Source organism: Enterobacter pseudoroggenkampii, assembly GCF_026420145.1.
In the GTDB taxonomy this organism is placed as follows: domain Bacteria; phylum Pseudomonadota; class Gammaproteobacteria; order Enterobacterales; family Enterobacteriaceae; genus Enterobacter; species Enterobacter pseudoroggenkampii.
The window spans coordinates 110218-167291 of the sequence record NZ_JAPMLV010000004.1 but is presented as its reverse complement, the minus strand read 5'-3'; the positions used below and the strand labels follow the sequence as shown (position 1 = coordinate 167291).

The 57074-nt window shown below is 58.2% G+C and carries 51 protein-coding genes and 5 tRNA genes (2 of these 56 only partly in view); 32 read left to right on the top strand and 24 right to left on the bottom strand.

Annotated elements, in window-relative coordinates; genetic code table 11:
• From OTG14_RS17805 to OTG14_RS17720, 18 genes are all read left to right on the top strand, one after another.
• Positions 1-97, top strand: the 3' end of a protein-coding gene (locus tag OTG14_RS17805) for a metal ABC transporter ATP-binding protein (protein WP_048991903.1). The gene continues 557 nt to the left of window position 1, outside the view; 97 of the gene's 654 nt are visible here — the last part of the coding sequence; the start codon falls outside the window, past its left edge; it ends in the stop codon at positions 95-97.
• Positions 94-954, top strand: coding sequence for a metal ABC transporter permease (locus OTG14_RS17800; protein ID WP_024907701.1), 861 nt, complete (start codon positions 94-96; stop codon positions 952-954). Before OTG14_RS17805 ends, OTG14_RS17800 begins: the two co-directional genes overlap by 4 nt.
• 14 nt (positions 955-968) lie before the next feature.
• Positions 969-1847 (top strand): metal ABC transporter substrate-binding protein, encoded by an 879-nt coding sequence (locus OTG14_RS17795; RefSeq protein WP_148768878.1) that lies wholly within the window; start codon positions 969-971, stop codon positions 1845-1847.
• 129 nt (positions 1848-1976) lie between these two features.
• A complete protein-coding gene (gene pncC / locus OTG14_RS17790) occupies positions 1977-2474 on the top strand; it encodes a nicotinamide-nucleotide amidase (RefSeq protein ID WP_267215534.1) in 498 nt (165 codons plus the stop codon).
• An 89-nt stretch (positions 2475-2563) separates the two neighbouring features.
• Positions 2564-3622, top strand: coding sequence for a recombinase RecA (gene recA, locus OTG14_RS17785; protein WP_024907698.1), 1059 nt, complete (start codon positions 2564-2566; stop codon positions 3620-3622).
• A 68-nt stretch (positions 3623-3690) separates the two neighbouring features.
• Positions 3691-4191 carry a recombination regulator RecX gene (recX, locus tag OTG14_RS17780; protein ID WP_032640869.1) on the top strand — a complete coding sequence of 167 codons (501 nt, stop codon included), beginning with the start codon at positions 3691-3693 and terminating at the stop codon, positions 4189-4191.
• Positions 4192-4322: 131 nt separating this feature from the next.
• Positions 4323-6950, top strand: a complete 2628-nt coding sequence (gene alaS / locus OTG14_RS17775) for an alanine--tRNA ligase (protein WP_267215533.1) — start codon at positions 4323-4325, stop codon at positions 6948-6950.
• A 241-nt stretch (positions 6951-7191) separates the two neighbouring features.
• Positions 7192-7377 (top strand): carbon storage regulator CsrA, encoded by a 186-nt coding sequence (csrA, locus tag OTG14_RS17770; protein ID WP_000906486.1) that lies wholly within the window; start codon positions 7192-7194, stop codon positions 7375-7377.
• Positions 7378-7719: 342 nt separating this feature from the next.
• A tRNA-Ser gene (locus tag OTG14_RS17765) sits at positions 7720-7812 on the top strand.
• A gap of 4 nt (positions 7813-7816) precedes the next feature.
• Positions 7817-7893, top strand: a tRNA-Arg gene (locus OTG14_RS17760).
• 64 nt (positions 7894-7957) lie between these two features.
• Positions 7958-8034: transfer RNA gene (locus OTG14_RS17755), tRNA-Arg, on the top strand.
• Positions 8035-8063: 29 nt separating this feature from the next.
• Positions 8064-8140, top strand: a tRNA-Arg gene (locus OTG14_RS17750).
• Between the two features lie 160 nt (positions 8141-8300).
• Positions 8301-8377 (top strand) — tRNA-Arg (locus OTG14_RS17745).
• 250 nt (positions 8378-8627) lie between these two features.
• A complete protein-coding gene (gene yqaB / locus OTG14_RS17740; protein WP_032648006.1) occupies positions 8628-9194 on the top strand; it encodes a fructose-1-phosphate/6-phosphogluconate phosphatase in 567 nt (188 codons plus the stop codon).
• On the top strand, positions 9191-9619 hold the full coding sequence (locus OTG14_RS17735) for a YqaA family protein (protein WP_267215532.1): 429 nt from the start codon (positions 9191-9193) through the stop codon (positions 9617-9619). The genes yqaB and OTG14_RS17735 overlap by 4 nt, the downstream gene beginning before the upstream one ends.
• An 83-nt stretch (positions 9620-9702) precedes the next feature.
• Entirely contained in the window at positions 9703-11247 is a 1545-nt protein-coding gene (gene gshA, locus OTG14_RS17730; RefSeq protein WP_267215531.1) for a glutamate--cysteine ligase, read from the top strand.
• Between the two features lie 153 nt (positions 11248-11400).
• Positions 11401-11916, top strand: coding sequence for an S-ribosylhomocysteine lyase (gene luxS, locus OTG14_RS17725; protein ID WP_024907693.1), 516 nt, complete (start codon positions 11401-11403; stop codon positions 11914-11916).
• Positions 11917-11965: 49 nt separating this feature from the next.
• On the top strand, positions 11966-12730 hold the full coding sequence (locus tag OTG14_RS17720; protein WP_148768590.1) for an AraC family transcriptional regulator: 765 nt from the start codon (positions 11966-11968) through the stop codon (positions 12728-12730).
• On the opposite strand, the gene leuA is transcribed toward OTG14_RS17720, so the two are convergent.
• The 13 genes from leuA to OTG14_RS17655 all read right to left on the bottom strand — a co-directional run bounded on the left by leuA (position 12717) and on the right by OTG14_RS17655 (position 27560).
• Entirely contained in the window at positions 12717-14372 is a 1656-nt protein-coding gene (gene leuA / locus OTG14_RS17715) for a 2-isopropylmalate synthase (protein ID WP_267215530.1), read from the bottom strand. The genes OTG14_RS17720 and leuA overlap by 14 nt on opposite strands.
• 199 nt (positions 14373-14571) lie before the next feature.
• Positions 14572-16119: a multidrug efflux MFS transporter permease subunit EmrB gene (gene emrB / locus OTG14_RS17710; RefSeq protein WP_024907690.1), complete on the bottom strand. Its 1548-nt coding sequence runs from the start codon at positions 16117-16119 to the stop codon at positions 14572-14574.
• Positions 16120-16135: 16 nt separating this feature from the next.
• Positions 16136-17308, bottom strand: coding sequence for a multidrug efflux MFS transporter periplasmic adaptor subunit EmrA (gene emrA, locus OTG14_RS17705; RefSeq protein ID WP_029742047.1), 1173 nt, complete (start codon positions 17306-17308; stop codon positions 16136-16138).
• Positions 17309-17434: 126 nt separating this feature from the next.
• The gene (mprA, locus tag OTG14_RS17700; protein ID WP_023333174.1) at positions 17435-17965 is read right to left on the bottom strand and encodes a transcriptional repressor MprA; all 531 of its coding nucleotides are present in this window, start codon (positions 17963-17965) and stop codon (positions 17435-17437) included.
• 313 nt (positions 17966-18278) lie between these two features.
• Positions 18279-19463 (bottom strand): MFS transporter, encoded by a 1185-nt coding sequence (locus OTG14_RS17695; protein WP_032647999.1) that lies wholly within the window; start codon positions 19461-19463, stop codon positions 18279-18281.
• A 186-nt stretch (positions 19464-19649) separates the two neighbouring features.
• On the bottom strand, positions 19650-20645 hold the full coding sequence (proX, locus tag OTG14_RS17690) for a glycine betaine/L-proline ABC transporter substrate-binding protein ProX (RefSeq protein WP_024907687.1): 996 nt from the start codon (positions 20643-20645) through the stop codon (positions 19650-19652).
• 9 nt (positions 20646-20654) lie between these two features.
• Positions 20655-21722, bottom strand: a complete 1068-nt coding sequence (gene proW / locus OTG14_RS17685; protein ID WP_148768864.1) for a glycine betaine/L-proline ABC transporter permease ProW — start codon at positions 21720-21722, stop codon at positions 20655-20657.
• A complete protein-coding gene (gene proV, locus OTG14_RS17680; protein WP_024907685.1) occupies positions 21715-22917 on the bottom strand; it encodes a glycine betaine/L-proline ABC transporter ATP-binding protein ProV in 1203 nt (400 codons plus the stop codon). The genes proW and proV overlap by 8 nt, the downstream gene beginning before the upstream one ends.
• Positions 22918-23248: 331 nt before the next feature.
• Entirely contained in the window at positions 23249-24208 is a 960-nt protein-coding gene (nrdF, locus tag OTG14_RS17675) for a class 1b ribonucleoside-diphosphate reductase subunit beta (protein WP_061714575.1), read from the bottom strand.
• Between the two features lie 9 nt (positions 24209-24217).
• The gene (gene nrdE / locus OTG14_RS17670; protein WP_267215529.1) at positions 24218-26362 is read right to left on the bottom strand and encodes a class 1b ribonucleoside-diphosphate reductase subunit alpha; all 2145 of its coding nucleotides are present in this window, start codon (positions 26360-26362) and stop codon (positions 24218-24220) included.
• Entirely contained in the window at positions 26335-26745 is a 411-nt protein-coding gene (gene nrdI, locus OTG14_RS17665) for a class Ib ribonucleoside-diphosphate reductase assembly flavoprotein NrdI (RefSeq protein ID WP_032647987.1), read from the bottom strand. The genes nrdE and nrdI overlap by 28 nt, the downstream gene beginning before the upstream one ends.
• Positions 26742-26981, bottom strand: coding sequence for a glutaredoxin-like protein NrdH (gene nrdH, locus OTG14_RS17660; protein WP_008502570.1), 240 nt, complete (start codon positions 26979-26981; stop codon positions 26742-26744). The genes nrdI and nrdH overlap by 4 nt, the downstream gene beginning before the upstream one ends.
• 252 nt (positions 26982-27233) lie before the next feature.
• Complete coding sequence (locus OTG14_RS17655) at positions 27234-27560, bottom strand: ElaB/YgaM/YqjD family protein (protein WP_008502569.1); 327 nt, start codon at positions 27558-27560, stop codon at positions 27234-27236.
• Positions 27561-27720: 160 nt separating this feature from the next.
• Between OTG14_RS17655 and OTG14_RS17650 the strand changes: the two genes are divergently transcribed.
• Positions 27721-28065, top strand: coding sequence for a DUF2002 family protein (locus OTG14_RS17650; protein WP_024907681.1), 345 nt, complete (start codon positions 27721-27723; stop codon positions 28063-28065).
• A gap of 32 nt (positions 28066-28097) precedes the next feature.
• Here the strand turns inward: OTG14_RS17650 and alaE are convergent, their stop codons facing one another.
• Entirely contained in the window at positions 28098-28547 is a 450-nt protein-coding gene (alaE, locus tag OTG14_RS17645) for an L-alanine exporter AlaE (protein ID WP_008502567.1), read from the bottom strand.
• A gap of 494 nt (positions 28548-29041) precedes the next feature.
• On the opposite strand from alaE, the gene stpA reads away from it, so the two are divergent.
• Entirely contained in the window at positions 29042-29446 is a 405-nt protein-coding gene (stpA, locus tag OTG14_RS17640; protein WP_024907680.1) for a DNA-binding protein StpA, read from the top strand.
• Between the two features lie 38 nt (positions 29447-29484).
• Here stpA and OTG14_RS17635 read toward each other — a convergent pair whose 3' ends face one another.
• The 3 genes from OTG14_RS17635 to OTG14_RS17625 form a co-directional block, all read right to left on the bottom strand.
• Positions 29485-29664, bottom strand: coding sequence for a YodC family protein (locus OTG14_RS17635; protein ID WP_023308920.1), 180 nt, complete (start codon positions 29662-29664; stop codon positions 29485-29487).
• 79 nt (positions 29665-29743) lie between these two features.
• Positions 29744-30265, bottom strand: coding sequence for a rhodanese family protein (locus OTG14_RS17630; protein ID WP_267215528.1), 522 nt, complete (start codon positions 30263-30265; stop codon positions 29744-29746).
• Between the two features lie 9 nt (positions 30266-30274).
• Positions 30275-30574 (bottom strand): ArsR/SmtB family transcription factor, encoded by a 300-nt coding sequence (locus OTG14_RS17625; RefSeq protein ID WP_048990873.1) that lies wholly within the window; start codon positions 30572-30574, stop codon positions 30275-30277.
• Positions 30575-30755: 181 nt separating this feature from the next.
• Between OTG14_RS17625 and OTG14_RS17620 the strand changes: the two genes are divergently transcribed.
• Positions 30756-30914, top strand: a complete 159-nt coding sequence (locus OTG14_RS17620) for a YqaE/Pmp3 family membrane protein (RefSeq protein WP_032645235.1) — start codon at positions 30756-30758, stop codon at positions 30912-30914.
• On the opposite strand, the gene OTG14_RS17615 is transcribed toward OTG14_RS17620, so the two are convergent.
• Positions 30911-31840 carry a LysR substrate-binding domain-containing protein gene (locus OTG14_RS17615; protein ID WP_267215527.1) on the bottom strand — a complete coding sequence of 310 codons (930 nt, stop codon included), beginning with the start codon at positions 31838-31840 and terminating at the stop codon, positions 30911-30913. The two genes, OTG14_RS17620 and OTG14_RS17615, sit on opposite strands and share 4 nt — an antisense overlap.
• A gap of 320 nt (positions 31841-32160) precedes the next feature.
• On the opposite strand from OTG14_RS17615, the gene OTG14_RS17610 reads away from it, so the two are divergent.
• The 7 genes from OTG14_RS17610 to OTG14_RS17580 all read left to right on the top strand — a co-directional run bounded on the left by OTG14_RS17610 (position 32161) and on the right by OTG14_RS17580 (position 40565).
• Positions 32161-32766, top strand: coding sequence for an ankyrin repeat domain-containing protein (locus tag OTG14_RS17610; protein ID WP_267215526.1), 606 nt, complete (start codon positions 32161-32163; stop codon positions 32764-32766).
• Positions 32767-32872: 106 nt separating this feature from the next.
• Positions 32873-34414 carry an acyl-CoA synthetase FdrA gene (gene fdrA / locus OTG14_RS17605; RefSeq protein WP_024907674.1) on the top strand — a complete coding sequence of 514 codons (1542 nt, stop codon included), beginning with the start codon at positions 32873-32875 and terminating at the stop codon, positions 34412-34414.
• A complete protein-coding gene (locus OTG14_RS17600) occupies positions 34414-35829 on the top strand; it encodes a YlbE family protein (RefSeq protein ID WP_267215525.1) in 1416 nt (471 codons plus the stop codon). Before fdrA ends, OTG14_RS17600 begins: the two co-directional genes overlap by 1 nt.
• Before the next feature lie 11 nt (positions 35830-35840).
• Positions 35841-37394 (top strand): hypothetical protein, encoded by a 1554-nt coding sequence (locus OTG14_RS17595; protein ID WP_048226635.1) that lies wholly within the window; start codon positions 35841-35843, stop codon positions 37392-37394.
• Entirely contained in the window at positions 37391-38347 is a 957-nt protein-coding gene (locus tag OTG14_RS17590; RefSeq protein ID WP_267215524.1) for a carbamate kinase family protein, read from the top strand. The genes OTG14_RS17595 and OTG14_RS17590 overlap by 4 nt, the downstream gene beginning before the upstream one ends.
• Before the next feature lies 1 nt (position 38348).
• On the top strand, positions 38349-39728 hold the full coding sequence (locus OTG14_RS17585) for an amidohydrolase family protein (RefSeq protein ID WP_267215523.1): 1380 nt from the start codon (positions 38349-38351) through the stop codon (positions 39726-39728).
• A gap of 102 nt (positions 39729-39830) precedes the next feature.
• On the top strand, positions 39831-40565 hold the full coding sequence (locus tag OTG14_RS17580; protein WP_267215522.1) for a class I SAM-dependent methyltransferase: 735 nt from the start codon (positions 39831-39833) through the stop codon (positions 40563-40565).
• Here the strand turns inward: OTG14_RS17580 and OTG14_RS17575 are convergent.
• Entirely contained in the window at positions 40559-41161 is a 603-nt protein-coding gene (locus tag OTG14_RS17575) for a short chain dehydrogenase (protein ID WP_267215521.1), read from the bottom strand. The genes OTG14_RS17580 and OTG14_RS17575 overlap by 7 nt on opposite strands.
• 97 nt (positions 41162-41258) lie before the next feature.
• Here OTG14_RS17575 and OTG14_RS17570 point away from each other — a divergent pair, with 97 nt between their 5' ends.
• From OTG14_RS17570 to OTG14_RS17560, 3 genes are all read left to right on the top strand, one after another.
• The gene (locus OTG14_RS17570) at positions 41259-42146 is read left to right on the top strand and encodes a LysR family transcriptional regulator (protein WP_157189629.1); all 888 of its coding nucleotides are present in this window, start codon (positions 41259-41261) and stop codon (positions 42144-42146) included.
• Positions 42147-42166: 20 nt separating this feature from the next.
• Complete coding sequence (locus tag OTG14_RS17565) at positions 42167-43348, top strand: aminotransferase-like domain-containing protein (RefSeq protein WP_267215520.1); 1182 nt, start codon at positions 42167-42169, stop codon at positions 43346-43348.
• 85 nt (positions 43349-43433) lie between these two features.
• Positions 43434-43952, top strand: coding sequence for a DUF6622 family protein (locus OTG14_RS17560; RefSeq protein ID WP_024907665.1), 519 nt, complete (start codon positions 43434-43436; stop codon positions 43950-43952).
• Between the two features lie 2 nt (positions 43953-43954).
• Here OTG14_RS17560 and OTG14_RS17555 read toward each other — a convergent pair whose 3' ends face one another.
• Positions 43955-44374 (bottom strand): nuclear transport factor 2 family protein, encoded by a 420-nt coding sequence (locus tag OTG14_RS17555; protein ID WP_267215519.1) that lies wholly within the window; start codon positions 44372-44374, stop codon positions 43955-43957.
• A gap of 97 nt (positions 44375-44471) precedes the next feature.
• Between OTG14_RS17555 and OTG14_RS17550 the strand changes: the two genes are divergently transcribed.
• The gene (locus OTG14_RS17550; RefSeq protein WP_267215518.1) at positions 44472-45209 is read left to right on the top strand and encodes an AraC family transcriptional regulator; all 738 of its coding nucleotides are present in this window, start codon (positions 44472-44474) and stop codon (positions 45207-45209) included.
• A gap of 48 nt (positions 45210-45257) precedes the next feature.
• On the opposite strand, the gene OTG14_RS17545 is transcribed toward OTG14_RS17550, so the two are convergent.
• From OTG14_RS17545 to OTG14_RS17530, 4 genes are all read right to left on the bottom strand, one after another.
• Complete coding sequence (locus OTG14_RS17545; RefSeq protein WP_267215562.1) at positions 45258-46427, bottom strand: beta-barrel domain-containing protein; 1170 nt, start codon at positions 46425-46427, stop codon at positions 45258-45260.
• A gap of 10 nt (positions 46428-46437) precedes the next feature.
• Positions 46438-48633, bottom strand: coding sequence for a type I secretion system permease/ATPase (locus OTG14_RS17540; protein ID WP_267215517.1), 2196 nt, complete (start codon positions 48631-48633; stop codon positions 46438-46440).
• On the bottom strand, positions 48630-50033 hold the full coding sequence (locus OTG14_RS17535) for a TolC family outer membrane protein (protein ID WP_024908317.1): 1404 nt from the start codon (positions 50031-50033) through the stop codon (positions 48630-48632). Before OTG14_RS17535 ends, OTG14_RS17540 begins: the two co-directional genes overlap by 4 nt.
• A gap of 80 nt (positions 50034-50113) precedes the next feature.
• Positions 50114-57074, bottom strand: partial view of a BapA/Bap/LapF family large adhesin gene (locus OTG14_RS17530; protein ID WP_267215516.1) — the 3' portion only. Its footprint extends 3140 nt past the window's final position; only the last 6961 of its 10101 coding nucleotides appear in the window; the start codon falls outside the window, past its right edge — the gene reads right to left on this strand; its stop codon occupies positions 50114-50116.

Below are 57074 nucleotides of genomic sequence, written 5' to 3'. Positions count from 1 at the left end.
GCACGACAGCGAACGCGTGTCGCGCCATTTCCCGCAGACGTTACGGCTGGATGCTGACGTACCTCAGTGGAAAACCGAGCGGGTGAGGGTGGCATGATCTGGCATCTCTTTTTTCAGCCGTTTATTGAGTACGGCTTTATGCGTCGCGCGCTGGTGGTTTGCCTGGCGCTCTCCGTCAGCACTACCGCGCTTGGCGTGTTTCTTCAGCTGCGCCGGATGAGCCTGATGGGCGATGCCCTTTCTCACGCCATTTTACCGGGTGTTGCCGTGGGCTATTTGCTCAGCGGTATGTCGCTGCTGGCGATGAGTATCGGCGGTTTTATCGCGGGCATTACCGTGGCGCTGCTGGCCGGTCTGGTCAGTCGCCGCACGCCGCTGAAAGAAGATGCCAGCTTTGCCGGGTTTTATCTCGGCTCACTGGCGCTGGGGGTTACGCTGGTGTCGCTTCGCGGGTCGAATGTCGATCTGCTGCATCTGCTGTTTGGCTCCATCCTCGCCGTGGACAACGACGCCGCGCTGTTTGTCACGGGCGTGTGTATGTTCACCCTTATCGTGCTGGCGATGTTCTATCGCGGACTGGTTACCGAAGCGTTTGACACCGCCTGGCTACAGGTGAACGCCCGCTGGCTGCCCGGCTTGCTGCACGGACTGTTTCTGGCGCTGCTGGTCCTTAACCTGGTGGCCGGTTTTCAGGTGCTCGGCACCCTGATGGCCGTCGGGCTGATGATGCTTCCGGCCGTGGCGGCACGCTGCTGGGTGCGCACGTTACCTGCCTTACTCCTGATGGCGGGTATCAGCGGTATTTTCTGCGCATGGCTGGGGCTGAGCCTCTCCTGGGCGATGAGTCTACCGGCCGGGCCATCCATTGTGCTCACCGCCAGCGCGCTGTTCTTTATTTCCATTTTATTGGGTACGCGAAGCAGGCTCGCTGGCAGTCTGCGGGCGTATTTTTAACGCAAGGGGAAACGATGAAACGTACAGGATTAGTAGTGGCGCTTGCGCTGGGGATGATGTCGCACGGCGTGATGGCGAAAACGCTGAATGTGGTCACCAGCTTTTCGATACTGGGGGACATCACCCAGGAGGTGGGCGGTGACCATGTGAAGGTGACGACGCTGGTCGGGCCGGACGGCGATCCGCATACCTTCGAACCATCGCCGAAAGACAGCGCGGCGCTGAGCAAGGCCGATGTGGTGGTGGTGAACGGTCTGGGGCTGGAGGGCTGGCTTGACCGTCTGGTGAAAGCCTCCGGGTTCAAAGGACAGCTGGTCGTCGCCTCAACCGGGGTGAAAACCCACACGCTTGAGGAAGATGGAAAGACCGTGACCGATCCGCACGCGTGGAACAGTGCGGCGAACGGGGCGCTGTATGCGCAAAATATTCTGAACGGGCTGGTGAAAGCCGATCCGGATGACAAAGCCGCGCTGGAAGCCTCCGGTAAACCGTATATCGCGCAGCTTAGCCAGTTGGATAACTGGGCCAAAACGCGCTTTAGCCAGATCCCGCCGGCGAAGCGTAAAGTGCTGACCAGCCATGACGCGTTCGGCTATTTCAGCCGCGCCTACGGCGTGACGTTTATGGCGCCGCAGGGGCTGTCGTCTGAGAGCGAAGCCAGCGCGGCGCAGGTGGCTGAGATTATCAATCAGATCAAAGCCGACGGCGTAAAAACCTGGTTTATGGAAAATCAGCTCGATCCGCGTCTGGTTAAACAGATTGCGTCGGCGACGGGCGCGCAGCCTGGGGGCGAACTTTATCCGGAAGCGTTGTCGGCAAAAGGTGGGGTGGCAGACACCTACGTTAAGGCGTTTCGCCACAATGTGAACACTCTCGCTGACAGCATGAAATAACCTTTCCACCGCCGGTGCGTCCGTACCGGCTTTTTTCTGAAGCCCCCTCGTAAAACCTGAAGTGCATCCCCACATCTGACGAGAAAGTGCTATCTTGTGCAGCACGTTTTTCTGATGCCTGGAGCGAGAATGACTAACCATGAATTGATGCAGCTTAGCGAGATAGTGGGCCTTGCGCTGAAGCAGCGTGGCGCGACAATCACCACTGCGGAGTCCTGCACCGGCGGCTGGGTGGCGAAAGCTATTACCGATATTGCCGGCAGTTCCGCCTGGTTTGAACGCGGTTTTGTGACCTACAGTAACGAAGCTAAAGCACAGATGATTGGCGTGCGCGAATCCACGCTGGAACAGCATGGCGCGGTCAGCGAACCGGTGGTGATCGAGATGGCCATTGGTGCGCTCAAAGCGGCGCGGGCCGATTACGCGATTTCCATTAGCGGCATTGCGGGCCCGGACGGCGGCAGCGACGTGAAGCCTGTTGGCACCGTCTGGTTTGGGTTCGCCACGTCCAAAGGGGAAGGGATCACCCGCCGGGAGTGCTTCAGCGGCGATCGCGAAAGCGTGCGTCGTCAGGCAACCGTTTATGCGTTAAAAACGCTCTGGCAACAATTTCTACAAAACACTTGATACTGTATGACCATACAGTATAATTGCACCAACAGAACAGAAATCCACGGTGAAGCACAGTCGCTTCTCCCGGCATGACAGGAGTAATAATGGCTATCGACGAAAACAAACAGAAAGCGTTGGCGGCAGCACTGGGCCAGATCGAAAAGCAATTCGGTAAAGGCTCCATCATGCGCCTGGGTGAAGACCGTTCCATGGATGTGGAAACCATCTCCACCGGTTCGCTTTCTCTGGATATCGCGCTGGGCGCTGGCGGTCTGCCTATGGGCCGTATCGTAGAAATCTACGGGCCAGAGTCCTCCGGTAAAACCACCCTGACGCTGCAGGTGATTGCCGCGGCACAGCGCGAAGGTAAAACCTGTGCGTTTATCGATGCCGAGCACGCGCTGGACCCTGTTTATGCCCGTAAGCTGGGTGTAGATATCGACAACCTGCTGTGTTCTCAGCCGGACACCGGTGAGCAGGCGCTGGAAATTTGTGACGCGCTGGCGCGTTCTGGTGCCGTTGACGTTATCGTGGTCGACTCCGTTGCCGCACTGACGCCAAAAGCCGAAATCGAAGGTGAAATCGGCGACTCTCACATGGGCCTCGCGGCACGTATGATGAGCCAGGCGATGCGTAAGCTGGCCGGTAACCTGAAGCAGTCCAACACGCTGCTGATCTTCATCAACCAGATCCGTATGAAAATTGGTGTGATGTTCGGTAACCCGGAAACGACTACCGGGGGTAACGCACTGAAATTCTACGCCTCTGTCCGTCTGGATATCCGCCGTATCGGCGCGGTGAAAGAGGGCGAGAACGTGGTGGGTAGCGAAACCCGCGTGAAGGTTGTGAAGAACAAAATCGCTGCGCCGTTCAAGCAGGCTGAGTTCCAGATCCTCTACGGCGAAGGGATCAACTTCTTCGGTGAGCTGGTTGACCTGGGCGTGAAAGAGAAGCTGATTGAAAAAGCGGGCGCCTGGTACAGCTACAACGGTGACAAGATTGGTCAGGGTAAAGCGAATGCCATCTCCTGGCTGAAAGAGAACCCGGCTGCGGCGAAAGAGATCGAGAAGAAGGTACGTGAGCTTCTGCTGAACAACCAGGACTCCACGCCAGATTTCGCGGTTGATAGCGCGGATGCTGAAGAAACTAACGAAGACTTTTAATTCTTTCGTTTAACAATGAAGGGCTGCTGATGCGGCCCTTTTTGCATTTCTGAATCAGCAGGTTTTTTATGAGTGAACCGACAACACGTCGACCCGCGTATGCACGCCTACTGGATCGCGCGGTGCGCATCCTGGCCGTTCGTGACCACAGTGAACAGGAGCTGCGGCGAAAACTGTCGGCACCGGTGATGAGTAAAAACGGCCCGGAAGAGATTGATGCCACTGCGGAAGATTATGACCGCGTCATCGCATGGTGCTATGAGCATCGCTATCTTGATGACGAGCGTTTTGCCTCGCGGTTTCTCGCCAGCCGTGGCCGCAAGGGATACGGGCCCGCGCGCATCCGGCAGGAGCTAAACCAGAAAGGGGTGGCCCGGGAGTCCATCGAAAAAGCGATGCGCGAATGCGACATTGACTGGTGCGAGCTGGCAAAAGAGCAGGCCATTCGTAAGTACGGCGAACCGCTGCCGCGTGAATTTTCAGAAAAAGTCAAAATCCAGCGCTTTTTGCTCTACCGCGGCTTTCTGATGGAAGATATTCAGGATATCTGGCGTAATTTTGCCGATTGAACGCATGCGGGATTTTACTTCCCACTAAAGAAAACTTATCTTATTCCCACTTTTTCCAGTAGCTGGTCTGTCCAACGGTTTACCGATACAGGCTGGCTACGACATTTCGTTAGCTTGATTTCAGGATAATTATGAGCAAGAGCACCGCTGAGATCCGTCAGGCGTTTCTCGATTTTTTCCATAGTAAGGGACACCAGGTTGTTGCCAGCAGCTCCCTGGTACCGAACAACGATCCGACTCTGCTGTTTACCAACGCCGGGATGAACCAGTTCAAGGATGTGTTCCTTGGTCTCGACAAGCGTAATTATTCCCGCGCCACAACCTCACAGCGTTGCGTGCGTGCGGGCGGTAAACACAACGACCTGGAAAACGTCGGTTACACCGCGCGTCACCACACCTTCTTCGAAATGCTGGGTAACTTCAGCTTCGGCGACTACTTCAAACACGATGCCATTCAATATGCGTGGGAACTGCTGACCGGTGAAAACTGGTTCAACCTGCCGAAAGAGCGTCTGTGGGTTACCGTCTATGAAACCGATGACGAAGCCTACGAAATCTGGGAAAAAGAAGTCGGGATCCCGCGCGAGCGCATTATTCGCATCGGTGATAACAAAGGCGCACCATACGCGTCTGACAACTTCTGGCAGATGGGTGATACCGGTCCTTGCGGCCCGTGCACCGAGATCTTCTACGATCACGGCGACCACATCTGGGGCGGCCCTCCAGGCAGCCCGGAAGAAGACGGCGATCGCTACATTGAGATCTGGAACATCGTCTTCATGCAGTTCAACCGTCAGGCCGACGGTACGATGGAGCCGCTGCCGAAACCTTCCGTTGATACCGGTATGGGTCTGGAGCGAATTGCCGCGGTACTGCAGCACGTTAACTCCAACTATGAGATTGACCTGTTCAGCACTCTGATCAAAGCCGTTGCCGAAGTGACCGGTGCGACCGATCTGAACAACAAATCGCTGCGCGTTATCGCAGACCACATTCGTTCCTGCGCGTTCCTGATTGCCGACGGCGTTATCCCGTCGAATGAAAACCGTGGCTACGTGCTGCGTCGTATCATTCGTCGTGCCATCCGTCACGGCAACATGCTGGGCGCGAAGGACACCTTCTTCTATAAACTCGTTGGGCCACTGATTGGCGTGATGGGTGCGGCCGGTGATGAGCTGAAACGCCAGCAGGCGCAGGTAGAGCAGGTTCTGAAAACCGAAGAAGAGCAGTTTGCGCGTACGCTGGAGCGCGGTCTGGCGCTGTTGGACGAAGAGCTGGCGAAACTTAAGGGCGACACGCTGGATGGCGAAACCGCTTTCCGCCTGTACGACACCTACGGCTTCCCGGTTGACCTGACGGCGGACGTTTGCCGCGAGCGCAACATCAAAGTTGACGAAGCGGGCTTCGAAGCCGCGATGGAAGAGCAGCGTCGTCGCGCGCGTGAATCCAGCGGTTTCGGTGCGGACTACAACGCGATGATCCGCGTTGATAGCGCGTCAGAATTCAAAGGTTATGAGGCGCTGGAACTGACCGGCAAAGTGACCGCTCTGTTTGTTGACGGTAAAGCCGTAGAGAGCATCAGCGCGGGTCAGGATGCGGTGGTCATTCTGGACAAAACGCCGTTCTATGCGGAATCCGGCGGTCAGGTTGGCGATAAAGGCGAACTGAAAGGCAATGGTTTCAGCTTCAGCGTCAGCGACACCCAGAAATACGGTCAGGCGATTGGTCACCAGGGCAAACTGGTTTCCGGTTCTCTGAAAGTGGGCGAGGGCGTACAGGCTAACGTGGATGAAGCTCGCCGCGCGCGCATTCGTCTGAACCACTCAGCAACCCACCTGATGCACGCTGCCCTGCGCGACGTACTCGGTACTCACGTTGCACAGAAAGGTTCTCTGGTTAACGACAAAGTGCTGCGTTTCGACTTCTCGCATTTTGAAGCGATGAAACCGTCTGAAATCCGCGCGGTGGAAGATCTGGTGAACGCGCAGATCCGTCGCAACCTGCCAATCGAGACCCATGTCATGGATCTCGAGGACGCGAAGAAAAAAGGTGCGATGGCGCTGTTTGGCGAGAAATATGACGAGCGCGTTCGCGTGCTGAGCATGGGCGACTTCTCTACCGAGCTGTGCGGCGGTACGCACGCCTCGCGCACCGGTGACATTGGCCTGTTCCGCATTGTTTCCGAGTCGGGTACGGCGGCAGGCGTGCGTCGTATTGAAGCGGTAACCGGTGAAGGTGCGATTGCCAGTCTGCATGCCCAGAGCGATCAGCTGCACGACATCGCGCAGCTGCTGAAGGGCGATAGCCAGAACCTGGGCGAGAAAGTGCGCGTTGCGCTGGATCGCACGCGTCAGCTGGAAAAAGAGTTGCAGCAGCTGAAAGAGCAGGCTGCGGCGCAGGAGAGTGCAAACCTCTCCAGCAAGGCTGTAGACATTAAGGGCGTCAAACTGCTGGTCAGCGATCTGGCGGGCGTTGAGCCTAAGATGCTGCGTACTATGGTCGACGATCTCAAGAACCAGCTTGGTTCTACCGTTATCGTGCTGGCGACAGTGGCAGAAGGTAAGGTTTCTCTGATTGCGGGCGTCTCTAAGGATGTGACTGACCGCGTAAAAGCAGGGGAACTGATTGGTATGGTCGCTCAGCAGGTGGGCGGCAAGGGTGGCGGTCGTCCGGACATGGCGCAAGCCGGTGGTACGGATGCGGCGGCACTCCCGCAAGCTTTGGCCAGCGTTGAAAGCTGGGTAAGCGCGAAACTGTAATAACTACAAAGCACAAACAGACGCCATAGCGGTAACGTTATGGCGTCTTGTTCACTGTGCTATCGATAACGATAAAGTCAGGTTGAGTTTGTGTATATCGGCTAAACTTACGTTTAACAGAATGTGATGCCGTGACTGCTTACACTTTACGTGTTTGTCATCGCTTACTTTTTGGCGTTATATGATGGATAATGCCGGGATACAAGAGACCCGACTCTTTTAATCTTTCAAGGAGCAAAGAATGCTGATTCTGACTCGTCGAGTTGGTGAGACCCTCATGATTGGGGATGAGGTCACCGTGACAGTTTTAGGGGTAAAGGGTAACCAGGTACGTATTGGTGTTAACGCTCCTAAAGAAGTATCTGTCCACCGTGAAGAGATCTACCAGCGTATCCAGGCTGAAAAATCCCAGCAGTCCAGTTACTGATATTGTCGCGTCTCGCTGTCGGGCGAGACGCAACCCTCCTGTCATTTTTCCTGCTCAACGTTACCGTTTAATTTCAAACGCTCTCTTTTTAACCACTCCGTTACCCTAAACTCGCCCTTACGCCGCCATTTCTGCATAGGTTTTCTGTGAAGATGCCTGCAAAATCCGCTTATAAAACACCCTCTTTGCGGCTTTTACATGCGAATTGCGTGTGATTTGTGCAAACGATAAAAGCTTTTGGAAAATTGTTTGACTTATAAGTCCCAGAAAGTAATATATGCGCCACGCAGCGACGAGAAGCTCTTAACGAGTAACTCGAAGCACTCGAAAGAAGCGTTGTGTGGTGAGGTGGCCGAGAGGCTGAAGGCGCTCCCCTGCTAAGGGAGTATGCGGTCAAAAGCTGCATCCGGGGTTCGAATCCCCGCCTCACCGCCATTTTGCATCCGTAGCTCAGCTGGATAGAGTACTCGGCTACGAACCGAGCGGTCGGAGGTTCGAATCCTCCCGGATGCACCATCTATTACTTCATATTGCTTTAGAAGTGATATGAATATCGAGCAGTACAGTAGTAAATCCCGATGCATCCGTAGCTCAGCTGGATAGAGTACTCGGCTACGAACCGAGCGGTCGGAGGTTCGAATCCTCCCGGATGCACCATTTACTATTTCTGAAAGCAGTACCCTGATGCATCCGTAGCTCAGCTGGATAGAGTACTCGGCTACGAACCGAGCGGTCGGAGGTTCGAATCCTCCCGGATGCACCATATTCTCCGAGATAATAGCCACGCTGTTGTTTCAAGGTCTGCGGGTTAATCGCAAGCACCAGGGAGGATAACGTTGCTTTAGCAACGGCCCGAAGGGCGAGGCGCAGCCGAGTAATCCTCCCGGATGCACCATTTACTGTTTCTAAAAGCATTTCCCGATGCATCCGTAGCTCAGCTGGATAGAGTACTCGGCTACGAACCGAGCGGTCGGAGGTTCGAATCCTCCCGGATGCACCATATTCTCCTGGATAACAGCGATGCTGTTGTTTTAAGGTCTGCGAGTTAATCGCAAGCACTAGGGAGGATAACGTTGCTTTAGCAACGGCCCGCAGGGCGAGGCGTAAGCCGAGTAATCCTCCCGGATGCACCATCTTCTCCTTCTTTGTTTATTCCTTCGACGTTCCGTCAGCAATCACAATCTCTGTCAGCGACAAAAACCACCATTTACGATAAAGTAATGCTTTGTTAATCGGTTAGTGAGAGCACGATGTACGCACAGTATGACGGTTTGATCTTCGATATGGATGGTACTCTTCTGGATACCGAACCCACGCATCGTCAAGCCTGGACCGACGTCCTGGGCCGCTACGGTATGCGTTTCGACCTTCAGGCGATGATCGCCCTCAACGGCTCCCCAACCTGGCGTATTGCACAGGCCGTGATTGAACTGAATCAGGCCGATCTCGACCCGCACCTGCTCGCACGCGAAAAAACCGATGCGGTAAAAGCCATGCTCTTAGATACCGTACGTCCTTTGCCGCTGATTGATGTGGTAAAAGAGTGGCACGGGCGTCGCCCGATGTCGGTAGGAACGGGCAGCGAAAGCGCGATTGCAGAGGCATTACTCAACCATCTTGGCCTGCGCCACTATTTTTCTGCCGTGGTCGCCGCCGATCATGTTAAACATCACAAGCCCGCACCGGACACCTTCCTGCTCTGCGCAGAATTAATGGGCGTCCCTGCGGCAAAATGTGTTGTGTTTGAAGATGCCGATTTTGGTATCCAGGCCGCGCGTGATGCCGGAATGGATGCGGTGGATGTGCGCTTACTGTGAGTGACGCACTGTCACTCGCCTCATTATTCGCCAGCAGTTTTTTAAGCGCCACGCTGTTACCGGGCAATTCGGAAGTGGTGCTGGTGGCGATGCTGTCGTCCGGCGTGAGTCAGCCCTGGCTGCTTGTATTAATAGCAACAATGGGTAATAGCCTTGGAGGGCTGACTAACGTTATTCTTGGGCGTTTCTTTCCGCTGCGCGAAAAATCGCGCTGGCAGGAAAAGGCAGTCGGCTGGCTAAAACGCTATGGCGCTGCCACGCTGTTATTAAGCTGGATGCCTGTAATAGGCGATTTACTGTGTCTGCTGGCGGGATGGATGCGCATCTCCTGGGGACCGGTGCTCTTTTTTTTGTGCCTTGGCAAGGCGTTGCGCTATGTTCTCGTGGCGTGGGCAACACTACAGGGTATGACGTGGTGGCACTAATTGGTGGAATGAATACGCGACCTTCAATCGTCAACCATTACAATTATGCTGAGTAACATTACTTTGACAGGCGGGAGGTCAATTTGATCCCGGACGTATCTCAGGCGCTGGCCTGGCTGGAAAACCACCCTCAGGTATTGAAGGGTATTCAGCGTGGTCTTGAGCGTGAAACGCTGCGCGTTAACGCGGACGGCAGTTTAGCGACGACGGGTCACCCGAAGGCGTTAGGCTCGGCGCTGACACATAAATGGATCACAACCGATTTCGCTGAAGCGCTGCTGGAGTTCATCACCCCAGTAGAGGGTGATATTGATCATATGCTGACGATCATGCGCGATATCCATCGCTACACCGCGCGCAACATGGGCGACGAACGTATGTGGCCCCTCAGCATGCCGTGCTATATCGAGCGGGGGCAGGAGATTGAGCTTGCGCAGTACGGCACGTCAAATATTGGTCGGCTGAAAACGCTCTACCGTGAAGGGCTGAAAAACCGCTACGGCGCGTTGATGCAGACCATCTCTGGCGTGCACTACAACTTCTCGTTGCCGATGGCTTTCTGGCAGGCGAAATGTGGTGAAACGGATAAAGACGCGATCTCTGAAGGCTACTTCCGCCTGATCCGCAACTACTACCGTTTCGGCTGGGTGATCCCGTATCTGTTTGGTGCCTCCCCGGCGATCTGTTCTTCGTTCCTGCAGGGGAAACCGACCACGCTGCCGTTCGAGAAGACCGACTGCGGAATGTACTATCTCCCGTACGCCACCTCTCTGCGCCTGAGCGATCTCGGTTATACCAATAAATCGCAAAGCAATCTCGGTATTACGTTTAACGAATTGCACGAATATGTGGCAGGATTGAAGCGGGCGATCAAAACCCCGTCGGAAGAGTACGAGAAAATCGGCCTCGAAAAAGACGGCAAGCGCCTGCAAATCAACAGCAATGTGCTGCAGATTGAAAACGAGCTGTATGCGCCTATTCGTCCTAAGCGCGTAACCCGCAGCGGTGAAACACCGTCGGATGCGCTGCTGCGCGGCGGGATTGAATACATTGAAGTGCGCTCGCTGGATATCAACCCGTTCTCACCGATTGGCGTTGATGAACAGCAGATTCGCTTCCTGGATCTGTTTATGGTCTGGTGCGTGCTGGCGGATGCGCCGGAAATGAGTTCAGACGAACTGCTCTGTACCCGTACAAACTGGAACCGCGTGATTCTGGAAGGGCGTAAACCGGGTCTGACGCTGGGTATCGGCTGCGAAACGGCACAGTTCCCGCTGACCACAGTCGGCAAAGATCTGTTCCGTGATCTGAAGCGTGTTGCCCGGACAATGGACAGCATCGACGGCGGAGAGGCGTATCAACTGATCTGCGACCAGCTGGTGGAATGCTTTGATAACCCGGAACTGACGTTCTCAGCACGCATTCTGCGTTCTATGATTGATCAGGGCATTGGTGGTACGGGGCGTTCACTCTCGGCGGAGTACCGTGAGATGCTGATCCAGGAGCCGTTAGAAATCCTGAGCGAAGCGGATTTTGTAGCGGAACGCGATGCGTCCGTTGTGCGTCAGAAAGAGGTTGAAGCGGCGGATACCGAGTCGTTTGAGGCGTTTCTGGCGAAGCAGGCTTAAGCAGAAAAGAAAAAGGCCACATCGCTGTGGCCAAAATATACATCTCTGAATTCAGGGATGATGATAACAAATGCGCGTCTTTCATATACTCAGACGCGCATTCTGTAGAAGAGTTCAGTTTATTTTAAAAAAAATCACTATCGGAGGTGACGTATGCCGTTATTAGATAGCTTTACTGTCGACCATACCCGTATGGAAGCACCTGCAGTCCGCGTGGCGAAGACCATGCACACCCCGCACGGCGACACGATCACCGTCTTCGATCTGCGTTTCTGCGTGCCAAACAAAGAAGTGATGCCGGAGAAAGGCATTCATACGCTGGAACATCTGTTCGCCGGCTTCATGCGTGACCACCTGAACGGCAACGGCGTTGAGATCATCGATATCTCTCCGATGGGCTGCCGTACCGGTTTCTACATGAGCCTGATTGGCGTGCCTGATGAGAAGCGCGTCGCGGATGCCTGGAAAGCGGCGATGCAGGACGTGCTGAAGGTGAAAGAGCAGAACCAGATCCCTGAGCTGAACGTTTACCAGTGCGGTACTTACCAGATGCACTCTCTGGAAGAAGCGCAGGAGATCGCGCGTCACATCATCGAGCGTGATGTTCGCGTGAACAGCAACGAAGAGCTGGCCCTGCCAAAAGAAAAACTGCAGGAACTGCACATCTAGTGCACCTTTTCCCTCTCCCTCAGGGAGAGGGGGAGGGTTGTTTAATTCCATGACCACAACCGCAACCTTCTCCTTTACCCATCGTCCCCTCGTTCCGTTCGCCCATGATTACGCTCATGGTGACAGCGAGCCGTGGCATGAGCACGACTGCGCGCAGCTGCTGCATACACTGAGCGGCGTGGTTCGGGTGGATACCGCATCGGGCTGTTGGGTTGTGCCCCCAGGCCGCGGCGTCTGGCTGCCGGCGGGGACCCGCCACTCGCTTCGCATCACTGGCAACGTGGCGGCGCGAACGCTGTTTATCGATCCGCTGGCGCGGGCCGATCTCCCGGCCACTTGCCAGATCGTGCAGATCGCGCCGCTGCTGCGCGAACTGATCCTCGTCTCCCTTGCTTTACCTGAATCGTACTCACCCGGAAGCCGGGATGAGCGCGTCTATGAGCTCATTCTCGATGAAATCCGCACTATGCCGGTGCTGCCGTTTCACCTGCCGGAGCCGGAAAGTGAGGCGTTACGTCGCCTGTGCCTGCAAATCCGGCAAAGCCCGGGTGAAAGCTGGAGCAGCGCGCAGGCTGCGAGCATGATGAACATGAGCGAGCGCACCCTGAACCGCCATTTCCAGCAGCAGACGGGATTAAGCTACGGAGAGTGGCTGAGAAGGGCGCGCCTGCTGGAAGCCTTAGTGCGGCTGGCGCAGGGCCAGCCGGTATTGCGCGTGGCGCTGGATCTGGGCTACGGCAGCCACAGCGCCTTTACGGCGATGTTCCGCCGCGTGATGGGCGTCTCCCCCAGCGATTACTTTAAGAACGACTGACGGCATTAAACAGCGCCTGAAGCGACGCGCGCGCTACGTCGCTGTCAATGCCCACGCCCCAGCGGCTGCTGCCGTCCTGGAACAGGCAGCGGATGTAGGCCACCGAGCGGCTGTCGCTGCGTTCGCCTAACGTATGCTCGTGATAATCCTTAATCACGAACGGGACGTTGACCCAGCGGCTTAAGCCCTGAGCAGCGGCGGAGAGCAGACCGTTACCCTGACCTTCCAGCTGGCGCGTTCCCCCCTGCGTGACGACGCTGGCCGTCAAACGCAGCTGGCCGTCCTGCTGGCTGTCGCTGCGGTAGGATTGCAGCGCATAGTGCGGCGTGGCCACCAGGCCGTAGCGGGTGCGGAACAGCTGCCACAGCGCATTCTGCGTCATCTCTTTTCCATGGCGATCGGTTTCCTGCTGCACGTGCTGGCTAAAATCCTGCTGCAGGGCGCGGGGCAACTTCAGACCATGGTTCTGTTCGATCAGCCACGCGCTGCCGCTTTTTCCTGACTGGCTGTTCACGCGGATCACTGCTTCGTAGGTGCAGCCAATATCCTGCGGATCGACGGGCAGGTAGGGCATCTCCCAGCGATCGCCAGGCCTGCGGGCATCAAAGCCTTTTTTGATCGCGTCCTGATGCGAGCCGGAGAAGGCGGTATAGGCCAGCCGCCCGGCCCAAGGGTGGCGCGGATGTACCGGCAGCTGATTGCAGGTTTCCACCACTTCCACCACCCGGTTCATATCGCTAAAGTCCAGATTCGGGCTAACCCCCTGGCTGTAGAGGTTCATTGCCAGCGTCACCAGGCAGACGTTGCCCGTACGTTCCCCGTTACCAAACAGACAGCCCTCCACGCGGTCAGCCCCCGCCATTACGGCCAGCTCCGCGCAGGCGACGCCGGTACCGCGGTCATTATGCGGATGCACGCTGATGCAGACATCGCGGCGGCGGCTAAAGTGGCGACAGAAATACTCGATCTGGTCGGCATAGACGTTCGGCGTGCTCACTTCGACGGTGGCGGGTAAGTTGATCACCATGGGCCGTTCGTCGCACGGCTGCCAGATCTCCGCGACGGCTTCACAAATCTCCAGCGCAAACTCTGGCTCGGTAAAGCAGAAGGTTTCCGGGGAGTATTCATACTGCCAGCGGGTGTCCGGGTTCTCTTCACACAGCTGACGAATAAGCCGCGTGGCGCGCGTCGCCAGCTCGACGACTTGCGCTTTCTCCATGCCGAACACCAGGCGGCGGAACAGCGGGGCGGTGGCGTTGTAGAGATGGACGGTGGCCTGCTTCGCGCCGCGCAGGGATTCAAAAGTGCGATGGATGAGATCTTCCCGTGCCTGAGTGAGCACCTGAATCGTCACGTCATCCGGGATGCGGTTTTCTTCAATCAGCTGACGAACAAAGTTGAAATCCGTCTGCGAGGCGGAAGGAAAAGCGACCTCGATCTCTTTGAATCCGCAGCCCAGCAGCAGGTCCCAGAACTGCAGCTTGCGCGTGCTGTCCATAGGCTCGGCAAGCGCCTGGTTGCCGTCGCGCAGGTCGGTTGAGAGCCAGCGCGGCGCACGAGTGATGCGTTGCTCCGGCCAGCGGCGGTCGGGCAGGGAAAGGGTCGGATAGGGTTGGTACTTGTCGGCGGGTGTGTTCAGCATGATGCGCTCCTGTTGTCTTTTCACTATCGTGAATCGATTTCAGGCGCGCTGCTTTATCGGAACTGACAATGGCTGTCGCGTTCTGGACACGGTGGCGATTGTTGCCCGGTGGCGCTGCGCTTACCGGGCCTACGAATGGTGGCCCGGTAAGCGTAGGCCGGGTAAGGCGCAGCCGCCACCCGGCAACTCGTGCACAGAACTAGTGCGCGCCACCGCCGCCGCTACCGGCGCCAAACGGTGGTTTAGCAAACCACACCAGCCCCAGCAGGACGATAAAGATCCCTGCCGATATCCAGAAAATCTCGTTGGCCGAGATAATCAGCCCCTGGTTGGTGATCTGCTGGGCAATCCACCCTGACGCCTGCTGCTCCGTCATCCCCATTCCCTGAAGCTGGTTGTACATTTCGCGGGAGTTCGGGTTGAACGGGTTCACCGCTTCGGTCAGCTGGGCATGGTGCATCGATTCACGGTTAGTCCACAGGGTGGTGGTGATCGAGGTACCAATCGAGCCCGCCAGCGTTCGCGTAAAGTTCGACAGGCTCGATGCCGCCGCCATGCGCTCAGGCGGTAAACCGGAAAGCGTGATGGTGGTCAGTGGCATAAAGAAACACGCCACGGCAAAGCCCTGAATAAACTGCGGCCACGCGGACGCGCCAAAGTCCATTCCCGGTTCGAACGTATACGCGCGCCAGTAGAAGCACACGGCGTACATGATAAAGCTGAACGTCACCAGCCTGCGCATGTCGAGCTTGTGGGCGAAGCGACCAATAATCGGCGACAGCAGAACCGGAATCAATCCAACTGGCGCCGAGGCTAAACCTGCCCAGGTTGCGGTGTAGCCGTATACCTCCTGCAACAGCTGCGGCAGCAGTACAATCGCGCCGAAGTAGAGCATGTAGGCGAGGCTGATACACAGACAGCCAATGGTGAAGTTTCGCGACTTAAACAGCGACAGGTCGACTATCGGGTTATCGTCCGTCAGCTCCCAGACAATCAGGAAGCTCAGCGACACCACCGCGACAATCGTCAGGATGATGATCTCCCGGGAGTTGAACCAGTCCAGCTCTTTGCCCTGGTCGAGCATGACCTGCAGGCTACCGATGCCGATAACCAGCAATGCCAGACCAATGGCGTCGATACGCCGCTGTTCCGTCCTGGTTTCTCTGCCGCGCAGCGTCTGGAGCGTCAGCATTACCACGATGGCGCCAATCGGTACGTTGATGAAGAAGATCCAGCCCCAGTGATAGTTGTCGCTGATATAGCCGCCTAAGATAGGCCCGCAAATCGGGGCGACAATCACGGTCATTGACCACAGCGCCAGCGCAATTGAGCGTTTGGCGGGCGGGTAGTTGTTCAGCAGTAAACTCTGCGACAGCGGAATCAACGGCCCGGCGACAATCCCCTGAATAACGCGGAAGAATATCAGCATTGTCAGGCTGCTGGACATGCCGCACGCCCAGGAGGCAAGAACGAACAATACCGTCGACCAGAGGAACAGCTTCACTTCACCGACGCGCTTTGCCAGCCAGCCGGTAATCGGAATGGAGATGGCGTTTGCCACCCCAAACGAGGTAATGACCCAGGTCCCCTGGCTCAGCGACGAGCCAAGGTTACCGGCGATGGTCGGGATCGCCACGTTCGCGATGGTGGAGTCCAGCACCTGCATGAATGTCGCAAGAGAGAGCGCAATGGTCATGATGACCAGCTGCGCCCCTTCCAGCGGTTTTTGCGGCTTTTGCTGTTGCATAACGCTCACCTTCGGATTAACCGGCGTTTGCCTTCACGATGTCATCGATCAGCTTGTTGACCGGATCGAGGCTAATTTCACGGGCGTTACTTTCATAAGCCGGGCTGCTGCGAACCTGGCTTGCCAGGATCTGACCGTCGCGGTTGGCGGTGTCGACCGTCACCAGCGTAGAGAGGCCGATACGCAGCGGGTGATCCGCCAGCTGTTTGGCATCCAGCTCAATACGCACAGGCAGACGCTGAACCACTTTGATCCAGTTACCGGTGGCGTTTTGCGCAGGCAGCAGGGAGAAGGCGCTGCCGGTCCCCATATCCAGACCAACCACTTTCCCGGTGTACTTCACGTCATCGCCGTAGATGTCGCTGACAACCGTCGCGGTCTGGCCGATACGCATATGGGCAAGCTGCGTCTCTTTAAAGTTGGCATCTACCCACAGATTGTCTGCCGGAACGACCGCCATCAGCGGCGTGGTTGGGCTAATCTGGGCCCCTGGCTGGACGGAACGACGGGAGACATAGCCGGTCATCGGGCTGACGATTTTAGTACGCTGCAGGGCAAGCCACGCGTTACGCACTTCGGTCGCCGCCTGCTGAACGGCGGGCTGGTTTTCCAGGCTGGTGCCCAGCACCATCGCCTGGTTGGCGTTGTACTGTTGAATGGCCACATCCAGCTGTGCCTGAGCGCTGGCCACGGCATCGCGGGCGTGCTGCAGCTCTTCACGGCCAATCAGGTTAGCCGTGCCGAGCGGCACGCGGCGGTTCAGGTCGCTCTGCGCCTGCGCCAGTGCCGTTTTCTGCACGTCGATGTTGGCCTGCAGCTGTTTGCTGTTGATCATCAGCTGGCGGGTCTGACGGACGCTGGAGGCCAGCGCGGTCTGTGCTTTTTCAAACGCCTGCTGGGCGTCGGTTGGATCGAGGGTAACCAACACATCGCCTTTTTGCACAAAGTCGGTATTGTCAGCCCAGACTTTCGTCACGCTGCCCGACACCTGCGCCATAATTTGTACCTGGTTCCCTGCTACGTACGCGTCGTCAGTCTCTTCAGCATGACGCAGTACTAAAAACCAATAGATCCCATATGCCACGGCAATAATGATAAAGAGCAAGGTCAACAGAAGAAGGGCGCTCTTACGTTTGCCTTTCTTGTTGCCCGGCTGCTGCGGGGTAGTGCTCTCCGCATTTGCGCTCATTGTAGTTCTCCACGATCTTCTTATTTTCACATCGGCTGAGCCGACCTGTTGTCAGAAAGGCCAGCAGTGTGACGTGCTGGCCTGTCGGTTTTCTTATGAATCTGGAATGGTGAGCGTGTCGTCGCGTTAGCGCAGCGCCTCAAGAACGGCGCCGTCTTCATCCATCTGGTCAAGACGGGTGAGCAGCTTGCGAGTGATGTGCTCAAGCTGGTCGCGCTCGGCGGTGCTGAGGACAGACCAGAGTTTGTGCAGGCAATTGTGCTGAGGTGGCAGCACCTCGCGCAGGAACTGGTGACCTTTATCGGTCAGTTGCAGATGCAGGCAGCGGCGATCGTTGTCGCTTTCACGGCGCTCAATCCAGCCACGCTTTTCGAGTTCATCGGCAATACGGGTCGCATTGGTACGGGAAGAGCCCAGCGCGCAGCTCAGTTCGGAAGGCTGAATGCTGTGATTTTCCTGAGACTCCAGCGTAATCAACGCCATAAACAACGTCTCGTTAATCCCTTGAGCTTTCAGCATTTTATTACGGTTTTCCAGTAGCTTACCCTGCATGTGCATGCACAGGCGAGTCAGCAGGATTTCCTGGTACGGGAAGTCCTCATGGCGACTGGCGCGGAATTTAAGCATTTGTTCAATGGGCGTAAACGAACTATCCATTTGGGCATAACCTCATTAATTACAGCCGATATAGTAACGATAGTGACAAATAATGTAAATGAATTATTTGTGCGGTTATATCCGCCAAATTAATGTCACCATCAGAAAGCGCCGGGTAAGTCCGTGACCCGGTGAGCACAGAAAGCGTAGGGTGTGAACCCACTGAAGAGAGGATGTGAGGACGGGGGTCTGAACTATTCATGCCGATTGTAAATATGTCACCCACATTAAAATTTCTGGGATAAATGATTACGTTTACATTAACAGAGTGAAAGGCCTCTTAACACCCTAAGAGGCCAACGCAATGTAAAACTTAGTGAATTGCATCCTGGCGATGGTAACCACGCCACCATACTAGCAGGTTAAGGGTGGCGACGATGGCCCCGATCGCACATACCCCCGACCAGCCTGCATGCTGCCACGCCGACGCTGAAATGAGCGAACCCGCCGCGCCGCCAATGAAGTAGCTGGTCATGTAACCGGCCGTCAGGCGGTTACGCGCCTCTGGCTTCACGCGATAGATGACGGTCTGATTGGTGATGTGAACGCCCTGAACGGTGAGATCGAGCACCAGGATGCCGACGATCAGCGCCAGCACCGAGACGTGCCCGTACCAGATTGCCGCCCAGGAGAGCAGAAGTAAAATCAGCCCTGCGGAGGTGGTCAGGTGGGATTTACCCTTGTCGGCCAGCCCGCCTGCGGGACGTGCGCCCAGTGCGCCTGCGGCACCGGCCAGACCGAACAGGCCAATCACCCCTTCGGAATAATTGAACGGCGGAGCTGCAAGCAGAAACGCCATCGACGTCCACAGAATGCTGAAGTTGGCGAAGGTGAAACAGCCCAGCAGGGCGCGGGTACGCAGAAGCTTATCCTGGGTGAACAGACTGAAAACGGAGGCCAGCAGTTGAGGATAGTTCAGGTGGTTTTCCTGCTTCACTTTTGGCAGCCCGCGCCACAGCGCCAGCGCCATGATGACCATCAGTACGCTCGCTACCCAGTATACGGTGCGCCAGCCGCCGAGGCTTGCCAGCAGCCCGGCAACGGTACGCGCCAGCAAAATCCCCAGCAGCAGGCCGCTCATGATGGTGCCCACCACCTTGCCGCGTTTTTCCGGGGAGGCGAGGGTCGCGGCGAGCGGGACCAGGATTTGCGCCACCACGGAGAACAGCCCCGTTAGCGCGGTACCGACGATCATCATCGTCAGCGACTGGCTGCTGGCGGTGATCAGCATCCCACCGGCGGCCAGCAGGGTCATGGAGACGATCAGCATTCGGCGTTCAAACATATCGCCGAGCGGCACCAGGAACAGCAGTCCGGCGGCATAGCCGAGCTGTGCAGCGGTAACGATAAAGCCTGCGGAGCTGGCGGAGAGATTGAACGCGCGGGCGATGGTGTCGAGAAGAGGCTGCGCGTAATAGTTGCTGGCGACCGCCAGACCCGTTGCCACGGACATTAAAAGGATGAGTGCGGGGCTAAGCCCTTGAGTGGTTTTTGTCATTAGTTTCAGGAATCGTTAGTTGAGTGATTATTTTTCCGGAAACCATAATAGCTAATGATTGTGAATGTTGGGGGATTGTTGGGTGATGGATTGTGCGGTTTAGGGGGATGGTGCGGTCTGGTGCCCCCTCACCCCAGCCCTCTCCCCAAAGGGGAGAGGGTTAGGGTGAGGGGCAGGGGGTTGTTTTTACTTCTGCGCCGCAAGCGCCTCTTTCACCCAGCCGTCAAACTGCTGCTGGTGGGCTTTGATCCAGCCGTCCACGTGGCCTTTCACATCCGCTTCGGAGGATTTACCCGCGTGCATCATCGCGTTCTGGGCGTTGATGTCCGCCAGCGGCAGCTTCATCACCGAGAACAGCTTCGCCGCTGCCGGGTTTTTCTCGGCCCAGGCTTTGTTCGCCACGATATGCATGGTGTTCACCGGGAAGCCGTAGTTCATGCCGTTCGGCAGCCTGGTGTCGATGTCTTTCTGCTCGCCCGGCAGGGAGGAGAACGGCACCTGCAGCCACACTACGTCTTTACCCGGCTTCAGCACGTCGCTCACCCAGTACGGCGTCCAGGTGTAGTAGATCACCGGTTTACCCTCTTTGAAGCGGGCAATGGTGTCGGCCATCATCGCAGAATAGTTGCCGTGGCTCACGTCGACCGTTTTCGCCAGATCGAAGGCTTTGTTCTGGTGATTAATCACCGCTTCACAGCCCCAGCCCGGCGAGCAGCCCATCATGTCGGCCTTGCCGTCACCGTTGGTGTCGAACAGTTTGGCGATCTTCGGATCTTTCAGCTGTTCAATGTTGGTGATATGGTACTTATCGGCGGTTTTCTTGTCGATCAGATAACCCTGCGCCGCGCCGGTCACGAAGGTGCCTTCGCGGTAGAATTTCTTGTCGCCACCGGCGGCGGCATACATATCGTCGTGCAGCGGCTGCCAGTTCACCGCGGTGAAGGTGGCGTCACCGGAAGCAATCGAAGTGTAGCCCACGTTGTAATCCACTTCGCTCGGCGTGTTGACCGTGTAGCCCAGCTTCTCCAGCGCGCGGCTGACGATCAGCGTCTGGAAGCTCTCTTCCGAAATGGTGCTCTGCACCGGCTGCACGGTAATGCCTTTGCCCGGCAGGTCAGCCGCGAAGGTGCTGGTGGAGACAAGGGTGGCAAACGCTGTGGCAAAAAGTACGTTATGTCGCATCGTTGTTCCTTATTTTGACTTCGTGAAAGGGCGGGTGAGTAACCCGACAGGGCCGGTGGTATACCAGCGACGGTTGCCGCGACTGCGTGAATCACGACCGACGGCCTGAGTCAGGCGGTCAAGAATAATGGCGAGGATCACGATGCCGACGCCGCCGACGGTGGCCAGCCCCATGTCGAGGCGGCCAATGCCGCGCAGCACCATCTGACCGAGACCACCAACGGCGATCATCGAGGCAATCACCACCATTGAGAGTGCCAGCATCAGCGTCTGGTTAACGCCCGCCATGATGGTTGGCATGGCCAGCGGGAGCTGAACCTTAAACAGCATCTGGCGCGGGCTGGCACCGAACGAGCGTGACGCTTCGATCAGGTCCGCAGGCACCTGGTTGATCCCGAGAATGGTCAGACGAATAATCGGCGGCAGGGCAAAGATAATAGTGACCACCACGCCCGGCACGTTGCCGATGCCGAACAGCATCACGATAGGCACCAGATAGACGAACGCCGGGGTGGTCTGCATTGCATCCAGCAGCGGACGGATAATCTTCGCTGCCCGCGGGCTGCGCGCCAGCCAGATCCCCATCGGCAGGCCGATGACAATGCAGAAGAGCAGGGCGGTCAGCACCAGTGCCAGGGTGATCATCGCCTGCGACCACGCGCCAATCGCGCCAATGGCAATCAGCGAAATCAGCGTGGCGACCCCCATCCCGGCGCTGCCAAACTGCCAGGCGATCAGAGAGAACAGGATAATGGCGACCGGCGCCGGCATGCCCAGCATCAACTGCTGGAAGCCGTTCAGGATGTAATCCACCGGGATGCGGATCCCCTGGAAAACCGGACGGAAGTGCGTGACCACCCAGTCGATCCCCTCCGTCACCCAGCTGTCCAGCGGGATCAGCGTTTTATGGAACGGATCCATGATGTTGAAGTGTTCTGGCGCAGGCGCGGGTGCGCTGTTCAGCCAGTCTGCCGCGCCGCCGTCGGCTGGGGCTGGCGTGGAACCCCACGCGTCGGCGGATTGCGCAGCGCTGTCCGCTGCTTCAGTGGTGCCCCACGGGTTTGATTGATCAGCCATTGTTTGCCCCCTCGCGATCTAAAGCCTGCAGCAGCATCCGTTTTGAGATGATGCCGACGTACTGTTGTTCCTCGCCCACGACCGGCACGGCGCACGGCGCCTGCCCTACGTGAGAGAGCAACTCGCTGAGCGGCGTTTCGGCGTCCACTGCAAGCGGAGCGTCAATTAACGCCGCATCGATTCCCCGGTTTTCGCCAAGCGCGGTTTTCAGGGAGTCGATGGAGACAACGCCAACAAATTTATTGCCGCGTTCAACCAGATAACCGTATTCACGGTCTTCGTCCTGCAGCAGCTTAAGCGCCGAGCGCGGGCCGAAACCTGGGGTTTTACGAATAATGCCGTTCGGCGTTCGACGGGCAATATCTTTGGCGCTAAAGACCTGGCTAATATCCACGCCGCGGAAGAAGGTGCGGACATAATCGTTCGCCGGATTATTGAGAATTTCATCCGGCGTGCCGACCTGCACCACTTCACCGTTTTGCATAATGGCAATACGGTCGCCAATACGCATGGCTTCATCCAGATCGTGGGAAATAAAGACAATGGTTCGCTGATGTTTAGCCTGTAATTTTACCAGCTCATCCTGCATCTCGGTGCGAATTAACGGATCGAGGGCGGAGAAGGCTTCATCCATTAATAAAATATCTGGATTAATGGCTAATGCGCGGGCTAATCCAACGCGCTGACGCATACCGCCGGAAAGTTCATCCGGGTACGCATGCGCATAATTTTCCAGCCCGACCTGACGCAATGCATCAAGGGCTTTTTCCTGACGTTCCTGAGCCGGCGTGCCGGCTAATTCCATGCCGAAGGCGGTATTATCCAGTACCGTCATGTGCGGCATTAGCGCGAATGACTGGAACACCATTGCGATCTTCTTTCTGCGCACCTCGCGAAGCTCAGCGTCTGATATTCTGGCGATATCCACGCCGTCAATCAGCACCTGCCCGCGGGTGGGTTCAATCAGGCGATTGAGAAGGCGAACCATAGTGGATTTACCCGAACCGGATAATCCCATGATGACAAAAATCTCGCCTTCTTCAATGGCCAGACTGGCGTCTTTAACGCCAAGCGATAGCCCGGTTTTTTCCAGAATTTGCTCTTTCGTAAGGCCTTTTTCAATATATTTGAATGCGCGCTGCGGATGCTCGCCAAATACTTTATAAAGATTTTTCACTTCTAATTTAATTGCCATGCAATAGAGAGTGTCCTGTTATTTGTTTATGTCGATATGATTACCATGGTAAATTGTTAACGGGCATAACCCTAACATACTGAGAATCTGAGACAACCCTGGGTTTGCTTATGACGTGAATTTTAAGGGAAGCGAAACGGCTGAATTTCCCATGAATAAAGGGCTGAGAGCGTTTTGAATTTTTCTCAATTTTTTGCTGCTGCATCGGGGAATTTCGCCTGGATCGGAATGATTCAGGCGAATATGACTCGGAAATGACAGTGTAGTTGCTTTGTAAATATTAGAGAGGAAATTGTTGGGTTTATATTAAATTAACGAACGTTAACGTTCATTAAAAATCCCAGTCTTCATCCTCGGTTTCCACCGCTTTGCCCATCACGTACGATGAGCCCGACCCGGAGAAGAAATCGTGGTTTTCGTCGGCATTGGGCGACAGCGCGGCCAGAATCGCCGGGTTCACCTCCGCCATCTCCGGTGGGAAAAGCGCGTCGTAGCCCAGGTTCATCAGCGCCTTGTTGGCGTTGTAGCAGAGGAAGGCCTTCACGTCGTCCTCCCAGCCGGTGCCGGCGTACAGTTCCTCGGTATAGCTCAGCTCGTTGTCGTACAGATCCATCAGCAAATCGAGCGCAAAGCCTTTAAGCTCCTCGCGCTTTGCCTCGCTGACTTTCTCCAGCCCTTTCTGATACTTATAGCCGATGTAATACCCGTGCACCGCTTCATCACGAATGATGAGCCGAATCAAATCGGCGGTGTTGGTGAGCTTGCCCCGGCTCGACCAGTACATGGGCAGCCAGAACCCGGAATAGAAGAGGAACGATTCCAGAAACACGCTGGCGATCTTCTTCTTCAGCGGCTCGTCGGCCCGATAATACGTCAGCACCAGCTCCGCTTTTCTCTGCAATGACTCGCTCGCTTCACTCCAGGCATAGGCCGCGTCCACGTCTTTGGTCTGGCACAAGGTGGAGAAAATCGAGCTGTAGGAGCGGGCGTGCACCGCCTCCATAAAGCTGATGTTCGACATCACCGCCTCTTCGTGCGGCGTCAGCGCGTCACTCATCAGAGCCGGTGCGCCGACGGTATTTTGAATGGTATCCAGCAGCGTCAGGCCGGTAAAAACGCGGATCGTCAGCTGCTGCTCGGCGTGGCTCAGCGTTTGCCAGGCCGGAATATCGTTGGAGAGCGGGACCTTTTCCGGCAGCCAGAAGTTGCTGGTCAGGCGGTTCCACACCTCCAGGTCTTTGTCGTCCTGGATTTTGTTCCAGTTAACGGCACTCACGCGTGACAGTTTCATCCTTTCTCCTTACAGCGCGCAGGACACGCAGCCTTCAATTTCGGTGCCTTCCAGCGCGAGCTGGCGCAGGCGAATGTAGTAGAGCGTTTTGATGCCTTTCTTCCAGGCGTAGATCTGCGCTCTGTTGATATCCCGCGTGGTGGCGGTATCCGGGAAGAACAGCGTCAGCGACAGCCCCTGATCCACGTGTTTTGTCGCCTCCGCGTAGGTATCGATGATTTTTTCCGGCCCGATCTCATACGCGTCCTGATAGAGCGCTAGGTTCTCATTGGTCATAAACGGGGCAGGGTAGTAAACGCGCCCGGTTTTGCCTTCTTTGCGAATTTCAATTTTCGATACGATCGGGTGAATGCTCGAGGTGGCGTGATTGATATAGGAGATCGAACCGGTTGGCGGCACCGCCTGCAGGTTCTGGTTGTAGATGCCGTAGCGCATCACGTCGTCACGCAGCTGCTGCCACATCTCACGCGTCGGGAGGGTAAACCCCGCGCGAGCAAACAGTTCGCGCACTTTTTCGGTTTTCGGCTGCCAGTCGCCTTCCAGATACTGGCTGAAATATTCCCCGCTGGCGTAGCGGGACTGCTCAAAGCCCGCGAAGCGCTGGTCGCGCTCGCGCGCCAGCATCATTGAGGTGTGCAGCGCGTGCCAGGTGACGGTGTAAAAATAGAGGTTGGTGAAGTCCAGTCCTTCCGGACTGCCGTAGGCGATGCCTTCCCTCGCCAGATAGCCGTGGAGGTTCATCTGCCCCAGCCCGATGGCGTGCGACGCGGCGTTGCCCGCTTCAATAGACGGCACGCTGCGGATGTGGCTCATGTCCGACACCGCCGTCAGCCCGCGAATGGCGGTTTCTATCGTGCGGCCAAAGTCGGGTGAATCCATGGTGTGGGCGATATTCAGCGACCCGAGGTTGCAGGAGATGTCTTTGCCGATCTCTGCGTAGTCCAGGTTTTCGTCGTAGGCTGACGCGCTATTGACCTGCAAAATCTCCGAGCACAGGTTGCTCATGTTGATGCGCCCGGCAATCGGGTTCGCGCGGTTCACCGTATCCTCAAACATGATGTACGGATAGCCGGACTCAAACTGAATTTCGGCAAGCGTCTGGAAGAAATCGCGGGCGTTGATGGTTTTTTTGCGAATGCGATCGTCGGCCACCAGTTCGTCGTAGAGCTCGCTGATGGCCACGTCGCCAAAGGCCTTGCCGTAAATTCGCTCGATGTCATACGGCGAGAAGAGCGCCATCTCGGCATTCTCTTTGGCGAGCTTAAAGGTGATATCCGGGATCACCACCCCCAGCGACAGGGTTTTGATACGGATTTTTTCGTCGGCGTTTTCGCGTTTGGTATCGAGAAAACGCAGAATGTCCGGATGGTGCGCGTGCAGGTAAACCGCGCCCGCGCCCTGGCGCGCGCCAAGCTGGTTGGCGTAGGAGAACGCATCTTCCAGCATCTTCATCACCGGGATCACGCCGGAGGACTGGTTTTCGATGCGCTTGATCGGCGCGCCCGCTTCACGCAGGTTAGAGAGCAGAAACGCCACGCCGCCGCCGCGTTTGGAAAGCTGCAGCGCCGAGTTCACCGCGCGGCCAATCGACTCCATATTGTCTTCGATGCGCAGCAGGAAGCAGGAAACCAGCTCACCGCGCTGGGCCTTGCCGCAGTTGAGAAAGGTTGGCGTGGCGGGCTGGAAGCGTCCGGAGAGGATCTCGTCGGTGAGCTGTTCCGCTAGCGCTTCATCGCCCTGCGCCAGGGTCAGCGCGACCATCACCACGCGGTCTTCAAAGCTTTCTAAGTAGCGTTTACCGTCGAAGGTCTTCAGGGTATAGCTGGTGTAGTATTTCCACGCGCCAAGGAACGTCTGGAAACGAAAGCCGCTGGCATGGGCGCGTTCAAACAGCTTCACGACGAAGGCGCGTTCATAGCGGGTGAGGACGCGCGCGTCGTAGTAGCCCTCGTTAACCAGATAGTCGAGACATTCATTCTGGCTTGCAAAAGTCACGCTGTTGGGCCGCACGTGGGCGGCAAAAAAGGCATCCACCGCCTCACGGTCTTTATTAAACTGAATGCGTCCCTCCCGGTCATAGAGGTTAAGCATGGCGTTTAATGCGTGGTAATCCGGCGTCGCCTGCATTACCCGTTCTGCGGTTGTCGTTGCCAAAATTCGTTCACTCCTTTACGCACGTTTTCGACGTCCTGCTGCGTCCCCATCAGCTCAAAGCGATAGAGATACGGCACGCCGCACTTTTGAGAGATGACATCTCCGGCGCGGCCAAAGGCATCGCCGAAATTGCGATTCCCCGCCGCAATGACGCCGCGGATCAGCTCCCGGTTATGGGGATCGTTCAGAAAGCGGATCACCTGGCGAGGCACAGCGCCCGCCGTACCGCCTCCGCCATAGCTGGGCACCACCAGAATGTAAGGTTCCTCTACCCGGATCCGCTCCCGCTCGTTAAGGGGAATGCGCACCGCAGGCAGCCCGACGCGCTCAATAAAGCGGAGCGTGTTTTCCGAGCTACTGGAGAAGAACACCAGCCCACTCATGCCCGGGCGGCCTGCGCGGCGATGCGGTTGATCATGTCCGGGCGGAAGCCAGACCAGCTGGTCTCCCCGGCCACCACCACCGGAAGCTGACGGAAACCCTGCGCGCGAAGGGTATCGGCGGCCTCGGGCTGCTGGTCAATATTCACCATCTCAAACGCCACGCCGCGGCTTTCCATTGCCCGTTTGGTCGCGTGGCACTGAACACAATCGTTACGAGTGTAAATAATAATGCTCATGATTCGTATTTCCATTTAAAATGAGAGAACGGCGCGAGTCATCGCGTCAGGTTGTGTGTGTCTTGCTAAAAGGAATACTAGATGTAGTTATCTTAAGTTTCAACCATACAAGATATGGGAAATTTAGATTGATGTTGTCCCGATGATGAGCACAGCGGGGCAGGGCAGGCTATACGGGTTTTACAGGCGAGAAGGCAAAGAAAAGCCCCGGCAGCCATTGGCCACCGGGGCAGATAACGGTGCGTGAGCGGGTTATTTACGCAGGCTAAGCAGAGCGCCCACAAAGATACCGACGGCCGCTACCGTGCCGAGCGTACAGAGCGGTTTCTCGCGCACGAAGGTCGTTGCGCAGCTAACCGCATCGCAGGCAGCCTGTGTCGTACGCGTGCGGCCGTTTAAGCGTGCGCGGGTTTCACGGAGCAGAGACTGAGCCTTACGTTTTGCGGCATCCGCTTCGTCCTTCGCGTCACTTCCCCAGGACTTCAGCACCTCTTCGAGCGTGTCCGCTAATTGGCTGACATCATTACGAATATCCTGAGCGTCGTCATTAATATCGTTTCGGTTCGGTCTGTTAAACATACGATCCTCCGTAATTTTGTGTTCCCGTTCAGTTTAGTTCAGAAATTTAATATCTGAAGCGCATCACGCGTTATCCGGCAGTTTATGGATTATTCTGAAAGCCCTGCTAATGCTGAATACTGTAAGGTTGCCGGGCAGGAAAAGATAACGAGGAAAAGATATGTATTTACGACCTGATGAGGTGGCGCGCGTTCTTGAAAAAGAGGGATTCACCATGGATGAGGTGACACCAAAAGCGTATGGATATCGCCGTGGCGATAATTATGTTTACGTTAATCGTGAAGCAAGAATGGGACGTACCGCTCTCATTATTCACCCGACGCTGAAAGACAGAAGTCTGTCATTTGCTGAGCCTGCCTCGGATATTAAAACCTGCGATCACTATCAGCAATTTCCGCTCTATTTGGGCGGTGAACGGCATGAGCATTATGGTATTCCGCATGGCTTCAGCTCACGCATGGCGCTGGAGCGGTTTTTGAAGGGACTGTTTGGCGACGTACAGTAAATTCGCGACTGGCGTGCGCCAGTCGCTTCACATCACGCTTTTGCCTGACTGTACTGGCTGACTTTAAACAGGCGGCGGCAGTAGTCGAGGAAATAGCCGTAAACCGCACCCATCAGCATTGAAATCACAATATTCGAACTGACCGCCGCAGCGATCTGGTGCCAGTCTGCACCCACTGTCAGCAGAATGGCCACGTAAACCGGCGACTGGAACGTCACATAGGCCAGGACGTCCGCCAGGTTTTTCACCCAGCCTGCGGGGCTGATACGACGCGCAAAACGCATGACGGCATCGCGGTATAAGCCGTAAGGCCATGCAATAATTATATTGACCGGGATCGCCACCAGACGAGAAGAAAGTGACTGCTCGAAGGACATTCCGGAGAGGAATATTTCGATCAGCATGTTCACAACGGAACAGTAGACAACCATCGCGAAAGTATCCGCCACGGCATGGCGAAGGCGTGATTGCGGTGAGAACATGTCTGAACTCCTTGAGAAGAACACAAAAGAAACGATTTTCCTGAAGCGATTAGTGCTTTAGGTTGGTTTGCTTGACGTGTATAGCGTATATCTCTGTGTTTGAACTAACAACTAGTGATTAATTTTTATTTAATCGCCTTTTGTCCACAAAATTCTCTAAAAGTGATTGTTTTTTATCCGGTTCGTTATAATCTGTCTCGATTGGCTGTTTTTTCAGGTAAATCAGATGGTTGGTGTTTATGGCGCCAGGGGGGGAATCGTTCCTCTTGTGCGAGGCGTAGAATGCTGAAATTTTGATTAAAGCTGACCATTTATATTGATGCGATGATTGAATCCATGCATATCCCGCAGGCGTTATACGATAATATTCGCAGTGATTTTTAAACATATTTACCCTACAGGCATGGCGCCCCCACGGGTAGATATTTCAGCGGAAATGAATTATTCTGTCGACGATTTATCTATTTACCCTAAAGAGAAGGTTTTCAAATAATATGTCTTTGACGTTACAGAATCTTAATAATATCCGAACTCTGCGCGCCATGGCGCGTGAATTATCCCTGGACGTTCTTGAGGAAACGCTGGAAAAGGTCAGGGTCGTTACTGAAGAGAAACGGAGTGAGCTGGCGGAATTAGAGCAGCAGCGTGCTGAACAGCAGGAAAAAATTAATGCCCTGCTGGAACTGATGAAAGCCGATGGTATTTCACCGACTGACCTTCTGGGCTCTGAAAGGGCGCTGACGGGTAATCCAGCGAAAAAGCGCAAGCCGCGTGAAGCAAAATATCGTTTTATTGACCAGAACGGTGAAGAGAAAACGTGGACCGGCCAGGGCCGCACGCCGAAGCCTATTGCCAACGCGCTGGCAAACGGTAAATCGCTGGATGATTTTCTGATCTGACAGGTGAGCCGGGCGGTACACGCCGCCCGGCTGGCTGTTCAGCAGACGCCGAAATCGCCTTCTTCGGTATACGGCGCCACATCGGCAGCTTTCAGAGTATATTTCTCGCCTTGCTCATTGCTGGCCTGAACCGCCACAATGCTGTCACCGTTCACTTCGAGCACTTTCAGTTTCGGGCCGCCTTTACGCGGTTGCACATAATCACCGACAGAAAACATATTACCTCCTCATCGTTTTAGCGATCTTCACCTTAGCCCACGCCTGACGCCGGGTACAGCATATTTCAGCGATTACTGCTTATGAGGTACGCCGGTTCCAGGGCATTACCCTGAGCAGTCGCGCCATACCGCAAAAGCCCGTCACACCGGCGAACAGCAGCCCGGCTCCGACAAAACCGCTGAGCAGGAAAAAAGCGCCGGAGACGCTATAGCCCAGCACCACGCCGCAGAGAATGAGCAGCCCGGCAGCAATTTGCACCTGACGCATCAGCGGCAGCGGCTGGGATTTGTCTTCGACGGTCGGCAGCCCGGCCTGCTTCCAGCCCTGAATGCCCCCTTCGACCACAAATGCCTGAGCGGGCGCGGCGGCCCGCGCAAGGCGGTCGGCATTGCCTGAGGTGCGGGCACCAGACTGGCAGTGAAAAATCACCGTATCCCCCGCCTGCACGTTAAGACCGCCGGGGAAGGTATCCAGCGGCACGGGCTGCGCGGCGGGAATATGCTCGCGGGCGTACTCGTCGGCATCACGAATATCAATCAGTTTTGCGCCTTCAGCGATGCGGGCGCTGGCCTCGCGCGGTGAAATAAGGGGAAGTGACATGGCGGCTCCTTACGGGCAATAAAGGGTTTTCAGGGTGCTGATGAGCTGATGCACCGCATCGTTTTTAATGAAATAGAGAATGCGCTGCGCGTCGCGGGTGCTGTCGATAAGACCTTCATCACGCATGCGCGCCAGATGCTGCGACGTGGCGGAAGGACTTAGCCCCGTCGCGCGGGCCAGTTCCCCCGCGCTGGTGCCGGGGGCGCCGCACAGGGTGCAGAGGATCAGCAGTCGACGCGGGTTGCTCATCGCTTTTAAAAGGTTTGCGGCCTGCTCTGCGCTGGCCTGAAGCTGTTCGAGTTCGGTCATGATAGTTTAGTATTTGCTTAATTAAGATAATGCTAAAGTAATTATGCGCATTACGCCAGCGTCAAAAGCGTAAAAGAGGGTAAACGCAGGGGAGAGAACTGGCGCAGACAGGTAAACTGGCTATGCTTAGAGATAGTTCTCTTTATTATTTTCAATGGATTAGCTTGCACGGAGTTTTGATATGGGTTTTTGGCGTATTGTTTTTACCATCCTGTTGCCGCCGCTGGGCGTGCTGTTGGGCAAAGGTTTCGGCTGGGCGTTTATTATCAACATTATTCTGACGCTGCTGGGCTACATCCCGGGTCTTATCCATGCCTTTTGGGTTCAGAGTAAGAACTAAGCGCGCCAGAGTAAGTCGCTGTAGATCCCGGTCAGCACGCCCTGGGGGCCAAACTGCTGTTTGATCCAGCGCGTGACCTGGCCGGTCGCGGCATGCTGCGTGGCGAGCAGCATGCGCGAGTCCTGACGCGGGTTATTGATACGCCGCGTCACCAGCAGCCCGTCTTCCACCGCTTCCCGCGCCATATACTCCGGTAAAAAACCTATCCCTTCGCCCAGGATCTGACACTGGCATTTGGTATTAAAGTCCGGCACCAGAATGGCTTCCTGTCCGTGCAGCAGCCAGCCGACCTTCTTGTTAATGGTGTGCGCAGTATCTTCCACCATGATGTTGGGGTACAGGCGCAGCTGGCTCTCCGCTATCGGTTCCGGGACGAAGGCCAGCGGGTGTTCCGGCGCGATGGCAAAGACCCAGCGGATGGCGCCTATCTCGGTGTAGTCAATCCCGCCGCCGTCGAGCAGCGTGTCCGGTGCGCCGATGGCGATATTGGCCTGGTTGTTGATGATGGAGTCCCACACGCCGTTATAGACCTCGGTGGTGAAGGTGATCTGGCAGGTGGGAAACTGTTTTTTCAGCACCTGCAGAAGCCGCGCGGTATGGCGCGGCGTATACAACAGCTGGTTAATACAGATGCGCACCCGCGCCTCGATGCCCTGTGAGATGGTATCAATCCCGCGCTTGATGGCGTGAAAGTCGTTAAGCAGGTCGGTGGCCTTACGGTAAAAGTAAAAGCCGGACTCGGTCAGCTCAATGCTGCGCGTGTTACGCACAAACAGCACCACGTCCAGCCCGGTCTCCATGCGCTTAATGGTGTAGCTGATGGCGGACGTGGTGACGCCCAGCTCGGCGGCGGCTTTGCTGAAGCTGCCGAAGCGTGCGGCGGTAGTAAAGGCCAGCAGGTTCTCTTCGGTAAAGATGGAATTCATATCTCACTCCCGTCAGTCATCAGTTTTGAACATATTTTAACAGCGTTGTTACAACGCATTTGAAGCCGATCACAGTTCTGACTCTTTGCTGAAAGCCCTGGTGCGTAAGGCTTCCTCAGGCATAAGCATAATGCAGTCTCGAGCGCTAAAAAGCGGATAAACATAAGAAAAAGGTTGCACAGACGCACGTTTTGACCGGTTTGTTGAATTTAACTCAACAATGAATTGGCTGTCGATGAATCATTTTTAAGCGGATTCTTTTATGACCAGGCTGTTGCTATTCTCAGGTCAACAGAAATAAAAACATCAGGAGTCTGAATATGTCTGCAACTGAACTCGTTACTGAATTTCTGCTGGCGGCAGAGGAGGGCAATAGCGATGCGCTAAAAGCCTGTCTGGAGAAAGGCGTGGATATTAACGCCACCAACCGCCAGAAAAGAACCGCCGTTATTATTGCCAGCCTGAAAAAACATTATACCTGCGTAGAGTTATTAATTGCCGCCGGAGCGGATATTGATAAACAGGACCAGACCTGCTTTAACCCTTTCCTCATTAGCTGCCTGACGAATGATTTAACTCTCCTGCGGCTGGTATTGCCCGCGAACCCGGATCTCGACCGCCTGACGCGCTTTGGCGGCGTGGGCATTACGCCAGCCAGTGAAAAAGGGCACGTGGAGATCGTACGCGAGCTGCTGGAAAAAACCGATATCAACGTCAACCACACCAACTTTGTTGGCTGGACGCCGCTGCTGGAAGCCATCGTCCTAAACGACGGCGGCGCAAAGCAGCAGGCGATCGTGAAGCTGCTGCTGGATCACGGCGCGAACCCGCACATGACCGACAAATACGGCAAAACCCCGCTCGAGCTGGCGCGGGAGAAAGGCTTCACTGAGATTGCTGACCTGCTGCTGGCGGCAGGCGCATAGCGCATTCGGCCAGTCATTTCCGGCTGGCCGTTAATTCAAAAGTATTTTTACCGACGTGCATTTTGCACGACGGCGGCCCCCTTTTATCCGTATTCAGGAGAAAACAATGCCAACCAAAATCGTTATAAAAAAGAATACGTATTTTGATTCGGTGTCATTAATGTCCGTTTCCACCAAAGCCAATAAATTGCCGGGCGTCGACCAGGCGTTTGTGGCCATGGCGACGGAGATGAATAAAGGCGTATTAAAAAACCTCGGGCTATTAACGCCGGAATTAGCGGAAGCCAAAAACGGCGACCTGATGATCGTGATTAAAGGCGACGCGGCGAATGATGAAACGCTGGCCGCTATTGAAGCGCTGTTCACGCGTAAAGAGAGCGCAGGTTCCCATGAAGCTCGCTACGCGACGATTGCCAGTGCCAAAACCCATCGCCCGGACAGCAACCTTGCGGTGATTTCCGTCAACGGCACCTTCGCCGCCCGCGAGGCGCGTCAGGCGCTGGAAAACGATCTCAACGTAATGCTCTTCTCCGATAACGTGTCGCTCAACGACGAGCTGGCGCTGAAGCAGCTGGCGCACCAGAAAGGGCTGCTGATGATGGGGCCGGACTGTGGCACCGCCATCATCAACGGCGCGGGGCTGTGCTTTGCTAACGCGGTGCGCCGCGGCTCGATTGGCATCGTCGGCGCATCCGGCACCGGCAGCCAGGAGTTGAGCGTGCGCATTCACGAATTCGGCGGCGGCGTATCGCAGCTGATTGGCACCGGCGGGCGCGATCTCAGCGAGAAAATTGGCGGTCTGATGATGCTCGACGCCATCGACATGCTGGAAGCCGACGAGGGCACAGAGGTGATTGCGCTGATCTCCAAACCAGCGGCGCCTGCCGTGGCAGAAAAGGTGCTGGCCCGCGCCCGCGCCTGCCGCAAGCCGGTGGTTGTTTGCTTCCTCGGGCGCAGCGAACCGCCCGCCGATGAGGACGGCCTGCAGTTTGCGCGCGGCACCAAAGAGGCAGCCCTGAAGGCGGTCCTGCTCACCGGCATCAAAAAAGAGTCCCTTGATCTGCATCCGCTCAACTGGCCTTTGATTGAAGAAGTGCGCGCCCGCCTGACTCCGCAGCAGAAGTACATTCGCGGCCTGTTCTGCGGCGGCACCCTGTGCGACGAGGCGATGTTCGCGGCGCTAGCGAAATTCGACGACGTCTACAGCAATATCCAGCCGGATCCCGCTAAACGCCTGCAGGACGTCAGCGTCAGTAAAGCCCATACCTTCCTCGACTTTGGCGACGACGACTTCACCAACGGCAAGCCGCACCCGATGATCGACCCGACCAACCGCATCGGCCGCCTACTGCAGGAGGCCCGCGACCCGGAGGTGGGCGTTATCGTGATGGACTTCGTGCTGGGCTTCGGCGCGCACGAGGATCCGGTCGGCGTGATGCTCGACGCCATTAAGGAGGCGCAGGCCATCGCGAAAGCCGATAACCGTCCGCTGGAAATCCTCGGCTACGTGTTGGGTACCGACCAGGATCCGCAGTCGCTGGCGCAGCAGTGCCAGCTGCTGACCGACGCAGGCGTCATCTGGGCCAGCAGCAGCACCAACACCGGATTACTGGCACGCGAATTTGTCTGCAAAGGGGAGAACGCATAATGACCACCTTATTCAACCAGCCGCTGAACGTCATCAACGTCGGCATCGCGATGTTCAGCGACGATCTTAAAAAACAGCACGTACCCGTCACCCAGCTCGACTGGACGCCGCCGGGGCAGGGCAATATGCAGGTCGTTGAGGCGCTCGACCAGCTGGCGGAAAAACCGCTGGCGGAGAAGATCGCCGCCGCCAACAAGCTTGCGCTTGAGCGCATTATTCAGTCCCATCCGGTGCTGGTGGGCTATGACCAGGCGATTAACGTTGTGCCGGGGATGACCCGCACCACCATTCTGCACGCCGGTCCGCCTGTCTCCTGGGAAAACATGTGCGGCGCGATGAAGGGCGCGGTCACCGGGGCGCTGGTGTTTGAAGGGCTGGCGAAAGATCTGGACGACGCGACACGGCTTGCCGCCTCCGGGGATATTACGTTCTCGCCGTGCCACGAGCACGACTGCGTGGGCTCGATGGCGGGCGTCACCTCCGCGTCGATGTTTATGCACATCGTTGAGAACAAAACCTACGGCAACCGCGCCTTCACCAACCTCAGCGAGCAGATGGCGAAGATCCTGCGCATGGGGGCCAACGACCAGAGCGTGATCGACCGCCTGAACTGGATGCGCGACGTGCTCGGTCCGATGCTGCGCGATGCGATGAAGATTATCGGCGAAATCGACCTGCGGCTGATGCTGGCCCAGGCGCTGCACATGGGCGACGAGTGCCACAACCGCAACAACGCGGGCACCACGCTGCTGATCCAGGCGCTGACGCCGGGGCTGATTCAGGCGGGCTATCCGGTGGCGCAGCAGCGCGAGGTATTTGAGTTTGTCGCCAGCAGCGACTACTTCTCCGGCCCGACGTGGATGGCGATGTGTAAGGCCGCGCTGGACGCCGCTCACGGGATTGAGTACAGCACCGTGGTCACTACCATGGCGCGCAACGGCTACGAGTTTGGCCTGCGCATTTCCGGCCTGCCGGGGCAGTGGTTCACCGGCCCGGCGCAGCAGGTGATCGGCCCGATGTTCGCGGGCTATAAGCCGGAAGACTCCGGGCTGGATATCGGCGACAGCGCCATCACCGAAACCTACGGCATCGGCGGTTTTGCGATGGCGACGGCCCCGGCAATCGTTGCGCTGGTGGGCGGCACGGTGGAGGAAGCTATCGACTTCTCCCGCCAGATGCGCGAAATCACCCTCGGCGAAAACCCGAACGTCACCATTCCGCTGCTCTCGTTTATGGGGGTTCCGACCGCCATCGACATCACCAGAGTCGCGGGCAGCGGCATTCTGCCGGTGATTAACACCGCCATTGCCCACAAAGACGCGGGCATCGGCATGATTGGGGCGGGCATCGTTCACCCGCCGTTTAGCTGTTTTGAAAAGGCGCTGTTGACCTTCCGCGATCGCTACTTTTTATAAGGCAAGCATCCATGAAAAACATGAAGCTGGAGTGGAAAAGAGGTGACTGGGCGGCGTATTTCGGGTTGATGACCAACAACCTGACCAATTTGCTGACCATGATGGGGCTGCTCATTTTTGTCGTCGGCATCCCGAAGGAGATTGTTTATGGACGCATCGCGCCGGCCTTCGGGCTGGCGGTGCTGACCGCGAGTATTTGCTATGCCTGGTTCGGCATGCAGATGGCGCGCGCCACCGGACGAACGGACGTCACCGCGCTGCCGTCCGGCCCGAGCGCGCCGTCAATTTTTACCGTGACCTTCCTGGTGCTGATGCCGGTTTATCAGCAGACCGGTGATGCGGAGTTTGCCATCCAGATTGGCCTGGTGTGGTGCTTTGTTGAGGCGATGATCCTCGCGGGCGGCTCGTTTTTAGGGGAAACCATCCGCAAGATGATCCCGCGCACCGTGCTGCTGTCGTGCCTGTCCGGTTTGGGTCTACTGCTGCTGGCGATGAACCCGATGCTGCAGGCGTTCGAGGCGCCGACAGTGTCGTTTATCGTGCTGCTGCTGATCTTCATTAACTGGTTTGGTAAAAAGCCGATTTTCGCCCGCATCCCGACCGGCCTGCTGCTGCTGATAGCCGGTACCGCACTGGCGTGGATCTCCGGCCTGCAGAGCCCGGAAGCGATTAAAGCGTCCATGTCATCCTTCGGCTTTAACCCGCCGCAGGTGCACGTGGAGGGCTTCCTGCAGGGCCTGCCGCACGCGCTGCCGTATCTTGCCTCTGCCGTGCCGCTGGGGCTGGCGAACTACATCTTTGACCTGGAAAACATCGAAAGCGCTCACGCGGCGGGGGATGAATACCCGACGCGCAAGGTGATGCTGGCAAACGGTCTGGCCTCCATGCTCGGTTGCCTGATGGGGAACCCGTTCCCGGTGACGGTCTACGTCGGCCATCCCGGCTGGAAAGCGATGGGCGCGAGCATCGGCTACACGCTGGCCTCCGGCGTAACCATGTTCATCGTGCCGCTGTTCGGGCTGGGGGCGTTTATGCTCGCCATCATTCCGATGACCGCCATCGTGCCGATTCTGGTGTTTATCGGCGTGGTCACCGCCAACCAGGTGGTGAGGGAAACGCCCAAAGTAGAGGTACCCGTCATCTTCATCTGTCTGTTCCCGTGGATCGCCAACTGGGCGCTAACCATGATGAACAGCGTGATGGGGGCGGCGGGCACGAATGCCGCCAAAATCGGTACCGACGTGCTGCACAGCAAAGGGATCTACTACGAAGGATTAGTCCATCTGGGGAACGGGGCACCGCTCGCCAGCATGCTGTGGGGCTGTATCGCCATTTTCGCCATCATCAACAAACCGCTGCGCGGCGCCGTTGCGGCTGCGGGTGGGGCACTGCTGGCGCTGTTCGGGGTGATCCACGCGCCGGTCGTGGGCTTTGCCGAAGGCAGTTCGCTGATGTTCGTCACCGCATATCTGATGATGGGCGGCATGTTTGTGGTGAAGCATGTGCTGGATAGCCGCGAAGCGGCGAGCGCTGAGCCGGGTACCGTTGCGAAGGAGCACGTATGAAAGAGCTTATGGTCGTCGCCATTGGCGGCAACAGCATTATCAAAGACAACGCCAGCCAGTCGATTGAACATCAGGCGCAGGCGGTTAAAGCGGTGGCAGAGTCGGTGCTCGAAATGCTGGCCTCCGACTATGACATCGTGCTCACCCACGGCAACGGTCCGCAGGTGGGACTGGATCTGCGCCGCGCCGAAATCGCCCACGAGCGGGAAGGGCTTCCCCTCACGCCGCTGGCAAACTGCGTGGCGGACACCCAGGGCGGCATCGGCTACCTCATTCAGCAGGCGCTGAACAACCGCCTTGCCGCGCGCGGGGAGCAAAAAGCGGTCACGGTCGTCACGCAGGTGGAGGTGGATAAAAACGATCCCGGTTTTACGCACCCGACGAAACCGATCGGCGCGTTCTTCAGCGAGGTACAGCGCGACGAGCTGCAGCGCACGCACCCGGACTGGCACTTTGTTGAGGATTCGGGCCGGGGATATCGCCGCGTGGTGGCTTCACCGCAGCCGCTGCGGATTGTTGAGGCGGGTGCCATTAAGACGCTGACCCAAAAAGGGTATGTCGTCATCGGCGCGGGCGGCGGCGGGATCCCGGTCGTGCGCAGCGAACAGGGGGATTACCAGAGCGTCGACGCGGTGATTGATAAAGATCTCTCCACCGCGCTGCTGGCGCGGGAGATTGGCGCCGACGTGCTGGTGATTACCACCGGCGTGGAAAAGGTATGCGTCAACTTCGGCAAGCCAAACCAGCAGGCGCTGGACACCGTTAACGTGGCGCAGATGAGGCGTTATATGGAGGAAGGCCACTTCCCGGCAGGAAGCATGCTGCCCAAAATCGTCGCTTCGCTGGAATTTTTATACCACGGCGGCAAACGCGTGATTATCACCTCGCCGGACTGCCTGCCCGCCGCGCTGCGCGGGGAAACCGGTACCCATATTTTGAATGAAGGAAGATAAGATGAGTGAAAACAAAAGCCGCCGTGAATTTATCAGCCAGAGCGGCAAAATGGTCACCGCCTGCGCGCTGTTTGGCGCGACCGGATCCGTCGCGTATGCTGCTGACTCCGCAAAGCCACTCTGCGAGACCGGTAAGCCTGTGAATATCACCGCGAAACATTACTATCTGGACAACGTGCTGCTCGAAGCCGGGTTTAACGTCGACGGCGGCGTGGCGACGAGCACCCGCACCGAGCTGAAAACGCTGGAAATCAAGGACGGGAAGATCGTCGCCCTGCGCGACAACAAGCGCCACGCCGACGCCTCGCTGCCTCACTACGATGCGGGCAACAAGCTGATGCTCCCGGCGATGCGCGACATGCACATCCATCTGGATAAAACCTTCTACGGCGGCCCGTGGCGATCCCTGAACCGCCCGGCGGGCACCACGATTCAGGACATGATCCGCCTTGAGCAGAAGCTGCTGCCGGAGCTGCAGCCCTACACCCAGGAGCGGGCGGAAAAGCTGATCGACCTGATCCAGTCGAAAGGCTCCACCATCGCCCGCAGCCACTGCAACATTGAGCCGGTTTCCGGCCTGAAAAACCTGGAAAACCTGCAGGCGGTGCTGGCGCGCCGCAAATCTGGTTTTGACTGCGAAATCGTCGCCTTCCCGCAGCACGGGCTGCTGCTGTCGAATTCTGAAAAGCTGATGCGCGAAGCGATGCAGGCCGGGGCGCACTACGTGGGCGGGCTGGATCCAACCAACGTTGACGGCGCGATGGAGAAATCTCTCGATCTGATGTTCCAGATTGCGCTGGACTACGACAAAGGGGTGGATATTCACCTGCACGAAACCAGCCCGGCGGGCGTGGCGGCGGTGAACTACATGGTCGAAACCGTGGAGAAAACGCCGGAGCTGAAGGGGAAACTCACCATCAGCCATGCCTTCGCGCTGGCGACGCTCAACGAGCAGCAGGTGGATGATATCGCCACCCGCATGGCGGCGCAGCAGGTGACCATCGCCTCCACCGTGCCGATTGGCACCCTGCATATGCCGCTGAAGCAGCTGCGCGAGAAGGGCGTGTTTGTGATGACGGGGACCGACAGCGTAATCGACCACTGGTCGCCGTACGGTCTGGGGGACATGCTGGAGAAAGCGAATCTCTATGCGCAGCTCTATATTCGCCCAAACGAGCAGACGCTCTCCCGCGCGCTGGGGATTGCGACCGGCGACGTGCTGCCGCTGAACGACAAAGGCGAGCGCGTGTGGCCGAAAGCGCAGGATGACGCCAGCTTTGTGCTGGTGGATGCCTCCTGTTCCGCCGAAGCCGTGGCGCGTATTTCCCCGCGTACCGCAACGTTCCATAAGGGAAATCTGGTCTGGGGCGTAGTGGGTTGATGTGCATTTCTCCCTCTCCCTGTGGGAGAGGGTTGGGGTGAGGGCATCAGGCCGCAGGCAATGCTTTATACTGGGAGTCACATTCTTAAAGAGGGATCTGCCATGGCACAAAACATCTACGACAACCCGGCGTTTTTCGAAGGCTACGCCCAGCTTCCGCGCTCGGTTCAGGGTCTGGACGGCGCGCCGGAGTGGCCTGCGCTTAAGGCCATGCTGCCGGATTTAACCGACAAATCGGTTGTCGATCTCGGCTGCGGCTACGGCTGGTTCTGCCGCGCCGCGCGTGAGCTGGGCGCGGCTCACGTCACGGGGGTCGATATCTCAGAAAAGATGCTCGCCCGCGCGGCTGAACTGACTGACGACGCACGGATTCACTATCAGCGTAGCGATCTGGAATCACTTAAGCTCAACGAGAACAGCCTCGATCTGGTCTACAGCTCTCTGGCGCTGCACTACCTGCCGGAGCTGGATACCCTGTTTGCGAAGGTTCAGCGCGCGCTTAAGCCCGGCGGCAGCCTGGTCTTTTCGATGGAGCATCCAATATACACCTGCGCCTCCCGTCAGGGCTGGCTGACCGACGATAGCGGCGAGCGGTTCTGGGGCGTGAATCGTTATCAGGACGAAGGCCAGCGCGTCAGCAACTGGCTGGCGGACGGGGTGATCAAATACCACCGCACGCTGGGCACCACGCTTAACGCGCTCATCAGGGCCGGATTAACGATAAGCGAAGTCAACGAGTGGGGGCCAACGCAGGCGCAGATTGACGCCTGGCCCGCGCTGGCCGAAGAGGCGGAGCGCCCGATGCTGGTGCTGATCGCCGCCCGCAAGGATCAGTAGCCGACCTTGTATACGCGCCCGGTCTGCACGCCTTCCACGCTGCGGCGGTAGGCCTGCGCCACGGTCGCGGCGGGAACGCTTTCGAAGCCCGGGAAGAAGCCGTCGTACGTCTCGACGGATTCGGTGAGGACCGTCGGGCTAATCAGGTTGATGCGGATCCCGCGCGGCAGTTCGCAGGCTGCCGCACGAACAAACCCTTCCAGCGCGGCATTCACCGTGGTGGCGTTCACGCCCTGCGCAATCGGCTCGTGCGCCACAATTCCGCTTATCAACGTAATCGAGCCGCCTTCATTCAGGTAGTGCTGGCCGGTTAGCGCCAGGCGCACCTGCCCGAGCAGTTTATCCTGCAGGCCCTGGTTGAAGTCGCTGTCTTTCATGGTCGCGAGCGGGCCGAAATAGAGGCCACCGCTGGCGGACACAATCGCATCTACCGGACCGATTTTCTCAAACAGCGTCTGGACGCTCGCCTGCGAGGTGATATCCACCTGCTCGTCGCCCTGCGTGCGGCCGACGCGGATGACCTCGTGGCGACGACTCAGCTCTTCCGTTACCGCACGACCGACCGTACCGCTGGCACCAATAATGACGATTTTCATAGCTGACTCCTTCTGTTGTGAGCCTTTATTCTTTAATAAATAAAAATGCAGATAAACTGGGCTAAAGTTAGAAGATTGCTAACCAAGGGTTTGGAATATGGATAAGCTTCGCAGCATGGAGACGTTTATTGCCGTGGTGGAAAGCGGCAGTTTTACCGGTGCGGCGGCACGGCTGGAGATGTCGGCGGTGATGGTGGGCAAGTACGTTGCGCTGCTGGAATCACAGCTTGGTACCCGCCTGCTGGAGCGTAACACGCGCCGTCAGAGCCTGACGGATGCCGGACGCGTCTATTTCGATGAGGCGAAGCGGGTGCTGGAGCAGGTCTCCATTGCTGAGAATGCAGTCGAGCGGCTCCGTGCTGCACCTGCCGGAACGTTGCGCGTCACGGCACCCACGTCGTTTGGCGGCTGCGTGATTGCCCCGCTGACGGCCACCTTTTTGCAGTGCTACCCGGAGGTACGCATCGAGCTGGATCTCACCAATCGGATGGTCGATCTGGTGGAGGAGGGCGTCGATCTGGCCATTCGCATTGGTGACGTTCGTAATGACGATCTGGTGGCGAAATATCTGTGCCCCTACAACATGGTGATCTGCGCCGCACCGGACTATTTAGCGCGACACGGCACGCCGCAAACGCCAGACGATCTGGTGGATCATCTCTGTCTTTCGCACACGGTGTGGACTGCACGCAACGAGTGGCGGCTGCCGGGCGTGGAAGGAGAGGTGCGCTGGAAGCGGGATGCGATCTTAAGATGTAACGACGGCTACGGCTTACGCATGGCGGCGCGGGCCGGGGCGGGGCTGTTGCTGCAACCGGAAGTGCTGGTGGCGGAAGAGCTGGCAAGCGGCAGGCTGGTGCGCGTGCTTGAGCCGTTCACGCCCGCGCCAAGGCCGGTGCATTTATTGTGGCGTCAGGATCTACGTCAACTGCCTAAGCTTACGGAATTTATCGCCCATATTCTGCTAAGATTGGGCACAATATAAAAAAAGAAGGTAATCAAAGAATGTCTGCAAACAAACTCGCCAGCAGCGCGCAAGGCCTGCAATCATCTGCCATCCGTGAATTATTAAAACATAGCAAAATGGCAGGGGTGATATCGCTGGGCGGGGGTATTCCTAATCCCGATCTGTTCGATCACGAAGGGCTTAAAATTGCTGCCGATGCCGTCTTATCTCAGCATTTTGGCGAGGCGTTCCAGTACGGCCTGACGGAAGGCGTACCGGGACTGCGCGAGGAAATTAAACGCATCTGCGAGGGGCGCGGTATCGCCTGTAAGGCCGATGATGTCGTTATTACTTCCGGCTCGCAGCAATCTCTTGACGTGCTGGCGCGTGCGTTAATCAACCCGGGTGACACCGTTGTGGTTGAGCGTCCAACCTATCTTGCCGCGCTGCAGGTCTTCGGCCTGGCGCAGGCGAATTTTGAATCCGTTGGCACCGACGGCGACGGCATGAAGGTGGATGAGCTTGAGGCCCTGGTGGCAAAGAAAGCCATCAAAGCGGTCTATATCGTTCCAACGTTTGGTAACCCCGGCGGCGTCACGCTTTCCGAAGCGCGCCGTAAGCAGCTGGTGGAATTATCGAAGCGCTATGACTTCGTGATTATTGAAGACGATCCGTACAGCGAAATTAATTATACCGATGAAGTCTTCCGCCCGTTAATTGCCCATGCCAAAGATATCGGCAATGAAGAGAACGTGGTGTATACCTCGACCTTCTCTAAAATACTCGCGCCGGGCACTCGCGTAGGCTGGGTGCTGGTACCGGAATGGCTGAAGCGCGCGGTAGTGAACCTTAAGCAAACCACCGATCTGCACACCAGCACGCTGTCGCAGCTGATGACGTATGAATACCTGAAAACAGGTCGTCTGGCCGATCAGATTAAAATGATCCGCGAAGCCTATCGCCAGAAATACCAGACGTTCGCAACCGAGCTGGAAACCGAGCTGGGCGACGTGATGTCGTTCCACAAGCCGAAGGGCGGGATGTTCCTGTGGGCGAAGATGAATAATGGTAGTAACACCACCCGCTGGCTTGAAAAAACGTTAAGCAACGGCGTAGTATTTGTGCCTGGCGAGTTTTTCTACTGCAATGAGCCAGACCCAACGACGCTGCGCATGTCATTTGTGACGCCAACGGATGAAGATCTGAAAGAGGCGGTTCAACGCCTGAAAAAATCGCTCTAAAAGAGCTGCGCATAATGGCTTTCCTGCCGTTATGCGCAATACGCGTTCAGGGCGGCACGGGCCGCTATCGTTCATGGTGAGTTCCATGTTTGAATTTCTGATCGGTGTCGTTACCCACACGCCCGTCTGGGTGTGGGTGCTGTTTATCTTCCTCATCTCTCGCGGCATTAAAGCCCGCAGGCCCGCTACCGTTACGCTGGAGAGGCTTGCCATCATTCCCGCTATCTTTCTTCTCTGGGATATCTACGATCTGGTGGTCTACCGCACGTTAACCCCCGGGTCTGTCGCATTGTGGACGGCGGGGATCCTCGCCGGGGCCGCGCTGGGGTATTTCCTGATTAAGCAGGCGGTTATCACCCGCGCAGAGGCGCCGCGCACCCTTTTCCGCCAGGCAGACTACACCGCGCTGCCGTTTATGATGCTGGCGTTCGGGGTCAAGTATGTGCTGGGCGTGATGAGCGCGGTCTCTCCCCAGACGATGCAGCAGCCCGCCATGAGCGCGCTGGCGATCGTCTCCGGCGGCGTGTTTGCCGGCGTGTTTATCGGGAAATTTGCGCGCTATATTGGCGTGTATAACAGTGCCGCACCGCGCCCGGCGGAGTGACGTTATTCTGTCGCGTGTGCCAGCGTGCGGTCTGCAGCATCGCCGCTGAGTGCTCGCGTGACTTCATGGATCCGCCAGATTTTCCCTTCACGCAGCGCGGCAAACAGGTAAACCTCGATCTCTGCCTGACGACCATCAGGATATGTGACCGTCACGATATGCCGGTCAGCCAGAAGTTCGTCATGACAGGCTATCTCCGCCACGCTAAAGGCGATCGCGCGGATCTGCGAGCGGACGTGGCTCAGATGCTGGACAAAACCCCGGTAGTCAAGCGCGTGACCGTCCGTAAACTGCTGGTAATCGGGCGTAAATACTTCTGCCGGATCGATATCGCCGTTGAATAAGCAGGTTAACAGGCACGCCATCTTTTCGCGCTGCGCGGCGTTGTCAGGCTGGGCTACCAGGGACGTGATAATGCTCATACGGGCTCCTTATGTGGTTGAGTCCCCATTATCCTTGACAGCCGAAGACGTGGTTTCTGTAATAGGTCGATGAATAACGATTTTCGGTCAAAATGAGATGGTCAGTTTTGAAACGCTCCGTCATCCCGGCGGGTATCGAACACCGTGGCATAGTCATCGCACCGGCCAGCTGTGGCGCATTGCAACGGGTCTGTTGGTCATTGAGACGCAGCAGGCGCGCTCGGTCGTACCGGCAAAACACATCGGCTGGATCCCGCCAGGTCAGCAGCACGCCGCTTTTTCTGAAAGTGCGATAGAAGGCTGCGCCATCTATCTTGACCCCGCCTGCTGTGCAGGGCTTCCCGATGCGCCCGCGCTGTTCGAGCCCGACGATCTCACTCATGCACTGTTTTCCCGTTTATGTGGTGCAGAGAACGAGTACGATCCGCGAAAGCTGACTTTGCTGCTGGATGAGCTTGCCCTGACGCCCCAGGCTCACTTTTCTCTTCCCGTGCCGACGGATCCGCGTCTGAAGAACGTGGTCAGCCATTTGCTGCAGTTTGTCGATGATAACCAGACGGTCGAGAGCCATGCCCGCCGTGCGGGGATGAGCGTGCGTACGTTCAACCGTCGGTTTAGTGCCCAGACCGGAATGAACTTTGTTAACTGGCGGCAGCTGGCACGCGTCATGCGGGCAATGGAGTGGCTGGCGGCGGGGAAGCCGGTAGGGTGGATTGCGCTGTCCTGCGGCTACAGCAGCGTCAGCGCATTTATTGAGGTTTTCAGAGCATGGACCGGTAAAACGCCGGGGCAGTGGGCGATGTTGCGGTCTGATGCCCTCCCCACGTCCCGCTGAGCTTTACAATGTAGGCCGGGTAAGGCGAAGCCGCCACCCGGCGATTGACTACCGCTCCCTCAGCGCCTCTTTCGCCCGGTTAAACGGCTTAATCAGATAATCCAGCACCGTTTTCTCGCCGGTCTTAATGTCCACCGTGGCAATCATCCCCGGCACAATCGAGAAATGTCTGCCCGCCTTATTCACCAGGTAGTCCTGGCTGGTGCGAATGAACACCCGGTAATAGAACACCTCCGGCTTGGCCTCGTCCTGAATAGTGTCCGGGGAAATCGTCTCCACCACCCCGTGCAGCCCGCCGTAAATGGCGTAATCGTAGGCGGTGATCTTCACCAGCGCCTCCTGGTTCGGGTGGATAAAGGCGATGTCGCGCGGCGACAGGCGGGTTTCGATCAGCAGGTGATCGTCTACCGGCACAATTTCCATCAGCTCGCCGTTGGGCGGGATCACCCCGCCGATGGTGGTGACCTTGATGTTTTTGACGATCCCGCGCACCGGGGATTTTACCGTCAGACGGGTGACGGAATCCTGGCGGCCCTTGAGGATCGCCGAAACCATATCCACCTCCGCGTTGGCCTTGGAGAGCGCCTCGCGCGCCTGGACGTAATACTGCGAGCGCACGTCGGTGAGCTTCAGCTCCAGATCGCTTTTCTGCCGCTGCAGGCGCAGCACCTCCACGTGGCTGGCGGCCCCGGTTTTCACCAGACGCTGGGTGATGGTCAGCTCTTTATTGGCGAGATCTAACGCGGCGCGCAGCTCCCGCTGGGTATCCTCCAGCTGCGCGCGGCGCGAGTTGTACAGCCGCGTTTCGTCGGCAATCAGATCCGGCCATTTTGCCAGCGAAGGGGGGAACTTCAGCGGGAGATCGTTCACCTCGGCGTACAGGCGGGCGCTGGAGGCCAGTGAAGCCCGGTAGCGCGCCGCGCTTTCGCCGACGTTCGACTCGGAACGGGTAGGATCAAGCCGCGCCAGCACCTGCCCGGCCTGCACCTGATCCCCCTCGTGGACGTTCAGCTCGGTGAGGATCCCCCCGTCCAGCGACTGTAAAACCTGCTCGCGCGAGCTGGGGATCACTTTACCCGAGCCGGTTGATACCTCATCCAGCATGCCAAACCACGCCCAGACGCCCAGCACCACAAACATCAGCAGCGAGAAGATCACGATCCGACGCGCGCCGGTGTAGCCGCTTTCGGAGTCGAGGGCATTATCCAGATCGTCCATTGCCGCCACGTCACGCTGACTGATTTTCATTTTTCCACTCCCGTCCGGTTGCTGCCTGCTGCTGTTGCTGCATACGGCTGTTGTTCAGCGCCTGGGCTTTTGGCGCGTCCATCACCAGCATCCCCTCTTTCAACACCACGACGCGCTCCACCAGCTCCAGCACCGGGACGCGATGCGTGGCGACAATCAGGGTGCGGTGCCCGAGCCAGTCGCCCAGGCGCTGGATGAATTCCCGCTCGGTGTGCTCGTCGAGTGACGCGGTGGGTTCATCCATCAGCACGATATTCGGATCGCGCAGGAGCATTCGCGCCAGCAGAATCGACTGGCGCTGCCCGCCGGATAACCCCACGCCGTTTTCCATGATCGGGTAGTCCAGCCCTTTGGGCAGCTTCTGCACGAAGCCCGCCGCACCGGTCAGCTCCAGCGCCTCGAAAATCTCTTCGTCGGTGGCGCGCGGCATGCCGAGGGTGATGTTCTCGCGCAGGGTGCCGTAAAACAGACGCGCGTTCTGAGTCATAAAGCCGACGTTGCGCCGGACGTCGGCGACGTCGAGATGCGGCAGGCTGAAGTTATCAAGCCGCAGCTCGCCGGCTGCCAGATCCATCCCGCCCGCCATGGCCTGCAGCAGGGTCGATTTGCCCGCGCCGTTACGCCCGAGGATCGCCACTTTCTCACCCGGCCGGATCTCCAGCCGGTTAATGCGCAGCGCCATGCGCGGATCGTCCGGCTGATAGCGGAACTGCGCCTGCTCGAACAGGTAGTGACCGCGCAGCACGTCCTGGCGGATCGGTGTCTCCTCGCGCTGGTTTTCGGTGGGAAGCTGCATGATGCTGTCCAGCCCCTCTTTTGCCGCTTTGACCTGCTGCCAGCGCGCCAGCACGCCGCACAGCGTCGCCATCGGGGCGATCATGCGGGAGGCCAGCATCGACGCGGCGACCACCGAGCCGGTGGTCAGGGTGCCGTCGATCACCATCGGCGCGCCGACCACAATCACGGCGGCGTAGACCAGGCTCTGAATGGTCATCCCCCAGCTAATCAGGTTCTGCGTCAGCTCGCGGGTGCGCAGGCCGGATTCGGCGGTGATCTGGATATAGCTGTTCCACTGCTGCAAAAAGCGGTTTTCCGCCTGCATCAGCTTGATGTCCTCCAGCCCCTGCACGCTCTCCACCAGCACCGCGTTGCGCAGGGTCGATTCATGAGCCGACTGTTTCGCCAGCTCCGCCAGCTTCTTCTGCAGCAGCAGGCCGGGCAGGACCATGATCACCGCCGCGACCGGGGCGATCCACGCCAGCTGCGGGGCGATGATCGCCAGCACCACCACGAACAGTAAAAAGAAGGGCAGGTCGACAATCGTCGAGATAGTGGACGAGGTGACCATCTCGCGGATCTGCTCCAGCTCGCGCAGCTGTGAGATAAAGCTCCCGGTGGAGCGGGGGATCGCGCTGTTGCGCAGCCGCAGCGCGTGGCCGAATACGCGATCCGAGACGCGCATATCCGAGCGCTTGCCCAGCAGATCCATAATGTGCCCGCGCGCCACGCGCAGCACAAAGCCAAACAGGGTGGCAATCAGCACCCCGATGGTCAGGACGTACAGCGTCGGGTAGGACTGGGCGGGGATCACCCGGTCATAGACCTGCATGGAAAAGACGATCCCGGAAAGCGACAGCACGTTGATAAACAGCGCGGCCAGCATTACCCAGCTGTAGGGGCGGAGATCGCGCATCACCAGCCGGTAGAGCCAGTCCGGTCGGTATTTTGAAATATAGGCGTCCACGCGGCTGTCCTTCAGCGCGGCGAGTGGACGCAGGGCAATAACGTGGCGGATAGCGGGCAGCATCGCCGTCATCGACAGCCGGTTGGTGTAGGTCTCATCGCCGAAAAAGCTGACTTCCAGCGTGTCATCGCCGTCGAAGTGCTCGATCGCACCGACCCGGCCGTCATTCAGCGCCACCACCACCGGCAGACGCCAGCTGTTGATCGACTGCTGGTCAGCGGTGAGCAGTTGAAACGACAACCCCGCCTCACGCGCCAGCTGGGTGAGGGCGGGTACCATCGGTTTGCCTTTCAGCCACGGTGCGCCTGCGATCAGCGCGCCGGGCGAGCAGGCGACGCGGTAGCGCGTGGCGATAAAGCCAAAGGCCTGCGCCCACTGCGCCAGCGCCTCATCCGTCATGTTTTCACCTTGCGGGATATCACGCTGCTTCATGGCTGGATCTCCACGGTCTGGATGGTGCGGTTATCAAGATCGAACGCATGACGCAGCTGCCCGGTGTTATACAGGCAGTTGAGCTGCAGCTGGTGCAGCTGACCGAGGGTCTGCTGCTGGGTGAAGCGCGCCTGATAGACCTCCTGTTCTGCGTTGAGCACGTCGAGCAGCGGGCGCGAGCCGAGGTCAAGATATTGCTGCTGGTACAGCTCACGGGTGCGGGCGCTGAGGGCTTCCTGACGGCCCTGGATTTGCAGCGTGCTTTGCAGGCTCATCACCTGGCTACGGGCTTCCAGCAGTTTCTGGCGGACATCAAGGCGCGTGCGCTGAATGGTGGACTGCGCCGCCTCCACCGCGTGTCCGGCAGCGTTACGCCGGGCGGTGAGGCCGCCGCCCTGATAGAGCGGCATCTGCACTTTCACCCAGGCGGAATACTGGGTGCGATCCCGCGTTTCGCTGCCTGCATAGCGGTCATTCATGTAGTGACGCACCTCCGGCTCCAGTGAGACGGTTGGCGTCATCTGCGCATCGGCGTAGTCGAGGTTAGCCTGGGCGACGTTAGCCTGCGCCCAGGCAGCGAGAACGGCGGGAACCAGACGGTCGTCCGGCTCGGCGATATCGCAGCTCCGGCCCAGCTTTTGCGGAAAGTCATTGCTGATCGCGTTCAGGCTGTTCCAGCCGAGAAAGCTCATCAGCGTGGCGCGGGCGCTGTCGAGGCTGGCCTGGTACTGCATCAGCTGGGCGCGCGCGCCTTCGATACGCGCATCGGTCTGCACCACGTCAGAGAGCGACGTGGCGCCCTCGTCGTTACGCTGGCGGGTCAGCGTGCCGATGGAAGAGAGGGCCTCAAGCTGTTCTTTGGCGGTGTCGACCATCTGCTGCCAGGTTTGCACCTGTACCATGGCAACGGCGGTATCGTGGGCGATGGTGTCGATACTCACCAGCACGTTGGCCTGCTGCTGGGCAACGCCAGCGCTCTCGGCGCGCACCTGGCTGGCTACTTTGCCAAAGTCGTAGAGCATTTGTGAGAGAGAAAGCACCAGCGACGGCGTAAAGCCGTTCTGATCGCCGTCGTGGGAATAACCGTTGTCCACGCCGGCATTAATCTGCGGATAGTATTTTGATTTCGCGACGTCCACCTCTTCGCTCTGCTGGTAGAGTTTGCCCACGGCTTCGCTGATAGCCGGGTGCCAGGTAACGGCGCGGTTGACGGCCTCGCCAAGCTGCAATGAACCTGGAGCGGCGTTGCCTGCTACCGGGGCCACGCGCCCGTTGAGTGAGGGGAGTTCCTGCGTTTCGCGAAGCTGTCCGGTATTGATGGTTGCCGCCGGATTTGCGCAGAAAGCGGGCACAGATATCAGGCAGCACGAGAGCCACCAGTAAGGCATCTTCATTCCCATGTCATGTCCCAAATAAAATAAGTAAAGCTTTATTGTTATGCCCGGGCGCTGTGCGCCCGGGTCATCTCTTGCAGGTGCTATCAGGTAATGATGTGTTGCTGGTTAACAAGCTCGTCGTAGGTGGTCTGAACGTTATCAAGCGTAACGAGCGTGGTATTAGTGTAGGTGGACCCCGCACCATCACGGTCGATGGAGATCACAGTGTTGCTACCGCTTTGTGTGACATGGATATAATTCCCCAACGAGGCGGTATTACCGTCCCAGCCCACCAGCAGATCGCCAATGTCGATCTTGTCTCCCTGCGCCAGCGAGAACCCGGTCCAGTGATCGCCTCCGGCGCTGCTGACGTTACCCGCCGTGGCATTCCCCACCGTACTGTTCAGCACCTGGTAAATCAGCGTATCGCCGTAGGCCGTACCGGTGATGGCGTCGTTATGCTCCGAGCTGATGAACTGCGGCGCCATATTGATGGTTAGCGTGGCGCTGTCCGTGTTGCCGTTGGCATCGGTCAGGGTGTAGTTGAAGGTCTCCTTCGAGGTCATGGTTGAGAGCGATACCCCGCTGTTGAGGGTATAGGTGTAATGACCGTCAGCGCCGATCGCCAGGATGCCGTAATGGCCGGTGATGTTCACCGTTGCGCTGCCGGTATACGGATCCAGAGTGGTGGTCACGCCGTTGTAACCGGTCACGCTCAGACGGGTATCCACCGAGTGGAGCTGATCCAGCACGCCGCCAGAGTCGGTACCGTCAAAGATGTTGCCGTTGACGGTGTGGCTGCCTGTCGCGTCGAAATCAGTCAGCGAGTAGGTGGTGCCGGTGACGCTTGGGGTGATAGTGATGGTGCCAATACCCAGTGCACCAACGTTACCGGTATAGCTCAGGGTATAAGTGCCTGCACTCAGGTCAAGACCTGTTAAAGGAACATCCGCATTACCGCCCAGCAATATGCCGCCGTTAAATGAACCGGTGCGGATCGTTGTGCCGTCCAGTGATAACGTCCAGTTGACTGTCAATCCACCCAGCGACAGGAGCGAGGCCACATTGAAGTGCAGTACTGCATTATGCAGGGCGGTGTTTGGATCCACCACAAAGGTGCCGCTACCACTCCCCGATGAGGGAAGCGCCAGCGTGCTCCAGCTTGCGCTGCCTACGGTCGTATCCGAATAGGCGGTTGTATGGTGCACTGACGTCACATCCATCACGGCGCTGACATCGTTCACCGCATTCATCGCCTGCGCGGTTGGGGTGATGTTGAGTGATGCCGTATCCTTCGAGCCGTCAGGCGCGGTAACGGTGTAAACGAAGGTATCCGGCGTGCTGATATGGTCCGCCCCCACGCCGCTTCTCAGGGTATAGGTGTACTGACCGGACGAATTGATGGTCAGCGTGCCGTATTCCCCCTGAATGGTGGTGGTGCCGCTGCTGTTGACCGCCACGCCGTTCACTTCCGTAACCAGCGTGCCCGCTGGCACCGGGTCATTCGCCAGCACGTCGCCCGTGGTTGTTTCGCTAATACTCGCCACGCTGTAGACATGATCCTGCAGGACGCTCAGGGTGTAACCCGTCAGTACAGCGATCCCGGACGCGGTATTCAGCAGGAACAGATACTCCCCGGCGGGCAGATTTAGCGTCAGCTGGGATGACGTGCCCCCCAGCAGCGGGGCGCGCAGCCAGCCCGACTCGACGCGAACCTGCTCGAAGGTCTGGGTCGCGTTGTTGAACTTATAGACGTACAGATCGAACACTGACGCCAGCGCCACGCCGCCTACCGAGGCCTGGATGGTCATGGTGCGGGTCGTTCCTTCCTCCACGTTGTAAATAATCGGGTTGGTCATGTCGTCCAGCAGGTTAAGCCCCAGCGTGTTGCCGAGATTAATGCCCACCAGGGTAAAACCGTTCTGAGACGAGGCGCCGTTATTAATTTCATGCACGCTGGTGTCGAAGGTCAGGGCGTTGGTGTCGTCAACGGCGACAATACCGTTGACTACCGTACCGGCACCCAGGGACAGCACCAGCTGTGCCGACGCGCTGACGCCGTTATGGGTGATGGTGTAGGTGAAGCTCTCCGTGCGGCCAATGACCGCGGCGCTGGTGTCGGTCAGGTTGTAGGTGTAGCTGCCGTCGCGATTAATGGTCAGCGTACCGTACTGGCCCTGAATCACCGTGCCGTCGGCGTTCACGCTGGTGGTGACGCCCTGGGCGTTAGTGACCGCGGAGATAGTGGTCCCTGCCGGCGCGTTGTCGCTGCCGGCGGTTGGATCCGTATCAAGGATCACGTTGCCGTTGAGGCTGGTTTCACCGGTGACCGTACCCGGACCGGTCTCTTTCACCGCCACGTCGAGGCTGGTGTAGGAGCCGGTCGCCAGCAGGTTGGTGTTGTAGCTGAGCACGCGATAGTTGCCGTCAGCCAGCCCGGTCAGGTTCAGTGAGACGCCGGTTGCGCCGAGGGTCAGCAGATCGGCAAACTGCGGCTGGCCGGTATCCACCACGGTGGTCCAGGCGCCGTTGACGTAATGCTGAACCACCAGCTCCAGGGTATTGAGCAGAGAGAGCACCGCCCCCGTGGCGTTGGCGTTCACCACGATATCCGCGCTGCCGCCGCTGCCCACCGTGAAGTTCACCTGGGCGGTATCGTTGCCCAGCAGCGTCAGGACGTTGCCGACGGCGCCGACCAGCAGGAAGCCGTAATCGCTGTACTGGCTGTTGGTCACGGTTGCCGTGGTGCTGAGGTTCAGCTCTTCGACGTTATTGCTGGCGGAGAGCGGCACCACCGGCGCAAGGGCAGAGCCCGGCAGCGAGGCGTTGCCAGCGGCGTCGGTGGCGGTGATCTGCAGCGTCTGGCCTTCGGTCTGTTTGTTAATGAAGGTGTAGCTGTAGGTGCCGTTGCTGCCCGCAATGGCGGTCACCGTCGAGCCGTCCGCAAGGCGGATAGCGACGGTGCTGCCTGCTTCCGCAGTCCCGGTCAGGACGCTACCGTCAGCGTTGAAGGTCCCGGTCGGTGCCGTTGGTGCGATCGTATCGACGATAATCGTCGTCACGGCGGACGCCACGCTGGTGTTGCCCGCCGCATCGGTGGCCGTGGCGGTGAGGTTATGCGTGCCTTCCGCCAGCGCGGTGGTAGTTTGCGGCAGGGTCCAGTTGCCGCTGCCATCGGCGGTCACCGTACCCACCAGCGTGATGCCATCGTAGATCCGAACCGTGGCATTCGCTTCGGCTGTCCCGCTCAGCGTTGGGCGCGTGTCGTTGGTCGGATTCGTACCGGTCACCGGCCCGGTGACGCTGCCGACATCATCAATGACCGAACTAATGACCGGCGCGGCTGGCGGGAGGGTATCGACGTTAATCACATACCCGGCGGTGGGCGCGCTGGCGTTGCCTACCGCATCGGTAGCGGTAAAGGTCAACGTGTGCGCGCCGTTGCTCAGCGCCGGAGATGGCGTAAAGCTCCACGCCCCACCGGTCGCCGTCACGCTGCCGATTTGCACGCCGTTATCAAAGATTTTCACCGTGGAACCCGCTTCCGCCGTGCCGCTGAGCGTTGGCTGCGCGTCGTTGGTGATCCCGCCGTTGGCAATCGGCGTCGCCGCATTACCCACGTCATCCACGATACTGGTCAGCACCGGCAGCGCAGGCGGTGTGGTGTCGACAGTGAGGCTGAAGCTGGTGGAGGACACGCTGGTGTTGCCTGCTGCATCCGTGGCCTGCGCGGTAAAGCTGTGCGGACCACTCGCCAGCGTGGTGGTGAGCAAGATACTCCAGCTCCCGCTGCCATCCGCGGTGCCCGTTCCGACAAGCGTGGTTCCCTCATAGATCTTCACGGTGGCAAACGGTTCACTGGTCCCGACAAGGCGCGGTACGGTGTCGTCGGTTGTCTGCCCGGACGTGAGCGGGCCGGTGATGCTGCCCACGTCGTCTATCGCCTGGCTGATAACCGGCGCGTTCGGTGCCGCGGTATCAATAATCAGGGTAAAGTCCGGCGAGGTCGGGCTGACGTTACCCGCTGCATCGGTGACCGTGGCGGTCCAGGTATGGCTGCCGCTGGCCAGCGGCGCTGACGGCGTAAAGCTCCATGCCCCGGTACCGTCCGCCTGAACGGTGCCGACCGGCTGCCCGTTTTCATAAACGGTGACCGTGGCGTTGGCGGTCGCGGTGCCGTTCAGCGTCGGCGTGGTATCGTCGGTGCTCTGCCCGGAAGAGAGCGGGGTTTGAATGCTGCCCACGTTGTCACCCGCGGTCGAAATGACCGGCGCCGACGGTACGCCCGTATCCACCGTCAGGTTAAACGGTGTCGTCGTGCTGCCGGTATTGCCTGCCACGTCGGTGGCGTTGAAGGTGATTGCGTGCGGCCCGTCGCCCAGATCGGTGCCCGGGGTGAAGGTCCAGTTGCCCTGGGCATTCACCACCGCCGTGCCAATTTCGCTGCCATCAACGATCACGTGCACTGTGGCACCCACGTCGCCCGTGCCGTTGAAGGTCGGACGCGCGTCGTTGGTCGTGTTGCCCGACGTGAGCGTCCCGGTGACGGGCGCGACATCGTCAATTACGCTGGTCACCACCGGTACGCCAGGGGCTGCGGTATCAACGGTAAAGGCAAAGACCGATGAGTTCGCCGAGGCGTTGCCTGCCGCATCCGTTGCATAGACGCGAAGGGCGTAGCTGCCGTCGCCCAGCGGCGCGGCCGGCGTAAAGGACCAGTTGCCGCTTCCGTCAACGACCGCAGTACCAATCTGCGTGCCGTTATTCATGATGTGAATAGTGCTGCCCGCCTGCCCGGTACCGCTGATGGTTGGGGTGCTGTCGTTGGTCACCTGGCCGCTGGTGAGGTTGCCCGTGACGCCGCCAGGGACGTTGTCGTTTACCGTATCCAGCGTCGGAACCGTCGGTGCCGTCAGGTCAACCACCACGCTCCAGGGGGCTGAGACCGCGCTGACGTTACCCTGCGGATCGGTCGCCCGAACGGTGAAGCTGTGCGAGCCTTCACCGAGCGCGGTGTCAGGGGTAAACGTCCATGCGCCGTTGCTATCAGCCGTCACCACGGCGATCTGCGTGCCGCCATCGAAAATAGTCACCACGCTGTTTGCGTCCGCTGTCCCTGAAAGGGTTGGCGTGGCGTCGTTCGTTTCGCTGCCGCTGACCACCGTGGTGGCAGCGTTACCGACATTGTCCGTAACGTTGGTGATGACCGGCGTGGCGGAAACGGAGTCCACCACGACGGTGAAGCCCGCAGAAGGACCGCTCTGATTCCCCGCCGGGTCTGTCTCGCGGATGGTCAGGACGTTATTCCCCTCAGCCAGAGGCGGTGTTGTGTAGCTCCAGGTACCGGTATTGCCGATCACCACGCTGTCCAGCAGCACGCCGTTGTTGTAGATGGAGATGGTATCGCCTGCTGCGCCGGTGCCGGTGAGGGTCGGCTGGTTGTCGTTTGTGGTCTGGCCGCTGGTCAGCGGACCGGTGCCGGGGCCGACGTCGTCAATTACGGCGCCGATGGTCGGCGTGCCCGGTGCGGTGAGGTCAACGGTAACGCTGGCCGCCGGAGAGCGGCCGCTGGTCAGGCCGTTGAGGGTCGCGGTCACCTCAAAGGTGTGTAGCCCCTCGCCAAGCGCGGCTGGCGTATAGCTCCAGTTGCCGCTGCCGTCGGCAGTGACTGTCGTCAATGGCGTCGCGCTACCGTCCAGGTAGATAGCGATCTGGCTCCCCGCCTGAGCCGTGCCGGTAAGGGTAGGGGTGGTGTCGTTGGTGGTTTGGTCTTTCACATCGCCCGTGATTGGGGCGACGTCATCGTTGATCGCCGTGATGACGGGCACCTGCGGCAGGTCGAGCGGTGAATCGGTAACGATAAAGGACGCGCCAGGGCTGGCATTTCCTGCGGCATCGGTAGCGCTTACGGTCAGCGTGGTCGGATCCAGCTGCGCCGGGCTCAGCGCAATGGAGAAGCTGCCGTCGCTTGCGACAACGCCGGTACCAATGACGGTCCCACCGCTGTCTTTCACGGTAACGGTGGTTCCCGCTTCGGCATTACCGGTCAACGGGGTCCCCTCCTGTGCCAGGGACATGTTGGTCGGGTCGGCAGGTGCGGCGGTGTCCACCGTCACGCTCAGCGGCGTCGAGTTTCCGGAGGCGTTACCCGCAGGGTCGGTAGCAGAGACGGTGAAGGTGTGCGGGCCATCCGACAGCGTTGTGCCTGCCGTCCAGCTCCAGCTGCCGTCCGGCTGTATCGTGACCGGCACGCCCGACGGGGTACCGTCGATGGAGACGATAACGGTGGTGCCGGGTTCGCTGGTCCCGGTGAGGGTCGGCGTGCCGTCGCGGGTGTAGAGCACGTTGTTGGTGAGCTGGCTGTCTGAAACGGCATTAATCTGCGGAATCTCAGGCGCAGCGGTATCGAGCGTGACGGTAAAGACCGCACTCGGCGCGCTGACGTTGCCCGCCGCATCCACGCCTGCAACGGTAATGTTCAGCGGGCCGTCCGTTTGCACTGGAAGCGTCAGGCTCCATTCTCCGTTAGCGACCACGACACGGCCCAGTTCGACGCCGTTGTTGTAGACGATCACTGTCTCACCGTTAACGCCGGTTCCGCCCACTGTCGGCGTGGTATCCGTGATGTAGCCCCCGTTAGGCTCGCCGCCCACGGCGCCAATCACTGGCGGAACCGGCGCCACGGTATCCACGGTGATCGTAATGGCTGCCGACGGGTCAGAGACGTTGCCTGCCTCATCGGTGGCGGTGGCGGTATAGACGTGGCTGCCCTCCGCAATATTACTGTCAGGGCGCCAGCTCCAGTTGCCGTTGCTGTCTACCGTGACGGTACCAACGATAGTTGGCGTGCCGCCGTTGACCGTGTCAGTGATGTTGATAACGTCGTTCGGCGTACCGGTGCCGCTCAGGACCGGGCGCGGATCGTTGGTGGTGCCGCCATCGGGAACGGGACCGGTGATCTGGGTGACGCTGTCAGTAATGACCGGTGCTGCAGGCGTAGCCGGCGGGTCGGTGTCAATGGTGATGGTGACCGGCTGCGACGGGGCGCTTTCGTTGCCCGTGCCG

Excerpts from the sequence above, each read along its gene's own strand:
- OTG14_RS17800 (WP_024907701.1), top strand. The coding sequence starts at position 94 with ATGATCTGGCATCTCTTTTTTCAGCCGTTTATTGAGTACGGCTTTATG.
- OTG14_RS17795 (WP_148768878.1), top strand. The coding sequence starts at position 969 with ATGAAACGTACAGGATTAGTAGTGGCGCTTGCGCTGGGGATGATGTCG.
- pncC (WP_267215534.1), top strand. The coding sequence starts at position 1,977 with ATGACTAACCATGAATTGATGCAGCTTAGCGAGATAGTGGGCCTTGCG.
- recA (WP_024907698.1), top strand. The coding sequence starts at position 2,564 with ATGGCTATCGACGAAAACAAACAGAAAGCGTTGGCGGCAGCACTGGGC.
- recX (WP_032640869.1), top strand. The coding sequence starts at position 3,691 with ATGAGTGAACCGACAACACGTCGACCCGCGTATGCACGCCTACTGGAT.
- alaS (WP_267215533.1), top strand. The coding sequence starts at position 4,323 with ATGAGCAAGAGCACCGCTGAGATCCGTCAGGCGTTTCTCGATTTTTTC.
- csrA (WP_000906486.1), top strand. The coding sequence starts at position 7,192 with ATGCTGATTCTGACTCGTCGAGTTGGTGAGACCCTCATGATTGGGGAT.
- yqaB (WP_032648006.1), top strand. The coding sequence starts at position 8,628 with ATGTACGCACAGTATGACGGTTTGATCTTCGATATGGATGGTACTCTT.
- luxS (WP_024907693.1), top strand. The coding sequence starts at position 11,401 with ATGCCGTTATTAGATAGCTTTACTGTCGACCATACCCGTATGGAAGCA.
- OTG14_RS17720 (WP_148768590.1), top strand. The coding sequence starts at position 11,966 with ATGACCACAACCGCAACCTTCTCCTTTACCCATCGTCCCCTCGTTCCG.
- leuA (WP_267215530.1), bottom strand. The coding sequence starts at position 14,372 with ATGCTGAACACACCCGCCGACAAGTACCAACCCTATCCGACCCTTTCC.
- emrB (WP_024907690.1), bottom strand. The coding sequence starts at position 16,119 with ATGCAACAGCAAAAGCCGCAAAAACCGCTGGAAGGGGCGCAGCTGGTC.
- emrA (WP_029742047.1), bottom strand. The coding sequence starts at position 17,308 with ATGAGCGCAAATGCGGAGAGCACTACCCCGCAGCAGCCGGGCAACAAG.
- mprA (WP_023333174.1), bottom strand. The coding sequence starts at position 17,965 with ATGGATAGTTCGTTTACGCCCATTGAACAAATGCTTAAATTCCGCGCC.
- OTG14_RS17695 (WP_032647999.1), bottom strand. The coding sequence starts at position 19,463 with ATGACAAAAACCACTCAAGGGCTTAGCCCCGCACTCATCCTTTTAATG.
- proX (WP_024907687.1), bottom strand. The coding sequence starts at position 20,645 with ATGCGACATAACGTACTTTTTGCCACAGCGTTTGCCACCCTTGTCTCC.
- proW (WP_148768864.1), bottom strand. The coding sequence starts at position 21,722 with ATGGCTGATCAATCAAACCCGTGGGGCACCACTGAAGCAGCGGACAGC.
- proV (WP_024907685.1), bottom strand. The coding sequence starts at position 22,917 with ATGGCAATTAAATTAGAAGTGAAAAATCTTTATAAAGTATTTGGCGAG.
- nrdF (WP_061714575.1), bottom strand. The coding sequence starts at position 24,208 with ATGAAACTGTCACGCGTGAGTGCCGTTAACTGGAACAAAATCCAGGAC.
- nrdI (WP_032647987.1), bottom strand. The coding sequence starts at position 26,745 with ATGAGTGGGCTGGTGTTCTTCTCCAGTAGCTCGGAAAACACGCTCCGC.
- nrdH (WP_008502570.1), bottom strand. The coding sequence starts at position 26,981 with ATGAGCATTATTATTTACACTCGTAACGATTGTGTTCAGTGCCACGCG.
- OTG14_RS17655 (WP_008502569.1), bottom strand. The coding sequence starts at position 27,560 with ATGTTTAACAGACCGAACCGAAACGATATTAATGACGACGCTCAGGAT.
- OTG14_RS17650 (WP_024907681.1), top strand. The coding sequence starts at position 27,721 with ATGTATTTACGACCTGATGAGGTGGCGCGCGTTCTTGAAAAAGAGGGA.
- alaE (WP_008502567.1), bottom strand. The coding sequence starts at position 28,547 with ATGTTCTCACCGCAATCACGCCTTCGCCATGCCGTGGCGGATACTTTC.
- stpA (WP_024907680.1), top strand. The coding sequence starts at position 29,042 with ATGTCTTTGACGTTACAGAATCTTAATAATATCCGAACTCTGCGCGCC.
- OTG14_RS17635 (WP_023308920.1), bottom strand. The coding sequence starts at position 29,664 with ATGTTTTCTGTCGGTGATTATGTGCAACCGCGTAAAGGCGGCCCGAAA.
- OTG14_RS17630 (WP_267215528.1), bottom strand. The coding sequence starts at position 30,265 with ATGTCACTTCCCCTTATTTCACCGCGCGAGGCCAGCGCCCGCATCGCT.
- OTG14_RS17625 (WP_048990873.1), bottom strand. The coding sequence starts at position 30,574 with ATGACCGAACTCGAACAGCTTCAGGCCAGCGCAGAGCAGGCCGCAAAC.
- OTG14_RS17620 (WP_032645235.1), top strand. The coding sequence starts at position 30,756 with ATGGGTTTTTGGCGTATTGTTTTTACCATCCTGTTGCCGCCGCTGGGC.
- OTG14_RS17615 (WP_267215527.1), bottom strand. The coding sequence starts at position 31,840 with ATGAATTCCATCTTTACCGAAGAGAACCTGCTGGCCTTTACTACCGCC.
- OTG14_RS17610 (WP_267215526.1), top strand. The coding sequence starts at position 32,161 with ATGTCTGCAACTGAACTCGTTACTGAATTTCTGCTGGCGGCAGAGGAG.
- fdrA (WP_024907674.1), top strand. The coding sequence starts at position 32,873 with ATGCCAACCAAAATCGTTATAAAAAAGAATACGTATTTTGATTCGGTG.
- OTG14_RS17600 (WP_267215525.1), top strand. The coding sequence starts at position 34,414 with ATGACCACCTTATTCAACCAGCCGCTGAACGTCATCAACGTCGGCATC.
- OTG14_RS17595 (WP_048226635.1), top strand. The coding sequence starts at position 35,841 with ATGAAAAACATGAAGCTGGAGTGGAAAAGAGGTGACTGGGCGGCGTAT.
- OTG14_RS17590 (WP_267215524.1), top strand. The coding sequence starts at position 37,391 with ATGAAAGAGCTTATGGTCGTCGCCATTGGCGGCAACAGCATTATCAAA.
- OTG14_RS17585 (WP_267215523.1), top strand. The coding sequence starts at position 38,349 with ATGAGTGAAAACAAAAGCCGCCGTGAATTTATCAGCCAGAGCGGCAAA.
- OTG14_RS17580 (WP_267215522.1), top strand. The coding sequence starts at position 39,831 with ATGGCACAAAACATCTACGACAACCCGGCGTTTTTCGAAGGCTACGCC.
- OTG14_RS17575 (WP_267215521.1), bottom strand. The coding sequence starts at position 41,161 with ATGAAAATCGTCATTATTGGTGCCAGCGGTACGGTCGGTCGTGCGGTA.
- OTG14_RS17570 (WP_157189629.1), top strand. The coding sequence starts at position 41,259 with ATGGATAAGCTTCGCAGCATGGAGACGTTTATTGCCGTGGTGGAAAGC.
- OTG14_RS17565 (WP_267215520.1), top strand. The coding sequence starts at position 42,167 with ATGTCTGCAAACAAACTCGCCAGCAGCGCGCAAGGCCTGCAATCATCT.
- OTG14_RS17560 (WP_024907665.1), top strand. The coding sequence starts at position 43,434 with ATGTTTGAATTTCTGATCGGTGTCGTTACCCACACGCCCGTCTGGGTG.
- OTG14_RS17555 (WP_267215519.1), bottom strand. The coding sequence starts at position 44,374 with ATGAGCATTATCACGTCCCTGGTAGCCCAGCCTGACAACGCCGCGCAG.
- OTG14_RS17550 (WP_267215518.1), top strand. The coding sequence starts at position 44,472 with ATGGTCAGTTTTGAAACGCTCCGTCATCCCGGCGGGTATCGAACACCG.
- OTG14_RS17545 (WP_267215562.1), bottom strand. The coding sequence starts at position 46,427 with ATGGACGATCTGGATAATGCCCTCGACTCCGAAAGCGGCTACACCGGC.
- OTG14_RS17540 (WP_267215517.1), bottom strand. The coding sequence starts at position 48,633 with ATGAAGCAGCGTGATATCCCGCAAGGTGAAAACATGACGGATGAGGCG.
- OTG14_RS17535 (WP_024908317.1), bottom strand. The coding sequence starts at position 50,033 with ATGGGAATGAAGATGCCTTACTGGTGGCTCTCGTGCTGCCTGATATCT.